Origin of the sequence: Roseofilum sp. SBFL, from assembly GCF_017746885.1 — a bacterium.
Taxonomy (GTDB): domain Bacteria; phylum Cyanobacteriota; class Cyanobacteriia; order Cyanobacteriales; family Desertifilaceae; genus Roseofilum.
On sequence record NZ_JAGHZH010000162.1, the window covers coordinates 1 to 57,671 of the forward strand.

A 57,671-nucleotide genomic window follows, 5' to 3' on the forward strand; every position below is an offset into this window, starting at 1 on the left:
GGGGCGGCGCTGGTCGGGGTGGCTCGGGGTGGGGTGTTGCTGGTTGGGGTGGATGGGGGGGGGCAGGCGGGGGTTGGGGAGGCTGGGGTGGGGGAGGCTCCGGTTGGGGAGGCTCTGGTTGGGGAGGTTCCGGTTGGGGAGGCTCTGGGGCATCGACCATGATAATTTCGATGGGGTCTTCAGCTAGTGCCGGGAAGGGTTCCCAAAACCAACGTATCCCCAACAGTGCCAAGCAATGGATAACGGATGAGGTGACCAAACTATAAAGCAGAAAGCTTTTAAGAAATTTGCCTTCTTTTTCTCGTTGTTCGATACAAAATGCTGATAAGCTCATGTTCTCAAATCCCTATGCTATGTTTTTAGAGCGCGATCGCTCCTGAAACCTCAAACTTGTCTGCTTTACTCGCTACTGACTTTAAGGAACCTTAATAAAATTTACTTTCCAGAATCTTACCGTAAAACGGCTCAAAAAATTGAGTTCGATCTCAATAAACCAAATTCTTAAGACTCTCTTTATTAAGCGATTACACTTTTGAATAAGGAGGAGCAAAGCGAGTCAGCTTAAAGTGCAAATAATCAACAAGGCAAGAGTATCTTAATCACCGCCCCTAAACCTGAATCTTTCATCCGTTTGAGGCAAAAAATAATCCGTTTGTGAATATCTTGAAAAAGAGAGCATTTACTGATATTGTATATCAGCATTGTGGGACTTAACCCTTAGAACCTCTTGACAACTATTCGTTGATATGACCGAATTTTCCAAGCATCATCCAACAACTCTAGTATTACTCGGGAGCTTGTATATCTTGAGAGATATTGCTCTCACCTTTATTGACAAGGCTTTACCTGCCTTTGTTAACCAACAGGGAAGGTCTCTCGAAGCGATTGGATTGCTACAAGCATTGCCAGGGCAATCTCCGCAGGTTTGCTCGTGAATCAGTGGAGACTGCGGCGATCTCTATTATGGTTCTGTGGCTTGTGGCTGTTCAAGATCACAACTTATCTTTATCCCAGCCTTATGAACAGTAAAATAACCCCTTCTTTATGGTGTAAGTATCAGCTCTCAACTGACCAATGGCATGGATATGATAGCATTGTTCACATTTATGATGGATCGGCATAGATCAACAGTACTCGAAACAAATTTTACCCTACAAACTTTTCTTGTCTACTTTGGTGGTTGGGCAGTCACAGCATAGGGTTACAAGAGTGCTTTTGTCTTGGTAATCTCCCTCGGTTTCGCTAGCATTGACTCTATTTTCGTATAGGTACAATTCAATGTCGCCAGCATTGAATCAACTTAAATAATTAGGTTTAATTATGACAGAATCATCTCCTACTCTTTTACCATTATTAGTACCCTACAGAATTAAGTTCATCATTTCTTGCGGGCTTTCAATTTTAGCCCGAGGTTTACAGCTAGTTCCTTTTATTCTGATTTATTTAGGCATTACCGCTTTTTTAAATCCTCCCGTCCAACCCGAGAATATTTGGCCATTGGTTGGTATTGCTGGTATTGCTATTCTTCTGCGTTGGGGACTGCTCGCAGTATCGGGAGGAATTGCTCATAAAATTGCATATAATATTCTCTACGATATCCGCGTAAAACTCGCCGAAAAATTAGGTTATTTACCCTTAAGTTATCTCAATCGTAAATCAACTGGAATGCTTCAAAAAATTGTTAATGAAGATGTAGAATATCTCGAACAGATGTTAGCTCATGGTATTCCCGAAGGAATTGGGTTAATAACAACTTTTTCTTTCACAGTGCTGGCTCTTTTTATTATTGATTGGCGTATGGCTCTAGCAGCTTTAGGAGGAATTCCCGTAAGTATTGGCTCTCAGTACTTACTCTTTAAAGACTTAAAGCCTATCCTTAAAGAGTATTATGAAACCCAAGATTGTATGAATGCAACAATCATCGAATATGTGCGTGGAATGCCTGCTATTAAAGCTTTTGCACAAACTATTAAGTCTTTCGATCGTTACGAAAAATCCGTGCGTAACTATCAAGAATTTGAAGAAGATTGGTCTAAGCGCGCGCTTCTGCCTTGGACATTATTCAGCGTTAGCGTATCGCTCAATTTGATTATTATTCTTCCTGTGGGTTTACATCTCTTTCAAAAAGAAAGTTTATCCTTAGAAACATTTATTCTGTTTTTGTTACTCGGGGTTGGTGTTAGTACTCCGTTAATGCGCTTACTCGAATCGGTAGAGGTCTACACACAAACCCAAAAAGGATTGGAGAGAATTTTTACTATTTTAAACGAACCAGAATTACCAGAAAGTGAAAATTTAGATTTGCCACAAGATTTAAAATTTGAATTTCGTAATGTTTCTTTTGCCTATGAAGAAAAAGAAGTTCTACAAAACATAAACTTACACATTCCCCCCGGTCGAGTTACAGCTTTAGTCGGGGCTTCTGGCTCTGGAAAAACAACAATTGCGAGATTATTAGGTCGCTTTTGGGAAGTATCAGAAGGGGGAATTTACTTGGGAGATGTGAACATTAACCGTTTAAGATATAATGATCTTCTCTCGCAAATGACATTTGTTTTCCAAGAGGTTTCTCTATTTAACGATACTATTTACAATAATATTACTATGGGAAAACCAAACGCCAGTCGTGAAGAGGTTTTTTTAGCATCAAAAGCAGCTCAATGTCACAGTTTTATTGCCGCTCTGCCTCAAGGTTACAATACTATAATTGGTGAGCAAGGTGCTAAATTAAGTGGCGGACAAAAGCAGCGCATCTCTATTGCTAGAGCAATTTTAAAAGATGCGCCTATTGTCATTCTCGATGAAGCAACAGCTTTTCTAGATCCAGAAAGTGAAGCACAAGTGCAAGCAGCAATTAGCCAACTGATTGCGGATAAAACGTTATTAGTCATTGCCCATCGCCTGTTTACGATTGTCGATGCTGACCAAATTATCGTGATGGATAGAGGTAAAACTTGCGGTTGTGGGTCTCATTCCGAACTCTTAGAAACTTGCGAAATTTATCGCCATCTCTGGGAGGCTCATTTACAGGCGAAAGGATGGACTTTACAAGAAAGGCAAGCATCCATTTTAAAGGCTGTCTCTCCGTAAATATTGAAGCGTTGATTTGGGAGAAATTAGAAAATGTTGAATAATTTATTTAAGATAGCAGGAAGCTATCGATTTCAACTGATTCGCGGAACTTTTCTACATATTATTTCCTCAGTTTTAGCAGCAACCCCCTACGGTTTTCTCTATCTAATTTTGAGAGAGTTATTATCAGAATCTATTGATTCACAGAAACTGACAATCTTGACGATCGCGATCGCTCTGTGCCTGCTCTTGCAAGGAATCTTTCTCTATAGTGCGAATTATCTCACTTATTTAACCAGCCATCGCGCCATTGCCGACTTGCGCTTGCAACTGGGCGATCGCATTCGCCAACTTCCCATGGGATTTTTCAATGAAAGGCAAATTGGCGATCTCAATGGCTTGGTGAGCGACGATATGCGGAAGATCGAACCCATTCCTTCTTGGGTTTATCCGAAAGTTGTCACGGCGATTGCTTTCCCAGCCACCATCGCCGCTTTCCTCGCTTTCATTGACTGGCGTTTAACCCTAGCAATGCTGGCAGGAGTGCCGATCTCAGTTATCATCTATGTCAGCTATCAACGCTCCATGCGGGCGATCGCCAAAGAGCAAAAAGCAGCAATTATTGAAGCCAATTCCCGCACAATTGAATACATTCAAGGATTGGCGACTATTAAAGCCTGCAATCAAACGGGAACTCGCTTTGCCAAATTACAAAATGCCTTGCAAGAATACAAACAAGTGAACTTAAAAATGGTTTCTGCTTTAACACTGCCCATTGTCGCATTTGCTGGCATGTTAGAATTGGGTTTTGCAGCCGTTTGGGCTGTGGGAACTTATTTATTGTTGCAGGGAGAGATCGCGATCGCAGTTTTTCTCCTCTTTCTCGTCCTCGGATTGCAGTTTTACACCCCCATCTTTGGGCTGATGGAGTTTGCCGCCATGACTCGCATAATGGATGCTGCTCTGGATCGTGTTGCGGAAGTGTTAAATTTATCACCTTTACCCGAACCCCAACAGTCGCCAAAGTTAGAGCGTTTCGATATCGAGTTTAAAAATGTCTCTTTTAGCTATGAGGGAACGCCAATCTTACAAAATATGAGCTTTACCGTTCCCGAACACAGCATGACTGCTCTTATTGGTGCTTCTGGTTCTGGCAAAACAACCATTACCAACTTAATTGCTCGATTCTGGGATGTGGATGGGGGGGAAATTTGCATCGGCGGTCATAATATTAAGAACCTTCACATTGATGAATTGCTCTCGCACATCAGTATTGTTTTTCAGGATGTCTATCTGTTTAACGACACCATCGCCAGTAACATCCGCTTAGGCAAACCGGAAGCAACCATGGCAGAAGTGATCGCAGCAGCAAAATCCGCCTGCTGTCACGACTTTATTCAACAATTACCCGACGGTTACCACACCCAGATTGGAGAAGGTGGAACCACCCTATCCGGAGGAGAAAAACAGCGCATCGCGATCGCCAGAGCCATTCTAAAAGATGCCCCCATTGTCTTGCTCGATGAAGCAACCGCCTCTATCGATCCAGAGAATGAGCTGCTCGTACAAAAAGCAATCAATGCCCTCACTACCTCAAAAACCCTGATTGTCATAGCCCACCATCTTTCTAGCGTCGCTGCTGCTGAACAAATTCTCGTCCTCGATCGCGGTCAAATTGTCGAACAAGGAGATCGGAAAAAACTCCTTGCCCTCAATGGAGTCTATAAGCGTTTCTGGGATGTCCAACAGCAGGCTAAGGGATGGAAATTAACCGCAACTCAGTCTTGAGAAACTTCATTCTCTTGTTCCTTCGGACGGATTCACAAAAAATTGATAATATTTCTCTAATACTAATTCTCCGATCGGCGTGAATCCGGATTATGTGTTAAAAAATAAATAGTTTTTTAACATAGTTATTGACATTAATTTGCATTTTATGCCGTAAAATATGGCAATGGTTTTTACTGTAGTCTCAAGCACCTAAGTTCAGTTACAATGTCTATTGAAAATTTTTTCCTAGCGGGTGGTATCGTCGCTTGGCCCCTGCTCGGATTTTCGATTATTTCCGTCGCCCTGATTGTCGAACGCTTGTATTTTTGGTTAAAAATCAATCGCCGCCAGCGTCGAGTCATTCGCGATATCCTCAGAACATACCAAAGCGAACCCCAAACCGCGATCGCGCGACTGCGGCAAAACTCTGAACTTCCCCTTTGTCGAATTTTTCTCGAAGCCTTAGAACTAGACCGACCGACTCCAGACGAATTTCGGCTGGCTCTCGAAAGTGCCTCTCAAGCAGAGTTACCAAACCTGAAGCGGTTTAATACCGTCTTCGAGACCATCATTAGTGTCTCTCCCTTGTTAGGCTTATTAGGAACGATTTTGGGCTTAATTACAGCCTTTAGCTCCCTGCAAATTGGGGATGTTGGAGGATCGCGCACCTCAGCCGTTACAGGAGGCATAAGCGAGGCTTTAATTTCAACAGTGATGGGATTAGTTGTCGCAATTTTCACGTTACTTTTTGCCAATACATTTCGCGGTCTCTATTTGCGCCAACTGGCATTAATTCAAGAGTATGGCGGTCAGTTGGAATTGCTGTATCGTCGCCATTACGAGCAAGATAAACCAGGAGAAGAAGCGTATGCAACTGCCCAATGAGCCAGAAGAGCGTTTGGAGATTAATATCGTGCCGATGATCGATGTAATCTTCTCCATTTTGGCGTTTTTCATTATTTCAACGCTATTTTTGACCCGTTCGGAAGGATTGGATGTTTCCTTACCGAAAGCCTCTACCGCTCAGGCTCAGAAGAGTCCTGAAATTACGGTAACTATTGACAAAGAGGGTGCCCTTGCAATTAATCGCCAATCTATTGAACTGCAAGGGTTGCAGAATGCGATCCGACAGAAAATCGAGCTGGAAACCGAACCCCTAGTCATTGTCAACGCCGATCGCAGCGTCGATCATGGTCGAGTGGTGGAAGTCATGGATTTGTTGCGTCAACTTGAAGGAGTGAAACTCGCGATCGCTGCTGAAAGACAATAGTATGGTTGTCTGATAACTTCTGATTTCCTTACACCACGCAGGATGTTCGCGAGTTCGATCTATTCATCTACATCGACTGACTCGGGATAATAACCGGTCAGTTCACGGTTTTTTTCGTGAATTTCGCTTTTTCTTTGCAAAATTTAAGTAGGGTTTACTGAAAAAGTTGAAAATGATGCGCTCGCCAATTTTTCTGGGAAGTTCCCGCCAAAATGCAAAATTTGGGCACTGCTAAATACCATAACTTTGCACTTATCAAATCAAAAAAGCGCTAAAATTTCTATCTGTCTGTTAGTCTATTATTGGGCTTCAACAATATCTTGGAGCTTTTTGGAAAGGGTTTGAAGTAGATGCGATCGCTCCGTATTGATGAAGAAATGATCTCCCGGAAACATTTGTAAAGAAAACTCGCAACTTCCGTGTTGAGACCAAGCTTCAAGCTGAGTTCGACTAGCTTCCGAATCTTGCTCCCCTCCAAAGACTGCTACAGGAATATCTAAAGGAGCTTTAGGCGTATATCGATAGGTTTCATCAACTTTTAAATCCGCCCGCAAGATGGGTACGAGCAACTCCATCATTTCCGGATTTTGCATAATTTCTTGAGGAGTTCCATTCAGACGCTTGATTTGTTCAATGAAGTCTTCTTTCGGGAGAGCGTGCATTGGGGAAGGATCGAGAAGATGAGGCGCTTGGCGACCGGAAACCAACAAGCAATCTGGTAAACGATAATGGTGTTCGCGACAATAACAAGCCAATTCAAAACTGACTAAAGCACCAAAACTATGTCCGAACACCACATAAGGTTTGTCCAAGTAAGAACGCAATCCTGCTCCTAACGACTCGATTAAAGAGGACATTTCCTCAAACAGAGGTTCTCTCATGCGAGAACTTCGTCCTGGAAGTTCGACCGGACAAACTTCAATGGTTTCTGGAAGTTCTTGATGCCAATCGCGAAAAATCGCCGCACTTCCTCCAGCATAAGGAAAGCAAAAGAGCCGCAGTTGGGCATTTGGGTTAGGCGTAAAATATTTGATCCAAGTATTATGAGAAAATGAAGAGATCATCAAAAATTTATCTAGAGAAAGAAGTTAAACAGTGACAAAAAAATTTTGAGCTTTGGGTTGTAAGGCTACCATTTGCAAGCTTCTGTGGGGTAGAACCTCAAAAGCTCCGACTTGTTCGGTTTTCACTGGACTATCGTCAATGAGTGCCATTTGCCAACGACATAACAGCGTGGCAATCACCAGTTTAATCTGAGCCTCAGCTAAAGCAAACCCACTGCAAAGAGCGTGACCACCACCAAACGGAAAATATTCATATTTGGAATATTTTCGTTCGAGAAATCGCTCCGGTTTGAATTGTTTGGGTTTTGGATATAAATCTTCTCGCATATGAGTTAAGTAAATGCAGGGAATTAACTGCGTTCCTGGCTCAAATTTATAGCCCATAATTTCCATCGGCAACTTCAGAATCCGTCCGTTTGGATTGACCACAACCGGGCACATTCGTCGCACCTCTTTACAAACAGCATTTAGATAGGGCGAACGGAAAATTTCGACCGGATCTGGATCGCTTCCCAAGGCATTAATTTCAGCTTGAATTTGCCGATAAACTTCAGGTTCGCGATGAATCCAATATAATGTCCAAGTCATGGCAGAAGAGGTCGTCTCATAACCATTAAAGAGGGCGATGATAGAGAACATCAGTAATTCTTCATCGGTCAATGCTTTGCCATTGTCGTCGCGATAAGCCATAAAACGACTTAACGCATCAACCCCAGAGAAATCGCCTCGAATTCTGCGTTCATTAATCTCTTCTAAAATGATTTGATGGGTTCGATCTCTAGCTTGTCGTAACTTGGCCCAAGGACTGTATTTTCCCCAATCTTTCTGTAAAAAGCCAAAAAGGACAGAGCTGAGGTAAAAGGGCGATTTAAACGATTCCATTAAGGGAATTAAACTTGCCTTCAGTCGTTCGTAACGTTCTCCTTCAGTTAGCCCGAACAAAACTCGCGACATAAACTCAACTGTAATAGTTTTCATGGAGGACTGAACGTAAAAGTGTTGTCCCGGTTGCCAGCGAGCAATAACGTCATCGGTAACATCACAAATGAGTTGTCCGTAACGTTGCATACAGTTTCCCATGGAAGCACTTTTTAACAAGCCTCCCGTGAAAACCGTCCTTAATAATTGGCGACTGCGTTTCAGATTCGCTGCACTGGTGTCCTTAAAAGCAATATCTCCAAGCAAAAATTCAAAGAAGTTCCGGACTTCAATATTGGGTTTTTCTTCGTAAAAGCGAACGTTATCGGCAGTGAAAATAGCTTCAATTGCCTGGGGATGGCTGAAGAAAACGGTTGGATCGTTTCGACCGCCAATCCGAAAACAATCGCCGTACTGACTGGCGCGCTTGTCGAGATACCCATAGGCATCACTGCCCATTTGCATCAGTTCAAATAATTTTGGGGTACTCGGACCTTTAGGTAGTTTCATAGTGGGTCTGATTCCAAATAGTAGGGTTGAAGAATTGCTGTAATTTTAGTTGTAAATTACCAGATAGGTTCCAGAAATTCTTTATTTTTTAAGTTTTTGCTTTAAGCCCAAGGCTGCTCTAGCATTAATTCCTAAAACTAGAGAGATGGAGCTACTTATTATTCCGACTGAGACTAGAGATTGTAGTAATTTTGAATTCACGATCTTTCTTCTCGGGTAAAGTTTATCGTTGCCATAGATAAGCTCATGAAAATTCGGATAAGCGATCGCCAATTTTTTGAGACAAAACTTTAACATGAGGAGAGCGCACGATCGAGAAATGATTTCCCGGTATTTCCTGCACTTCTAATTCTCCGAAAATGTATTGACTCCAACCAAAATCAACGAAATCTGGCATCCTTTCCGGTTGCTCTTGCGCTTTAAATAGCGTTACATTACCGGCATATTGTTGCAACTGGTAAATGAGCATGGCGTTAGTATTGGTTTTACTCAAATTTGCAATAACTTTTTGCTGTTCGAGAGAAATATCTTGGAGATTGAGATCGGCATTGGGGTGCGCTTGACTGAGTAACTCGAGTTGCCGATCGCGATCGTCTGCCATAATATCAATTAAACCGAGAAATCCAACTTCAATGTTGTTTTCTTGCAGTTGTCGTGCCATCTCAAACGCGACAATTCCTCCCATAGACCATCCGCATAAGTAATAGGAACCTTCTGGTTGAATGGTTTGTATGGCTTTGATATAAGTCTCTGCCATTTCGGCAATGGTTGAAAGTGGAGATAATTCGCCATTAAACCCTCGAGATTGTAACGCATATAAGGGACGTTCCGGATTAAAATATCGAGCCATATCGATAAAAGAACTTCCGCTTCCCGTTGAAGAATGAATACAAAATAGGGGATTCTTAGAACCGCTTGGCTTAATCGGGATAAGAGGACTGAAATTAACCTCTTCATTATCTGACGATGACTGTTCTAAGAAAGCAGCGAGTTCGGCAATGGTGGGAGATTGAAAAATATATTGCGGTTTCAGTTCGAGATGGCATTCATTCCCGCGAGCGACTACTTGAATATTGAGTAAAGAGTCGCCGCCAATTTCAAAAAAGTTATCGTGAATTCCAATAGTTTCAACTTGCAGAATTTCCGACCAAATGTGCGCGAGTAATTTCTCGGTTTCAGTTTCTGGTTCCACATATTCTCGAGCAGAACGATCGCTTTCTATCTCAGATTTTGGTAATTGTTTGCGATCCAACTTTCCATTACTCGTGAGCGGAATAGCATCCAAGCAAGTGTAGGACGAAGGCACCATATAAGCTGGGAGCTTTTGACTCAAATAATCTCGCAAGTCATGAGGATTAAAAGAGGTTACTGCTGCCGAATTGCGAGCGAGAAAAACATCAAAACCAATGCGATCGCGAATTGAATTAGCCGGATTAAAGAAAAGACTTTCGCTAAATCCTTCTTGCGATAATAAGGTTTGCCATTGTGCTTTAGATAAAACGGGATGTTGCGATCGCAATTCCAAATCCTCGAAGCGTTCAAACCCTTGTTGCAATCCCATATTCAGGTCAAACCAAGGATGAAATTGCGTCTTTTCAACAGCCAAAAGCAAGCCATTAGGAGCAAGGAGCGATCGCGTCCAATTTAATGTTTCTTTCAGGTTGCGGGTATTGTGGAGAACCGTTGCCGCAATAACGAAGTCGAACTCGTGCAAGTTATACCCTTGTTGTTGCGGCGATTTTTCAATATCGAGAATATCGTAACGGACAAAAGGATAGTCTCCAAATCTTTCTCTTCCTTTTTGTAAAAAGAACTGAGAAATATCGGTAAAATGATAAGTTACGCGATCGCCAGGAAGTAAGGGTAACAAATGTGCGGCAGTCGTGCCATATCCCGCTCCAATTTCCAGGATGCGAATCGGTCGATCGCGATCGAATGATTTCACAAAAGATTCGACAACTCTTGCCGCGATCGCATTACAATCGGCGAAGATTTCCTCATAAACATTTCGAGTGGTATCGGAAGTATATAATTCGGCTGAATGAATATTTTCAACCAGAATATCGGCTAAGACTGCATCCGGTTCTCTGGGTAGGAGATCGAGCCAAGTATCGGAAGTTTCCGGTTCGTTCGGAATTGGCGAATAGCGCGATTTGGCTGCTTGTAATAAGGGAGCAATATTGGTAAAGCGATCGCCTTCTTGTTGCAATAATCCAGCTTGTGCTAATTTCTGTAGAGCGCGCGCCAGCCATTTCCGATAGCGAGGAATAATTCCAGATTGAGATAGAATCTCTTCAACCCTGTAAGTTTCTCCCTGAGATTGATAAATACCGAGTCTATCGAAAGCCAAACAAACCGAAAGCAGATAGCGCTGATTCTGTTCTTCCCAGAGCCTGGTAAAAGTCGCGCTATCGAGTTTCCACTCTCGTTTTTGCGAGCTTTTCTTCGCCTCTTTTACTACAGTTTGCCAGACTTCTATCTCTACCTCCGTCGGGCTGGAAGTTTCTTCTCTTTGAGGAACGATATAACTGGCGAGATGCTTATTTTCTTGGGAGTCGCCCACCGCTACAATTACCGCTTCTTTAACCCCAGGATGCTGAAGCAATGCCGCCTCAATTTCGCCTAACTCAATCCGAAAGCCATTAACTTTTACCTGAAAATCTTCTCGTCCGAGAAACTCAATATTACCATCGGGTAAATAGCGTCCCAAATCTCCCGTTTTATACAGTCGTTCTCCCGTTTTTGGATGTTGGATAAAGCTGCTTGCGGTTTTATCCTCATTGCGCCAATATTCCCGCGCTAAACCGATACCGCCGATGTATAATTGTCCCGGTATCCAAACCGGACGAGGCTCGAGAAGTTCATCGAGAACGTAAAAGCGTTGATTGGCTAAAGGGCGACCGTAAGGAATGCTTTTCCAAGCTGGATCGACAGTTTCGATCGCATAAAAAATCGACCAGATCGAGGCTTCGGTTGCGCCTCCCAAACTAATAACTTGCCCTCCTGTTGCCATTTGAATGCGACGGGGTAAAGTGAGGGGAATCCAATCGCCACTTAAAAGAATCGATCGCAAGGATGAGAGATTGAAATCGGTACGGGATGCTGTATAGTCGAGAAGCATCTGCATTAGGGCGGGTACTGAGTTCCAGAGGGTGATGCGGTGTTTGTGGATGAGTTCCGCCCAATTTGAAGGATCTTTACTGGCACCAGGGGCGATCGCCACAATGGTTCCTCCCGCAGCCAATGTTCCGAAAATGTCGTAGACTGAAAGATCGAAACTAAGAGAAGAAACTGCCAGCACTCGATCTTCCGCCGTTACCTCAAAGCGTTGATTGATATCGAGAATTGTATTGACTGCTCCGCGATGCTCGATCGCCACTCCCTTCGGTTTGCCCGTCGAACCTGAGGTATAGATGATATAAGCGAGGTCTGTTTCTGTTTGTTGAGGCTCTAACATGGGGCAAGATGGCTTTGGAACGATCGCATCTACCCAAAAGCGCTCCGGATTTTCCGGCCAATCGAGACAATCTTCAAACTTCGACTGAGTCAGTATTCCACAAATCCCTGCCTCAGCCATAATATGCGATCGCCGCTCTTCCGGTAATTCCGGATCGATGGGAACGTAAGCCGCCCCTGCGGTGAGAATGGCTAAAGTTGCGACAACTTGTTCCCATCCCCTTTCCATCACCACTGCAAGCAGTTCGTTGGGTTTTGCCCCCCTCTCGTGTAGTTGACGGGCGAGAGTGAGGACCAAATCGCGCAATTCGCCATAAGTTAACATGCGATCGCCCGCAATTACCGCCGTTTGCTCTGGTTGTGCCATTGCCTGCTGGAAAAACAGGGTATGCAGCAGCTCATCATTTCCCGGCAACTCAGTGTCGGTATTATTAAATGCTGCCAGATATTCCCGTTGCTCCGAAGGCAGCAGCGATTGCTCCGCCCCTATCCAGACTTCCTCTTCATCAGCCAAACGTTGCAGAAAATTGCCGTAAGCAGCAAACATGTCATCGAGCAACCCTGGGGGAAATAATCCCTCTACCGAATCCCAACAAATAACTAAACTGCCGGCATCCTCGGAAATTTGACTGTCCAGGTAAACTTGGGGAGTTTGGCTGATCATATAAATGAATTTGCCCAAACCTTGGAGTAAATCCGTTCTTTCTCGATCCTCTTGCCCCAACCCGAGCATACTGGTAAATACAATAGGCATCAGTGCCGCCGATCTGCGTTGGGAGCGCCGGGCTAATTCCCTCAAAACCTGCACCCCGCTATAGGTTTGGCGATCGAGATCCTGCCAGAGTTGCTTTTGCAAGCGCTGCGATCGCGTTATAAATGCCTCCTCTCCCGTACAATTAGCCTCGAGGAGAGTAATCGAAGTAAAATCGCCGACAAGCTGCCCGATTTCCCGATGTAAGGGCGGACGGTTCACCAAAGTCAGATTGAGGGTAAAGTGCGGGTTTTTGCTCCAGGTTGCCACCACCTCAGCAAAAGCCGCCAACAATACCCCTGATGGAGTTAATTGCGCTTGACTGGCTCGGCGCTTGAGTCGTTGCCAATCTTCAGAAGGCAGTTGTCGGCGACGGCGGGTAAATTGAGGATTAACTAAGGCAGCCGGATTACTTTGGAGGGGAATTTCCGGCGGAGGAGGAAGGGTTTCCAGGCGAGTTTGCCAGTAATCGCGATCGCGCTGATAGCGGTTGCTCTTTCTCGCTTCTTGTTCGGCTAAAACACAATCGCGAAACGAGAGGGTTAGAGGAGGTAAAGTGAGAGTAGGTTGCCGGAGAAAATAGGCTAATTCTGCCATCAAAATTTGCACGCTCCAAGCATCTCCGAGAATCAGATCGAAACTGAAGCAAAAGCGCACCGTTTGAGAATCGAGACGCGCGGCTTGCAACTCGAAAAGCGGCCAGCGATCGCTCTGAAACACTTGATGGGAGAGGTCTGTGCGAATTTCTTCTAGTCTGGCACTTTGAGTGGCTGCGGTTTCTCCTTGCAAATCGACGACGAGAATTCGATAAGGAGGAGTATGCTCTAAAATGCGCTGTTGTCCGTTTTCTGCAATGATCGCCCGCAACATATCATGGCGATCGATCAGGCACTGCCATGCCCATTCTAGCTCTTCTACCGCAATCCCTTGGGTTTCGATTTCCCAGTAGATATGAGCCGAAATGCCCCCTAATTCTAGTCCCTCTTGACGACCCAACCAATAGGCTTGCTGAATGTCGGTTAGGGGAAACGGTTGATGGCGCGACTCGGGTTGGGGAACAAGCGTTTCGAGCGCCATTTGCTGGCGCAAAAAGTCGAGAATTTCACTCTTGCGTTCCTTCAGTCGCGCTTGTAACGAAGGAGTGAGCTTCTCTTTCGGCGCATTGCACCGCAAGATATCGCCCTCAATATAGAGGTTAATATCTTGCTGTTTGAGATCGTCGAGGAGGGTTTGAACAGATTGCATGGCAGTTATCGGTATCGGTTATTGGTAGGGATATGGCCGGCAACATCCCGAGATGAAATCGGGGTTATAATTCGATTTCGACGCGATCGGCTCCCAAAGCTCCGGTTTGCTTCTGGAGGCGCTCGATGGCTGCAGCTAGCTCGGCGATAGTTGGGGTTTCAAACAAGCTACTCCCCGGCAAATCCACATTAAAAGCTGTGCGAATTTTTGCCATCACTTGCACGGCAATTAAGGAATCTCCCCCGAGTTCAAAGAAGTTATCGCGAACGCCAATAGGAGTCATTCGCAACATCTCTTGCCAGATGTCTGCGAGAATTTCTTCGCGAGGATTGCTCGGGTTTTGATAGGAATTGCTCAATTGAGGACGGGGATAGGAAGAAGTTACCAGGGTTTCTTTGCCGTCTGCAGGTTGAGCCAAAACCTGTAATTGTTGCTGTCCGCGAGCGGTAAAATCAATCGTTGATACCAAGATTTGCGGTAGAGAACACCCCAAGACGCGATCGAAGACTTCTATGCCTTCCGAAGGCAATAACCAGTGCTTTAACTCGGAAATTTCTGCCTTTTTCATGGGGGAAACGGCGGGCTTTTGTGGAGAAGAAGCGGCTGGCATTACCCATTCGCTTAGAGATTCGCACCCTTGCCAAGAGACGACAACTTTCCCGATCTGGCGGGCGTTGGCGACAAAGTCGAACGCTTCTTTCACGTTCGTGCTCGAAAATACTCGATACTCGAGTGGAGCAAATGTGCCTTCCTCAACCCGTGCCATCACATCCTGCCACAATTGTCCGAAATGGGGATGGGCGCGATCGAGATTGATGGCAAAGAAGGAGAGATTTTTGGCAAAGGGACGCAAACCGATCGCCGCATTGTTGAGAATATCGCGCTGACCTAATTCCAGGAAGCGTCCGTATGGGGCTAAAACTCCCAAACTTTCCGTGAGAAATTCACCTCCCAAGGAGTTGAGAACTACATCGACTCCACGGCCGTTGGTAGAATTCATTACCTCTTCAGCAAAATTGAGCGATCGCGAATCCATCACCCATTGAATCCCTTGGGATTTCAAGAATTCCCGCTTGTGCGGACTTCCCGCCGTCGCCCAAATTTCTGCTCCTACTCCTCGGGCGATTTGGACGGCCGCTTGTCCGACTCCTCCGGCTGCGGAATGGATGAGGACTTTATCTCCTGCTTTAAGTTGTCCCAGTTCGATCAGGGCATAATAGGCGGTTATAAAAGCGACGGGGAGAGTTGCGGCTTCTTCCCAACTCAGGCGATCGGGTTTGGGAGCGACAAAGTCAGCGGGGACGGTGGTGAAGCGGTTATAACAAGATGCGCCAAAACCCATCACCGCATCTCCAACTTTCCATGCGGTGACCCCTTCTCCGACTGCGGCAATGGTTCCCGCGCATTCGAGACCGAAGCGCAAGGATTCATCTCCCAGCCCCGGAATTAATCCCAGGGCTAACAAGACTTCTTTAAAGTTCACCCCCGTTGCTTTGACTTCAATTTCCACTTCTCCCGGTTGGGGAGTGAGGCGAGAGGCGGGAATAAAGCCCAGGGTGCTTAAATTTCCCGGAACGGCGATCGCCAGTTCGGCATTTTCAACGGTGGGGGTAGCCGGTTTTTGCGATCGCTTCAGGGTATAATCTTCAATCTCTGCCAGAACATTACCCTCTGCATCCATCACCGCAATGTCAAAGTGCAGGATATCTTCAGTAGATGGATTATCTCGGGCTTCGCCAATATAGCTGTATAGGCGAGCTGGGAATTTGCCATACAAAGAGAGGCGCTTGTAGAAGAAGGGTAGATAAGCTCCCTCCCGCTGGCGAACCAGAGCACCCGTTGCATTATCCAAAAGGGCGGGATGCAAGCCGTAAAACTCCAAGTCGCCGACGAATTCTTCAGGGAGTTCTAAAGCTGCTAAACCGCTCTGATTTCCCCAGAAAACTTCTTGCCAATTCTGCCACCGCGCTCCATAAGTTGCCATTCCGCTATGATTGGAGACATCGATATCCGCTCCAGAAAATTGCCGATCGCCACATTGCGATCGCAGAGCGGCCAAATCTCGAGTTGGGGCTGCTTTGCGATCGAGAATTTCCACTTCACCCCGAGCGCATTCTTGTCCCGTTCCTAAATCTCGCACCGTAAATTCCCAACTTCCATTCTGAGGAGAAAGGACGGTTTCAGCGGTAACAGTTTGTCCTTTTGGTGCAACTAAAGGCGTGAGGAAATAGAGATTGCGGAACTCGAGAACTGAAGAGTTCAAACAATGCTCGCAAGCCGCTCGCACCAGTTCCAAATACCCCGTTCCCGGTAGCGTTGCCCGATTGCCGATGCGGTGTTCGTCCAATACCCAATCTTTGTCAGAATTTAAATTCGATTCAAAAATGTGGCGTTCCCCTTCAAGTCGGTAGCGATGGAGCAGGGGATGAGACGGCGACGCTTCGGGGGCGCTATCATCTGAAGGACGGGTGAGATATTTCGTCCCTTCGACTCCCATACCGCTTCCTTGCCAGCCTTCCCAGTCGATCGAAAGGGCAAAAGTACCATCCTTCGCCATTTTGTAGTGAGCGAAAACATCGAGGAAGTTATTCGCTCCACAATAGGCAACCTGTCCGAAGAGGGGGTGAAAGGCGGTTCCCGAAGAGCAAAAGATGAAGAAATCTAAGGGAATATCCGACAACACATCCTCGAGCAGAAGAGTACCTTTGACTTTGGGGGCAAGAACTCGCATCTGACGATCGCGATCGCCCCGTTCGATGGCTTCATCCTCCAGAACTCCCGCACAGTGAACAACTCCGTTAATCGTGCCGAACTGCTCGATGGCAAGGTTGCGAACCCGTTGCAAGGAGTCGCGATCGCAGACATCGGCATCGGCAATGCAAACGGTTCCACCCAATGCCTCAATCTCTTCGATCTGTTGAATTTGCTTGCCAAGGCGATCGTCATTGCGCCATCGTTGCCATCCTTCCCGAGGCGGTAAGCCCGTGCGTCCGCTGAGAATCAGTGTTGCTTTAGTTTCTCTAGCCAGATGGGTGGCTAAAGTCAAGCCAATGGCTCCAAGTCCGCCTACCAACCAGTACACGCCTTCTTCTTTCAAGCGAGGGATGGTATTGCGCTTGGGTAAAGGCAAAGGTTCCACCTCTTGCACCCACCGATTGCGATTGCGGTAAGCCACAATCGTATCGCCGTTAGGGTTTTGCAATTCAGCGGCGAGGCGATCGTAGAGTTGTTCGCTCTGCCAGTTGTCCTCAGTAGGAAGGGTAATATCGATGCTGCGACAGCGCAGGTCTGGAAATTCGAGGGGAATGGTTCGGATCGGACCGAGAACCGTTGCTTTCACGGGAGACAGGGATTCTTCTCCTGTTGTTGGTTGCATCTCGCTCGATAAGACTGTCACGAGCATTGCTTGAGTTCGCGCTTGTTTGCCGAGGGCACGGGCGAGGTGCAAGACGCTGTAAAATCCCCGGTCTAAAAGAGCATCCGTATCGCTTGCTTTGGGGGGGGTAATGCTCCAGCAATGGGCGATCGCATCGGGGTGCAGGCGGCGATCGCGCAGTTCGGACAATAAGGTTTCATAATGCTCCTGCTGGCAGGGGTCAAGGGTATAAGTATTATCTTCGATTTGACCGAATTCTTTCCCAACTTTAGCAAGAATGGCGCGATCGCCGTTTTCTGTCAATTTTTGCGCCAGTTTTGCCCCCACGCCGCATTCATCCGCAAACAGCAACCAGCATCGCGTTTGGGTTGCTGTTTCCACCGGCGGTTGCGAACGCTTCCAAACGGGGGTATAGAACCAATGAGTCGGATCGGGATTTTTGGTCGAGCTCGGGGCGGATTTTACGCTGGTTTCTGCAACCTTGGCAGTAGGTTCTTGCGCTTCAATCCAATAGCGTTGGCGTTCAAAGGGATAAGTGGGTAGAGCGATGCGTTGCGGAAGTTCCTCGCCGTAGAAGTTCGACCAATCGACGGCTACACCTCGCAACCATAACTGACCGAGGGTATCGAGTAAAACAGCGCGATCGGATTGGGCGTTTTTCGGATGGCGGGTGGAAGCGAAAATTCCATGATTTCCCTCTCGGGGAAGGTGGCGTTTGGCTAGTTGCGTCAGCACGATGCCGGGACCGACTTCGAGTAAAATTTGTCCGGGGCGCTCTAATAACATCTCGATTCCCGTGGAGAAGCGCACGGTGGAGCGCAGATGATTCGCCCAATATTGAGGGTCGGTTGCATCCTCCGCTGCCAGCCAAGTTCCGGTTACATTAGAAAGTAAAGGAATTTGCGGTGCCGAGAGCGTAACGGTTTTAACTGCTTCGATAAATGGCGCGAGCATCGGCTCCATCATGGGAGAGTGGAAAGCGTGGGAGGTGTGGAGACGACGCACTTTAATCTCTTTGGCTTGTAATGTTTGCTCCAAAAGAGCGATGGCTGTTTTCGTCCCGGAAATGGCACAGGCATCGGGAGCATTATGGACGGCAAGGACGAGATCGGAATTTAAGAAGGGTTGCAATTCGGCAGGAGAGAGAGGCACTGCCAGCATGGCTCCTTCTGGCATCTCTTGCATTAATTGCCCGCGCATGGCAACCAATCTCAAAGCATCTTCCAGGGTAAAGACTTCTGCCAAGGTTGCCGCCACCCATTCACCGATACTGTGACCGATAAGGGCATTGGGTCGAATGCCCCAAGATAACCACAATTGCGCTAGCGAATATTCGATCGCAAACAGAGCCGGTTGAGCCATCGCCGTTTGTTGCAGTCGCTCTGCTGCGGTTTCTCGGGATTCTGTCTCCGGATAAAGGAGCGATCGCAAATCCAACCCGAGGTGAGGTTGGAGCAATTCGCAACAGCGGTCGAGATGGGTTTGAAAAACGGGTTCGCTCTCGTAAAGTTCTTTGGCCATATCGGGATATTGCGACCCCTGACCGGAGAACATAAAGGCCACAGAACAGTCTTTCCCTTGGCGAACCCCGGTTCTCACCGGCGCTGCATTGGGAGCCGCTAAGGCTTGTAGGGCTTCGTCTCGCGTTTGCAGAGCGATCGCCCGGCAATAGTTAAACTCGGCGCGACCGACTTGTAGGGAATAAGCAACATCAGCCAGCTCTGTCTCGGGATGACGTTCTAAATAGTTGCCGAGATTAGTGGTTGCAGCATCCAAAGCAGAAGCAGTTTTGGCCGAAAGCAACAGCAGGTGATGGGTGCGAGCCGATTTAACCGATTCTCGCTCTGGTGCTTGTTCCAGAACTAAGTGAGCATTCGTGCCACCAAACCCAAAAGAACTCACTCCTGCCCGGCGCGGCGTACCATTGCTCTGCCATTGCAGCAGGCGATCGTTGACATAAAAGGGGCTGCTGGCGAAGTCAATTTCTGGGTTGGGAGTTTCAAAATTCAAGCTTGGCGGTAACATCTTGCGGTCTATCGCCAGCACGGTTTTCAGTAACCCTGCAATTCCCGCTGCCGTATTTAAGTGACCGATATTGGTTTTCACTGACCCAATAGCGCAAAATTGTTTTTTCGCTGTACTGCCGCGAAAAGCTTTAGTTAAAGCGGCAATTTCGATGGGGTCTCCTAGAGGCGTTCCCGTTCCGTGAGCTTCGATATAGCTAATGGTTTCGGGATTGACCTCCGCGACTTCAAGGGCCTCTGCGATCGCCTTTGCTTGACCCTCGATACTGGGGGCAGTATAACCGACTTTTGCCGCCCCATCATTATCAATGGCCGAGCCGCGAATCACCGCATAGATGCGATCGCCATCGTTGAGGGCTTCTTCGAGTCGTTTGAGAACGACTAAACCAGCTCCATTGCCGCCAACAGTGCCTCCCGCTTTGGCATCAAAGGCGCGACAATAACCATCAGAGGATAATGCACCCCCTTCTTGATAGAGATAGCCCCGTTCTTGGGGAAGGGTAATCGAAACTCCACCAGCTAGGGCTAAATCGCATTGATAATCTAAAAGATTCTGGCAGGCTAAATGAACGGCGACTAATGAGGTCGAACACGCCGTTTGTACGGTCAGGCTCGGACCGGTTAAATTCAGTTTATAGGAGATTTTTGTGGCTAAATAATCCTTATCATTAGCAACACACATCTCAAAATAATTTTCTGTATCTAAAGGCTTGCGATCGGCTAAATTAAACAGTAGATAAGTATTGAGATCTGCTCCGGCAAAAACCCCGATCGATCCATCAAAGCGATCGGGAACGACATTAGCACTTTCCAGGGCTTCGACAGCACATTCGAGGATAACGCGGTGCTGGGGGTCGGTGATTTCTGCTTCTCTGGGGGTGAAGTTGAAAAAGGACGCATCAAACCATTCGACATCATCGAGCATGTAGCTGGCCCGAACATAATCCCCATTATTCAGCAAATCGGGTTCGACGCGACCGGTCAGTTCGTCCCGAGAAAATTCCGTTCTTCCCGTTATGCCATCTTGCAAATTCTGCCAAAATTCCTCCAGGTTTTTTGCTTGCGGAAAGCGTCCGGATAAACCGACGATGGCAATTGAGTTGAGATTATCTTCCATGATTGATAAGAACCTAAATACGAGAAGTTAAATGGGATTGCTAAAAGTGAATCGATGGTTTTTCTCAGCGCGAGCGATTTTTTTGCCGTCGTTTTAAGGCGGCTTGCTTGCGTCGATCGCCGCGATCGCGCACGGTTTGCATCAAGGTTTCGCTGCCTTTGGTTTCCCCGAGATGGCGGGCGAGTGATTCGATAGTGGGATATTCAAACAGGGTTAAAACTGAGATATCCTGTTTCAAAGTTTCGGCGAGTTGAGCGCGAACTTGTACAGCCGCGATCGAATTGCCTCCCAAGTCGAAAAAGTTTTGCTGGATATCAAAGGGAGGTTCTAGATTCAAAACCCCTTGCCAAATTTTGGCGATCGCCTCTTCGAGTTCGTTACTCGGCGGCACAATAGAGCGAGTTTCTGAGGAGGTAATGTCCTCGAGATTAATCAGCTTTTGTCGATTGATTTTGCCGTTAGCCGTGAGCGGCCAGCGATCGAGGGGAATATACTGAGTGGGGATGGCATAATCTGGCAGCCGTTCTTGTAAAAACGCTTGTAGTGCTTGGCGTTTGAACTGTTTTTCCCCATCTCCTCGGGCGAGAATGACGTGTTGTCCCAAAATATCTAAGGGCGATCCAGCTTTCGGGAAAAATGCACAGTCTTCAAATCCTTGCTTGGAAAGGCGATCGCACCACTCTTGGGGCGATAGGGTGGGTAGATTAGCGCTTAAGCGTTCGTCTTTGTAGTCCCTAAACCCTTCGGTTAAACCAATCGTCGTCATGTGCGAGGGACGAAAGTCCGTCAGTTCGACTAACAGTAACGATCCGCCGGCTGCGAGCAGCGATCGCGTGTAGGGTAAAGTGACGTTTAAATCTCGCGCTACGTGGATAACATTGACGGCAAGGATGAGATCGAAACTCCCCAATTCATAGCCCTGTTCCTGCGGATCTCGATTAACGTCAAAGAGACGATATTCGACAAAGGGATAATTTTTGAATTTTTGCCGTCCTTGATTGAGGAAAAATTGGGAAATATCCGTGTAAGTGTAACGGGTATTTTTTATTGGTAACTCCGGTAATAGAGAGCAAGTAGTTGCGCCGACTCCCGCACCAATTTCCAAGATGCGCAGAGGTTTATCTTGCGGCCAAGTGCGAACCAATTGCGCCACTGCCGCTTTCACCAAATTGTTAGAATAGCGCGCCGAAGGCGAACGTTCATAAGCACTTTCAGCCGTCTCTTGACTCCCTTGGATAAAAAGCAGATCGACGGGATTTTTCTCCCCTCGCAAAATGGGAATGTGATGTTCTCCATTGCGTTGCAGATAAGAAAGGAGATCCTGAGAGATAGGATCGGTTAGTCCAGCGGCATTTTGCCAGAGTTGTTGCAGATTATCCGTATTTAAGGGTTTGGGACTGATCCAGCGATCGCCGTCTTCGCAAATTAAATCCCCTTGGTTGGTCAAGATGCTCAACCATTGACGGATAGTTTTGTCATAATCCGGTAGAAGCCCGCATTGCTCGATGAGTTCGCTGCTCGAATAGCTCTCTCCAGCTTGGGTATACACTCCTAAATCCTTGAAGGTTTGCCTCATATAAGCAATGCTTAATGCTTCCAATCGTTCTCCGGTCTCTGCCAGCAGATCGAGATCGAATTCGGGTAAAATGCGATGGGTTTCGCGATCGCCAGCCGCGAGCAGCGATCGCCATGCTGTCTCGATCTCCGACTCATCCCGATCTTCAATAGCGAACAAGCTTCCTTCTGGAGAAGATTGACAAATCAAATAAGCGGCAAGCTGATGCTTGACATTCTCTTTCACCATCACCAAAGCATCCCGAACTCCCGGATGCTGGCGCAATGCCACCTCAATTTCTCCCAATTCGAGGCGATATCCTTGCAGTTTTACGAGATTGTCTTCCCGTCCGAGAAACTCGATATTGCCATCTCGAAGGTAGCGCCCTAAATCTCCCGTTTGGTACAAGCGCTCGCCAGTAGCAGGATGAATGATAAAACTCGCCTCGGTTTTCTCGCGATCTTCCCAATATCCTTGTGCCAAACCGATACCGCCAATATACAATTGTCCGGCAACCCAAACCGGAACGGGTTCGAGAGTTTTGTCTAGTACATAAAATTGCTGATTTGTCAAAGGTTTACCGTAAGGAATGCTCTGCCATTGTGGATCGACTGTCTTGATGGGGTAGAAAATCGACCAGATGGAAGCTTCCGTTGCTCCACCCAAACTGACAACTTGCAGATCGGGCATGAGGGAATGGAGGCGATCGGGCAAACTCAAGGGAATCCAGTCACCGCTTAACAATGCCAAGCGCAAGGAGGTGAGGGCGGAATCGTTGTCTTGGCTCACATATTCCGCCAGCATTTCCATCAGTGCCGGGACGGTATTCCAAAGGGTTACCCTTTCTCGCTGAATTAACTCTAACCAATGAGCGGGATTTTTCCCATGTAAAGGATTGGGAATAACAAGCGTTCCTCCCGCAGCCAACACGCCGAAAATATCGTAAACGGATAAGTCGAAAGTGAGGGCGGAGAGGGCGAAAACGCGATCGCCAGAAGTGACTTGGAAGCGCTGGTTAATATCGATAATGGTATTAACCGCACCGCGATGGTCGATGGCTACGCCTTTCGGTTCTCCCGTAGATCCAGAAGTATAGATGACATAGGCTAAATCTTCTTGTTCTTGCAGCGCGTCGTCAGGATCGAGCAGATCGTCAGCTAACTCTGCCTTATCGACCAAAAGCCATTGCACCCCAGTAAACCCAGCAAGATGTTCTTGCAAATGAGATTGAGTCAAGGCAACTGTCACATTAGCACTGGTCAATATTTTTTGTTGGCGGCGTTCCGGCCAAGTCGGAGCAATGGGGACGTAGGCTCCTCCCGCAGCCAGAATAGCCAAGACGGCAACCATTTGTTCCCATCCTTTTTCCATAACCACGGCAACCATTTGATGGGGACGGACTCCCAGTTGGCGCAAATCTCGACTTAATTGACAAGCGCGACGAGAAACTTCTTCATAGGTGAGAACTCGATCGCTGGTAACAAGGGCAGGATGTTGGGGTTGTTGGCGAGCGCGAGTGCTAAAGAACTGATGTAGTAGCCCTTCGGGGGCAATCGCCTCCGTAGCATTAATGGCTGTCCGTTGCGCCAATTGAGCTACGGGGATGAGGTGTAATTGTTGTTGCTCCCAAGTCTCTTCTTTATCAGCCAAGCGATCGAGGAGATGCTGATAGGTCTCGAACATATCTTCGATCGTGCCTGGAGGAAAAAGTCCTTCAACATAATCCCAGTTGAAATCTAAGGAACCATCCGCCCGGACGTAATACTGATAATCGAGCCAAACTTGCGGGGTTTGAGAAATACTGTAAACGGTTTCGGTTTGCTCTTCCAGGAAGGCGATCGCGGTGGGATTAGTTTCGCTTTGTTGCGGCCCGTGGGTAAAAATAATAGGCATTGCTGACAAGCTGGCTTCTCTTTGTTGCGCTTCCACCCATTCTCGCAAAACGCGAACGCCACTCACCGCCCCATGTTCTAAATCTTGCCACAATTGCTCCTGCAAGCGTCGGGCGCGGACAGCAAAAGGCTGATTGGGAGAACAATTCACTTCAAGGAGAATAAAGGAGGCACATTCCCCAATAATTTCATTAATTTGTGGGTGAAAAGGTAGGCGGTTAAACGAAGGGACGTTAAGGGTAAAGTGAGGAGATTTACTCCAGCGTGCCAGGACTTCCGCGTAGGTAGCCAGGAGTAAGCCTGTTGGGGTTAAATTCCGACGGGCGGCTTTCTGTTTTAAAGTTTGCCATTTTTGAGAATCGATAACTGCTCTCAGGCGTTTAAAGCGCGGCTGAGAGATATTGCCGGGATTTTGAGCGAGAGGTAATTCGGGAGCGGGAGGAAGATGGCTGATGCGATCGCGCCAATAGGTTAAATCTTTTTCGTAGCGAGGGGTTTCTTCGAGGGTTCGAGTCCCCAATACATAATCTCGGAAAGATAATTCTAAAGCTGGAAGTTGACTATCGCTCTCATTGTAAAAATGCGAGAGGTCTTGGAATAGTTTTAAGGTACTCCAAAAGTCGGTACACCAGCCATCCAAACTTAAATGCAGGCGAAAATCACGATCGCTCAATTGCGTGGCAATTACCTCGAATTGCGGCCAGCGATCGAGGGGCAAAACTTGATGGGAGAGGCGATCTCTCACGGCTTGAATATGGGAGGAAATAGCCGTTTCATTCGCATTTCGCAGGTCAGTCAGGGCAATTTCATAAGGGGGAGGTGATTCTAAAACTTGTTGGCGACCATCGCTTAAAACCACTGCCCGCAGCATATCGTGGCGATCGATTAACTGTTGCCAAGCGTGTTGAAAGCGAGGGAAATCAAAGTCTTTGGCTTCCAATTCCAAATAGTTGTGCATGGAAACATTACCCAACTCAAAAGCCCCACTTCTTCCCAACCAATAGGCTTGCTGCATTTCTGTTAGCGGAAACGGCTCGTAGCGTCCGGCGCGATCGGGAACGATTTGCGGCACGGAAACGTTTTTTTCTTGTTTCGATTTCAAGGATTGTTTAACTTTTCCTTGTAACAGTTTTTCGAGTAATTCTCGTTTAGCAGTTGATAAATTTTCTTTACTTTTCATTATCCTGGGTTAGGGGTGGGCTATTTTCCTCTGGGGAGGAGTTAGGGGTTGGTGTCTATTGACTGCTCAACAAATGGGCTGCGTCCTCATCGGATAATTCCTCAAGTTGAGCCAGTAAACTCTCTTCGATCGCCTCAGCTAATTCGGCGACTGTAGCTGCATTGAGCAGTTGCCGCAAGCTTAAATCGGCAGCGGGTAAGGCTTCTCGAATTCGCGTCAGGATTTGGGTCGCTTGCAGGGAATTACCTCCGAGTTCAAAGAAGTTTTCGCCGATGCCAATGCGATCGATCTCTAAAACTTCTTGCCAAATTTGAGCGAGGAGTTCTTCTTGGTCATTGCGCGGTGCAATATATGTGGTTTGAGCCGGTTTAAATTGAGGAGAAGGAAGAGCTTTTCGATTAATTTTGCCGTTCGCCGTTAGAGGGAATTCATCTAAGAAAACAAAGGCAGAAGGCACCATATAATCGGGCAGGCGGGTAGTTAATAAAGTCCGCAATTCTTCCTCAAAAGAGAGGGATTTTTCTGTTGTTTCTTCTGGGTTAGATGCTTGGGGTTGCAACCATTGCTGCTTTTGTTCGGGGGCGATCGCGCCGCCCAAGAATCCCTGGAGCAGGATATTATTACTTTCGAGTTGGAAACAGTCCTCGATCACTTCGGCATCCATGGGGTCGCCAATAGCACAGAGTCCAATGTTGTAGCGCTGACATTCTTCGCTCAATAATTGACCTATATATCCCGCTTCAAGCAAGCAAAAGTCTCGGGCAAATTCGCCGTAAAGTGGCGAGATCGCGTCAAGAGAGCCAATGGAAAAGAGGGCAAAAGCAGCGCGATCGAAAATATCTTTGTTGGAGTAACTGTATAAATCTCGCTCCAAACGGGCTGTTTTGGAGATTAAAATCAGGCGATGCTTGACCGGATGGTAGTAGTAGGTTCCCCCTTCTAAACCGTCAATGCGTCCTGGCTTGACATAAATATAAGTCTGCACGGGATACAGATGGCCGGCTGAAGGATAGCGATATTTCGGCAGAGGAGATTCTGCTAACTGCAAGGAACGCAGGCAATTTAACAGGTTGGCTAAGTCAGTTAAAGGGAAGGGGGCTTGCAAATATTGACGGTAGCTTTGACGCTGGAGATAGATATCGCGCCGCAGGGGTTCGGAGGTGGGTAATTCCGTCTCTACATTCCCCTCTAGGGACCGAATTCCTCGTTGTTCCAGGCGAAACTCTAACCGCGCCACCGGATCGAGAACCAGACCGCTTTCAGAGGTTTCTGTAGGAGTTTCTGGAACGTCAGTATCGCTCACGACATAAGCTACCAATTGTTCTTTGCTACGACGATCTCCCGCAGAGGTGACAATTGCTTTACGGACGCGAGGATGTTCGGCGATCGCACTTTCGACCTCTCCTGCTTCGATCCGATAGCCGCGAATTTTCAGTTGGAAGTCTTCTCGACCCAAAAATTCGATATTGCCATCGGGAAGATAGCGTCCTAAATCTCCGGTGAGATAGAGACGTTCTCCCGTTTCAGGATGAATGATAAAGCTGGCGGCGGTTTTCTCTGAGTCCTTCCAGTATCTCTCGGCTAAACCAACGCCACCGATGTAGAGTTGTCCCGTCACCCAGATCGGACAGGGTTCCAGATTTGGGTTGAGGACGTAGAAGTGTTGGTTGAGCAGGGGAAGACCGTAGGGAATACTGTTCCATGCCGGATCGATCTCGTCAATGGGATAATAAATCGACCAGATAGACGCTTCGGTTGCACCTCCCAAACTCATTACCGTCGCTTCTGGAGCAATGGCTTTAATCTGTGGAGGTAAGGTGAGGGGCAGCCAATCTCCGCTCAAGAGTACTGATCGCAGAGAATTTGCTTTTAAGTCGGGGCGAGATTCCATGTAATCGACAAATAGCTGCATGAGGGCGGGCACCGAGTTCCACAGAGTTATGCCATTACTCTCTACCAACTCCGCCCAATGAGCTGGATCTTTAGCGACTTCCGCTTCGGGTATTACCAGAGTTGCTCCGGCTGCTAGAGTGCCGAAGATATCGTAGACCGAGAGGTCGAAACTCAGAGAAGAGAGGGCGAGGACGCGATCGCTCGCATCCACTTGGAAGCGCTGATTGATATCGACAACAGTATTTAATGCACCCCGATGGGCGATGGCAACTCCTTTCGGCTTGCCTGTCGAACCGGAGGTATAAATAACATACGCCAAGTTTTCAGCAGTTTGTCGGCTTTCTAGAGGAATGTCGGGTTGCTCGGATAGGTCGTCGCTCTCGGGGAAAATAACGGTGATATGGGCGGGAAGAGTAATCCGATCGCGTAATTTCGATTGGGCGATCGCAATGTTGACATCCCCATTTTCCAATAAGTACGCCATGCGTTCGGAAGGCATTTCCGAATCGATGGGCAAATAGGCAGCACCGGATGCCAGAATTCCGAGAACTGCAGCGACTTGTTCCCAGCCTTTTTCCATGACTACGGCTACCAGTTCGTCTGGCTTTGCCCCTAACTCTCGCAGCCGATAGCCCAGTTGACAGGCAATGCGAGAGAGTTCTTGGTAGGTAAAGGTGCGATGCAGAGTGGAAATGGCGATCGCATCGGGATTTTTCTGTGCTTGTTGGAAAAACCCATCGTGCAATAGTCCGGCGGGAAGGGGTGCTTCCGTCTGGTTGCTTTCTTGTTGGATCTCCAGTTTGGGAATATGCAACTGTCGTCCTTGTGCTTCCCAGATACTCTCAACCGTTGCCAAATTTTCCAAGAAGGTTTCGTAGGCGGCAAACATGGCATCGAGAACGCCCTCGGGGAACGCTTCATCGGCACAGTCCCACGTCAGAACTAAGGTTCCTCCATCCTCGTATACCTGATGGTCGAGAATCACTTGCGGCGTTTGACTGATACTGTAAGTTAAGTCGCCAAATTGCGAGATTGCCGTGGCTTTGGCTTCGATTCCCTCTTGGATGAGATTGCTGGTAAAAACGATGGGCATGAAGACGGGAGAACCATCTCCTTGTAATTGGCTCAGTTCCCGCAATAAAGTTACGCCACTGACCGAACTGCGATCGAGGTCTTGCCAAAGTTGCTTTTGCAACCGTTGGGCGCGAGTGACAAAGGATTCTTTCTCGCGACAGTCAATCGCTAAGAGGGTGAGGGAGGTAAAGTCGCCGACAATGCGATCGATTTCTTCGTGGAGGGGGAGACGGTTGAAGAGGGTGAGGTTGAGGGTAAATTGGGGTTTGCTGCTCCAAGCGGCCAGAACTTCGGCAAATGCAGCCGCTAACAAACCGGAAGGGGTGAGATTGAAGCGGCTGGCTCTGTGTTTTAAGGGCTGCCACTGTTCGGGGGAGAGGCAATGGCTGCGACGGTAGAAGCGCACTTCATCTAAAGTAGCCAGAGGTTTAGCCAGAGGTAGATCGGGGGCGGGGGGAAGTTCGGGGAGGCGCTGCTGCCAATAGTTCCAATCTCGCTGATAGACTTCTGTTTCTTTTAAGGCTTCTAAGGCATAAACATAATCGCGGAAGGAAACCGAGAGTGCTGGCAGTTCGCGATCGGGGTCTTGATAGAGGTCGTAGAGTTCTCGGAATAAGATCTCGCCACTGCCTAAGTCGGCAATCAGGGCATCAAAACTCAGGTGCAGTCGAGAGCGCCCTTCGTCCATCTGAGTCGCGCAGATTTCAAAGAGGGGCGCGCGATCGCTTTCAATGACTTGATGGGAAAGGCGATCGCGAACTTCTGCTAGGGTTTGCTCGACTTCTGCTGTAGGTTTGCCGCGCAAGTCGAGCACTTTGACTTCATAGGGGGGAATTTCTGGCAGAATCTGCTGTTGTCCGTCGGGACGCACGATCGCCCTTAACATTTCGTGGCGATGGATTAAACGCTGCCAGGCGCGATTATAACGGACCAGATCGAGGTCGGTTGCGTCGATTTCTCCGTAGAAGTGAGTGGAAACATTACCCAAGGCAAATCCATTCTGACGACCGATCCAGTAAGCCTGTTGAACTTCGGTGAGGGGAAAGGGTTCGTTGCGCTGTTCGAGGTCGGAGACGATTTCTGATAATGTCAGGGCGATTGTGATTTCTGCAGAACCGGCTTCGATGACTTCTGCCAAGCGAAGGATGGTGGGAGAATCAAAGAGTTCGCTTAAGAGAATTTCGGTATTAAATGTATCGCTTAATTTGGCAACCAGGCGAGTTGCTAACAAAGAATGACCCCCCAAAGCAAAGAAGTCATCGCGAATGCCAATAGGGGAAATCCCGAGATAATTCTCCCAAATTTCGACAATTTGTTCCTCGATTGCGTTGCGGGCTGCCACATAGGGCATTTCTAGAGGAGGTCGGGGATGCTTGGCCTGAGTCGATTTGGTCTCGGTTGCGCTAATCTCTGCATTGACAGCACTCCCCCCTTGGGGGGGGACATAGGGGAGGGTACCTCCATTTTCTGTAGGTGCGGGAGGAAATAAGTCTTCGGCAGAAACCAGTACTTGCGAGAAGGAACCGCTGAGAATGCGCGCAAAAATATCGACTCCGCGATCGGGTGCTAGTCCTTTACCAAAGCTTGGATCTAGAGTCGAAGGTTGCGCGGTTTCTCTAACTCGAACTGTAGAGCTATTCGATGGGGGAGGGGATTCTTCCTCTTCCGAAACGCGCAGAACGATTTTCCCCATATGTTTGGCTTCGGACATATAGGTGAAAGCATCGGCTGCCGATTCTATCGGAAAGCTGCGATAGGGTAGAGGGGAGAAATTTCCTGCGCGAAAATGACCGAGAATTTCTTGCCATAATTTTCTAAAGTTTTCCCGTGCCGGTTCGACATTAATTGAGAAGAAGGCCAGGCTTTTTTCAAAAGGTAATAAGCCGAGTTGGGTATTGTTGAGAATATCTCGGCGACCCAGTTCCAGAAATCGACCATAGGAAGCCAAGATTTCTAGATTTTTGAGAATCGCTTCTCCTCCTAAAGAATTGAGGACGACATCGACTCCGCGACCTTGGGTATGATATTTAACCTCTTCGGCAAAGTCTAAAGAACGAGAATCCATCACGCATTCAATGCCCAGCGATCGCAGATAATTGCGCTTTTCTTCATTCCCCGCTGTAGCTAATATTTCTGCACCCAACCAACGGGCAACGTCCACGGCTGCTAATCCAACTCCTCCAGTAGCAGAATGAATGAGAACGGTCTCTCCTGCTTGCAATCTTCCTTGGACGACTAAGGAATAATAAGCGGTCATAAAGGCAACCGGAAGAGTGGCTGCTTCTTCTGCTGTTAATTCTGGGGGTCTGAGGGTGACTAAATCTTGAGAAAGGGTAACAAATTTTTGCAGACAGGGTTGACCGAAAGCAATGACGCGATCGCCTACATTAAGATTTGCAACTTCCGAACCAACTCCCACGACCGTTCCCGCACATTCTAAACCGAACTTTGGCAGCACTCCATCGGGAGTGGGCATTAATCCCAGGGCAATCAAAACTTCTTTGAAGTTAAGACCGGTGGCAGTGACGGCAATCTCAACTTCTTGAGATTCAGGGGGTTTGCGTGCCTCTTCTCGTAAAGTTAAGCTATCGAGCAAGCCGGTTTTGCCAATAGCAACGGAGAAATTGTCCTCGAGATTTTTACCCTCAAAATTGGTAATGTCTTCCGCTGTACTGGTTGTCGCTTTTAAGGAGCTAGTCTGCATAAAACTTCCTCAAGATGTATTCTTCGATTGCGATTAGAACTCGACCGCTTTCGTCAAAAATTGTAATGTCAAACTTAAAGCTATCGGCAGTGCGATCGCGTAACTGAGCATAGCTATAGATCTTACGAGACAAACGTCCCCCATAAATTAACTGTTTGTAAGAGAAAGGCAAGTAGAACGAATCGTCTTTTAACTGTCCGAGTAAGAAATGAACGGCAATATCCAGCAAGGCAGGATGAAGACGATAAGAATCTAAATCCGAGGCAAAGCGTTCGGACAATTCTAGAGTAGCTAGTCCTGCCGACTCCGTCCATTCAAACTCGACTAAATTTTTCCATCTGTCTCCAAATCTTATCAAGCCTTTGAGCGGATCGTAATTTGTTCCAGAAATCTTAACAGTCTCGCCGTTTAAATGTTCTCTTAAACTTTGCAGATCCAACAGCTCGGTCGGCATTTTAGCCTCAAATAGATTTCCGATTGCTCCTTCTATCGGCATTCCTCCCGTTGCGAGAATTTGAAACTTATATCCTTGAGAATTAGGCTGGAGAATGGTTTGCACTTCGCGTTTTTGTCCGTCTTCTATCGCCAAGGGCGTGGGAAAGTAAACATTGTTTAAAGCAATAGTGCGCTCGCCACCGAGTGCATTCAATCCAGCCGTTAAAGCCATTTCTAAATAGCCTGTACCGGGAATAATGCCTCGACCTTGCAAGCGATGTTCGTCGAGAAGCCAATGCTTTTCGGGAGTAAGCAGGGAGCGATAAACAATCTGTCGGTCATCGCGACTATAGTTCTCGAATAATGGATGATTAGGCGTTAAGGGTAAGGATGAAACCGCTGGTTTTTCCGATACATTGCCATTCTGTTGAGAGGCTCGCGCTGCCATCCCCACGTCTTGCCAAGCATCCCAATTAATAGCTACGGTGAACGTTCCGTCGGCGGCAGTTTTATAACGAGCAAACGCATCGAGAAAAGCATTCGCCGCCGTATAATCCACTTGTCCGAATCCACCTTTAATTGAAACTAAAGAAGAACACAACACAAAGAAATCGAGAGGCACATCCTTGACAATCTCATCGAGCACGAGAGTTCCCCCAACTTTCGGAGCGAGAACCTCCCGAGCGGTTTCTCGAGTTTTGCGCTGAATGACTCCGCCTCCAGGAACTCCGGCTGCATGGATGATTCCGTGCAGAGCGCCACATCGATCGCGAAATTCGCCAATTGCTTTTTCCATTGCCGAGCGATCGCATACATCAGCTCCAGCAACGGTCACTTGCGCTCCGAGGCTCTCCAATTCGCGGACGGCACGAATTTTCTCGCCAATGGTTTCTTCTCCCTGCCAGGCATCCCACTCCTCTCTTGGAGGTAGGGCAGAACGTCCGACGAGCAAGAGTTTGGCTTTTGCTGTTGTTGCCAAATAGCGAGCCAAAGACAAACCAATACCGCCCAAACCTCCGGTAATTAAGTAAGCTCCTCCTTCTTTAATTCGCGGTGATTTCGCGGTGGGTTCCAGAGTCACGGGAGTAAAAGTCTGCACCCAGCGCTGGTTTTGGCGATAGGCACAGATAGAGTCAGAAGCAGTCAGTTCTGCCCATAATTGCTCGGCGGCGCGATCGCTATTCTGCAACGCAGCCAGGTCGAAATCGAGACTGCGACAGATAAACTTCGGATATTCCAGAGGAATAACCTTGACTGCCCCCAGTACAGTAGCGCGCTCGGGATACACCATCTCCTCAGCAGTAACCGATTGCATATTATTGGTAACGGCAGTAATCTGCAAAGGTTGGCTCCATTTGTATTTCCCTAACCCTCGTGCAATTTCCAGCAAACTGAAAAAGCCCAAATCTCGAGCGCGATCGACATCCCTCAATCCCTTTTGAGGATAGCCTTCCGGGTCAATCGTCCACAGATGAACCAAGCTGGTGGGAAGCAGATTGCGATCGCACAAATCGGCAAATAAGGCGGTATAATCTTCGCTAGAATTGGGATCGATCGCATAACCGTTGTCACCGTTTTGAGTAAAGACTTCGCCAATTTCTACCACAATCGCCGTCTTACCTTGAGTGCGCAACTGTTGCACCAAGCTTTCTCCCAAACCGCAGCGATCGGTAAACACTAACACTCGCGCTAATTTTTCGTCATTTTCCCCTACCTTGTCTAAAGGTGCGAGAGTCCATTTTGGCGCATACAAGCGTTCTGACTCTGAGAATTCCTGTGCAGATGGCTGCGGCGTTACCGTAGGTTGCAATGTCGTTTCGGGAGCATCCACCCAATAGCGCTGGCGCTGGAAAGGATAGGTGGGTAGAGGCAAGCGATCGCGTTTTTCATCCCCATAAAATCCCGACCAGTCTACCTCAACTCCAGCCAACCACAGGCGACTGAGAGTGCTTAACAGGCATTTTTCCGCAGAGATTGGGTCTTTCGGATGGGGGAGAGAAGGAATGGCAATTCGTCCGTTTCCTTGTTGCTTGATTAGGGTACTGGCGGTTTTTCCTGGCCCGACTTCGAGGAACACAGAGGTTTCATCTCGCAATAGTTCTGCTACCCCTTCGCTAAAGCGTACGGTTTGCCGCAAATGGTGCGCCCAATATTGAGGATCTGTGGCTTGCTCGGAGGTTAATTGCTTTCCTGTGACGTTGGAAATGACGGGAATTTCAGGAGGATGGAGGGAAACCCCTTTTAAATAATCGAGGAGCGGTGCGATTGCCTCTTCCATCAACGGCGAGTGAAAGGCGTGGGAAGTGTGCAAAGGACGACAGGAAATTCCAGCTTCCTGTAAGCGTTTTTGCAGAGCTTCGATAGCGGCGCTACACCCAGAAATAACGCTGAGTTGGGGGGCGTTGCAAACGGCTAGAGTCAAATCGTCGTTCAAATAGCTTTGAACCTCTTGCGCGCCTAATTCTACGGAAAGCATGGTTCCTTGCGGACACGCTTGCATCAGGCGACCGCGAAGGGCGATAGTGGCTAAAGCGTCTTCAAGAGAAAAGACTCCTGCCAAACAAGCTGCCACATATTCGCCAATACTATGACCCAATAAAGACTGGGGACGCACTCCCCAAGCCATCCACAAGCGAGCCAGAGCATATTCAATGACAAAGAGAGCCGGTTGCGCGATGGCTGTTTGTTTGAGAGTATTTTTCGCTTCTGCTCCCGGTGCTTCCGTCGGATAGAGAAGTTGGCGCAGATCTGTATCGAGATGGTTTTGCAGAATGTCGAAACAGCGATCGCACTCTTGACGGAATAAAGGTTCGCTTTCGTACACCTCCCGAGCCATATTAATATATTGAGAACCCTGTCCCGGAAAAAGAAAGACCACGGGGGGATTATCGAATGCCGGAGTTGCCGACATGGCACCGTTTGCTAAAGTAGCGATCGCTTCTGCGGTATTCTCGGCAATGACAGCACGGCGGTGAGAAAATTCCCGCCGTCCTACTTGTAAGGTATAAGCAATATCGGCTAGATTGCCATCGGAATGGGTTTGTAAGAACTCGGCTAAATTCTCTGTTGCTTTTTCTAGTGCTGTGGCACTTTTGGCTGAAAGGAGAAGCAACTGCCAAGGTCTCGAAGTACTCGATGGAGTTAAGGTGGGAGCTTCTTCTAAAATGATGTGAGCATTGGTGCCGCCAATGCCGAAAGAACTCACCCCAGCACGACGGGGACTGCCATTGCGCGTCCATTCTTGCAACGTATCATTGACGTAAAAAGGACTATTGGCAAAATCAATACGGGGATTCGGTTGGGTAAAATTGATGCTGGGAGGAATCAATTGGCGATCGAGAGCGAGGATTGTTTTAATCAGTCCGGCAATTCCTGCTGCTGCATCGAGATGTCCTAAATTGGTTTTCACCGAACCGATGGCGCAATAATTGGTTTTCTCCGTATGTCGGCGAAACGCCCGCGTCGCGGCTGCGATCTCGATTGGATCTCCTAAAGGCGTTCCCGTACCGTGAGCCTCTAGATAAGAAATACTCTCAGAGGTGACCTCTGCAGCCATCTGAGCGGTGCGAATGGTACGAATTTGACCCTCTTCACTGGGGGCAGTATAACCAATTTTTCCAGCTCCATCATTGTTAATAGCTGAACCTTTAATTGTGGCGTAAATATAATCTCGATCTGCGATCGCATCTTCGAGGCGTTTGAGGACGACAGTACCAATCCCATTTCCGCCTAAAGTACCGTTTGCTCGAGCATCGAAGGCGCGACAATGACCATCGGGAGATATAATTTCATCGGGAGATAATGTCAGTTCGTTTTGTGGAACTTTAACAGCAACACCTGCTGCTAGAGACATATAACATTCTCCCGACAGCAAGCTCTGACAAGCCAGGTGAACCGCAACTAAAGAACTCGAACACGCCGTTCCCACACTCACGCTCGGCCCTTTCAAATCGAGTTTATAAGAAACGCGAGTCGGAACGTAATCTTTATCCACCCCAATTAAACGTTGCAAACCGCCAATGGAGTTGAGTAATTCTGGATTAGGTAGTAAGTTATAGTAGAGATAATAGCCCATGCCGACCCCAGCATAGACACCAATCGGTCGTTTTTCTCGAGATGAATCATACCCGGCATCTTCCAAGGCTTCCCAGGCACATTCTAAAAAAAGTCGATGTTGCGGGTCCATGACTTCCGCTTCCCTCGGAGAAAAGCCGAAAAAAGAGGCATCAAAATATTCAACATTCTCTAAAATTGATCCAGCTTTCACCGTTTTTTTGCTAGCTTTGTTTTCAGTGAAGATAGAAATTAGTTCTTCACCATAAATCAAATTCTGCCAAAATTTGTCAATGGTTTCAGAACCGGCAAAACGTCCGGATAGACCGATAATTGCTATTTCTAAACCAGTGTATTCGGAAGTCATGGGCATATCTCGGCAAGGAATCAAAAAAGAAAATTAGTAGGAGAGTAAAGATTGCTTATATCGTTGCTTTAATCGCTGTCGTCCTCGTTTTAAGGCTAAGTCTGTTTCAATATCATTTTCTTGGGTAGAAGCTGTATTTTGTCCAGATAAATGCTGGGCAAGTTGTCGAATTGTGGAATAATTAAATAGATCGACAAGTGTGACATTTTGTGATATAATTGGCAATTGTTTTAGCATGATTCCATAGATTCGAGTAAGCAATAGAGAGTTGCCTCCCAAATCGAAAAAGTTGCGAGTGACTCCGACTCGTTCTACTTCAAGAACTTCTTGCCAAATGGTAGCGATGGTTTGTTCGAGGGAATCTCGCGGGGCAATATCGGGTTCACGATTTTCAGGGTTGACATAATCGGGAATTGGTAAGGCACGGCGATTGACTTTTCCATTGGCAGATAAGGGAAATGTTTCCAGGAAAACAAATGCCGAGGGAATCATATAATCCGGGAGACGATCGCTGAGAAAATGCCGCAGATCTGCCGCTGGAATTTCTTCGCCCTCGCTAATGAGATAAGCCACCAAACGCTTGTTGCGCCCGTCCTCTCCTAAAACTTCTGCGATCGCATGTTTGATTTGCGAATGTCCGGTTAAAGCGGCTTCAATTTCTCCTAATTCAATACGATAGCCTCCGACTTTAACCTGAAAGTCATTTCGTCCGAGGAATTCAATATTACCATCGGGAAGATAGCGTCCCAGATCGCCGGTTTTATAGAGCCTCTCTTTGGTTTTTGGATGGATGAAGAAGTGTTTATCCGTTTTCTCGCGATCGCGCCAATATTCTCGCGCCAAACCAATGCCGCCAATATACAACTGTCCGGTAACCCAGACGGGACGGGGTTCTAGAGCTTCGTCTAGTACGTAAAAATGCTGATTGGTGAGGGGAATGCCATAAGGAATACTTTTCCAAGTCGGCTTGACACGATCGATGGGATAGTAAATTGACCAGATCGAGGCTTCTGTGGCTCCTCCCAAGCTCACCATTTGGATATTCTTGTTCTCTGCTTTAACTTGCTCGGGTAAAGAGAGAGGAATCCAATCACCACTGAGGAGAACCAATCGCAGATCTGCTAAATTATGGGTATAGTCCACCATCATCTGCATCAAGGCTGGAACGGAATTCCAAAGGGTAACTCCGTACTGTTGCAATAGTTCCACCCAATGTCGAGGATCGCGATCGCGCTTGGCTTCTGGAATCACGATCGCGCCCCCAGCAGCCAAGACTCCGAAGATATCGTAAACCGAAAGATCGAAACTCAGAGAAGAGAGAGCCAAAACGCGATCGCTGGTGCTAATCTCAAAGCGTCGATTAATTTCCTCAATCGTATTCACCGCTCCGCGATGGTCAATGGCAACCCCTTTAGGCATTCCCGTGGAACCGGAGGTATAAATGAGATATGCCAAATCCTCAGGAGTTTGTTGCGGGGTTAGCGGGGTAGAACTTTCTGTGGTAAAGTCGTCGCGATCGACGCACAGACTGACAATTTCCGACGGCCAAACCAGACTCTCGTACAGCCATGATTGCGTGAGAACGAGACTCACCTCACTATTGGCCAAAAGAATATTGCGACGCTCTTCCGGCCAGGCTGGATCGATGGGAACATAAGCCGCTCCGGCTGCTAAAATTGCCAAAACGGCAACGATTTGCTCCCAGCCTTTTTCCATAACCACCGCAACAAAGCCACCGCGACTGGCTCCGAGTTTCTGCAAGCGATGGGCGATTTGGTTGGAGAGGGAGAATAACTGTTGATAGGTGAGGGTTTGCTGGGGAGCAATCAGTGCGAGTTCGTCGGCTTGTTTTTCCACTCGTGTGGTAAATAATTCGTGTAACAGAGCCTCGGAAATGGGCGCATCGGTACGATTAATGGCATCATAAAGCTCAAGTTGGGCGGGGGGGAGCAATGTAGGCATTTCCTGCCAAGCAGTTGCCGAGGTTGCGAGGGTTTCGAGCAAGCGACAATAAGCGGCAAACATCTCGGCAATTAAACCTTCGGGGAATAGTTCCTCTACTACATCCCAGTTAAACGTCAGCGCTCCCTTTTCTTCCCAGACTTGTACATCCATCCAGGTTTGCGATGCTTGACTGATGGCATAAACTAAGTCACCAAAATGGGTAAAGCTGGAGGTTTCCTGACCTAATGCCGCCATCCCAAGAGTACTGGTAAAGACGATGGGAAAGGCATTGGGAGCCGTTCCATTGACGCGGGCTAGTTCGCGGGCGACCCGCACGCCGCTAAAATAGCGATGTTCCAGATCTTGGGATAATTGCTGCTGAATGGCGATCGCTTGTTGGCGGAAGGAAGTCTTGCCAGAAGCATCGACGGCTAACAGGGTTGCCGAGGTAAAGTCCCCAATTAAATCGTTAATTTGGGAATGAAAGGGCAAACGATTGAACAGGGCTAAATTAACGGTAAAACGAGGGTTCTTACTCCAAGTTCTCAACACTTCACTAAATGCCGCCAGTAAAGCCACCGAAGGAGTCACGCTCGCTCGGCCAGCATTTTGTTTTAATTGTTGCCACTTTTCTTGACTCAAGTCCCCGTCGTAACGACGAGTTCGCGGACGATCGATAGTGTTGGGATTCTTGGCTATGGGGAGTTCTGGGGCTGGAGGCAGAGTTTCTAGGCGCTCGATCCAATACTGTCGCGATTGCTGATATACAGGTGTTTTTTCTAACTTTTGTTCGGCAAGCACGCAATCTCTAAAGGTGATCTCTAAAGGGGGAAGCTGGAGATCGGGTTGGTTATAGCATTGATGCCATTCTTCAAAGAGGCGAAAGAGACTCCAAGCATCAAAGATTTGTAGGTCGTAGCTGATGTGGAGACAAACCCGTTCTTCAGGCAGTTGGGTAGCGCGAAATTCAAATAACGGCCAGCGATCGCCGCTTAAGACTTGGTGAGATAGCTCTGCGCGGATCGTAGCAATGGCGCGATCGATGTCGGTGGGGGAAGAGCTGCGCAAATCTAAAACAGCCATTTCATAAGCCGGAACTTGTTGGAGAACTTGTTGCCGACCATCAGGCAGAACAATTGCCCGTAACATATCGTGGCGATTGATTAAATATTGTAGGGCGCGGTTCAAGCGATCGATATCCAAGCCTCGACCCTCGATCTCGTAGTAGCCGTGGTTGGCAACATTCCCCAGTTCCATTACTCCCAGACGACCCACCCAATAGGCATGCTGTAGATCGGTGAGGGGAAAAGGCTGATAGCGATTTTCCGGGTCTTGAATCAAGGGCGGAAGATCGGTTAATGTTACTGCTGTTTCTCCTTCCTCAAATAGTGCCAAAAGCTCTGCTTTTCGCTCTTGCAAGCTTTGACGTAGTTCGATGGTGAGAGCGCCAGCAGGAGCATCAACCACCAGAGAGTTTCCAGCTACGGCGAGTTTAATCTCTTGGGCGCTAAGTTTTTGGAGGAGAAGTTGTAAATCCATCGGTTTAATTGCGTCAGAATGCAAGGGAGAAGCAGAACACTTAAATTTGCCCTAGAGATGGACAATTTCTCGAGGTCGGTCGGTTGAGATTGAGATGGTCGAAGTGTTTTTTAATTCCTTGACCAGAAGGCGATCGCAGAGATAGGAAGCGAGGCGCTCGCTATTGTTCTCGCCAAAGAATTGTTCCAAGGGAACGCAGATGCGAAAGTCTTCCTCTAAGCGTCGCTTAAGTTCGATCGCCACGAGGGAATCGACTAAACCGCCAAAGGGTAAATCGACTGTCAGTTCTTCGGGAGAACATTGCAGATAAACCGCCAGCCAACCTAAAAGATAGGTAGAGATCCAGGCAGGGCGTTCTGTAGGTGGAGTGGCTAATATTTCTCGGAATGAGGGCAGTGTTGGCGAGAGTTGTTCTTCCTGTGGCGCAAAACTGGCAATGTTCTCTTCGGCTTCAGAAAGATTGAGAGGTGGAGTGGGAGGCGTTCCCAACATCGTTTCTCCCCAACGGACGATGACAGCAGCAGAGGTAGCAGCAGCACCGTTGGCATAAATTAAAACGAGGTCGCCCGGGTTGAGTTTCCCAACGCGAGCGGCACGCTCTAAATTGGCCAGGGGAAAAACAGGTCCAATATTGCTATAACGAGGGTAGAGGTTGAGAGCGCGATCGCGATCAATTCCTAAAGCTCGAATACAAACATCGGCATACCAAGCCGTCGGGGTATTGAAAGCGAAAAAGTCGATGTCAGTTAAGCTGACTCCAGCCATTTCGGCAGCTTTTTGACAGCAGGAGCGCGCTGCATCGACAGCGGTTTCAGCCAGGGCAATGGCATTATCTCCCGTTCGCGCCAGAATGTGAGTTTTGCCTTTGCTATTGCCAGCCAGTTCGTAACGATAGGCATTGCAAGTTTCGGTTGCGGGGGCGATCGCCACGCTCAATATCCCTTCCTCTTCTTGAACCGGACTGACTATTAAAGCCCCAGCTCCATCTCCTAAAGACCAAGAGAAAGAATCACTGTTGTCCGTCGCATTTGAGCCAAAATGAGAAACGACGATGAGAATATGTTCGTATCGTCCCGACGCGATAAAGGTGCGAGCGGTTTCTAAGGCAACGAGAGCACTCGAACAGGTGGATTCAATATTCCATGCTGGACAGTGCAGCCCGACATCTCGCCCTAAATAAGCGGCATGACCGGGACCGGGGGAGTCGGGAAATAGGGCAGTGATTAAGGCTAAATCGACCGCTTCTGGAGTTAGTCCGGCAAGGGCGATCGCTTCTTTGGCTGCCTGACATTCTAAAGCCAGTCCCGACTCTTCCGGTTGCAGAATGCGTCGTTCTCTTGCTCCTCGGAAGGGATCGGTGAGGTAAGGGGCGACTGCCTGTGACCAAATATCAACATCTTCCCTGGTTAGAGTGGTAACACTTCTCTGCCGCTTTCTCGCTTTTGGGAGCAAGTGAGGACATCTTTCGCGCCAATAATCATTGGTGCGAATGGTGTCGGGAAAGGCTAGAGTTAAGGACCGAATGGCGATAGAAGCGTTCATGGTAGGGTTTGACTCCATTAACAAACGGACATCATAAAGTCAGTTGTGCTTGCCGATCGCCCAAGCGGCAGCATAGCGGGAGGTATGGCTGATACTTAAGAGCCATTCCCCAAAACCGATATCAGCGGCGGCAATTTGACCGCGATAACTGAAGGCAACAGCAGGCGCGCCGCAGGGCAATCTGCGAATCTCCACATCTTGGTGCGAGAGTTCGGGCATATAACTGAGGATGCTCTGTTTTGCTGCTAGACGACCTCCTAGATACTGCAACCGTCGTTCTCCTCTCTCGAAAGAGTTGCGTTCGGCGAGAGTTAAGTATCGCTCTTCGTCGATTGCTGGCAAACTATCGACTTCGACTAGAGTCAAAGTGCGATCGCTCGTCGGGTTGTAAAATTTCCAGGATTTATCTGTCATTGTTTTTGCTCTTCTTGCCCGATATTTTTACGGGATTTCCAATGTCCAGTTACTCGATGACAAGATTGGCAAGCATCGTGTTCATTTTGTTCACTGACTCGATATATTCATTGCCAGGAACGGACTCGGCGATAATTCCGGCTCCGGCATTGAGATGAATGGTGTCTCCGTATTGGAAAACTGACCGAATGGCAAGAGCGAAGTCGGCTGTTCCGTTACTGCTGACCCAGCCAAGGGTACCGGCGTAGAGGCTTCGGGGTTCGTCTTCGAGGCGATCGATCCAGTACAATGCTTGCTGCTTGTCAATCCCGGAAACTGTAATCCCCGGAAAGAGAACTTTCAGTGCATCCCAGAGGGTGCGATTGGGTTGCAGGAGACCGCCCACGCGAGAGGAAAGGTGCTGAACGCAACGATATTTCTTAATTTCCATGAAATTGAATACGCCAACGCTGTTGGGCAAGCAAACCGAGGCCATTTCTTGCTGTGCAAGCCAAGCAGAAAGGGCGTGTTCTTTTACTTCTTTAGCATCAGCAAATAACTCGGCATAAAGGCGCAAATCTTTCTCAGGGGTTTCTCCTCGAGGTCGCGTTCCAGCGAGAGGGTTGGTGACAACCCAACGTCCATCTGCTGCTTTCATGAGAATCTCGGGACTGAAACCCACTCCTTTGACTTTTCCGAGATCGAAGGCGTAAGAACGGTAAGCATTATTGGCTTGGTTGGCGATCGAATACGTTCCAAGAACGTTTAATTGTCCCGAATACTTAGCAGTGCGGGAAATAATGGCTTTTTGCAAGCGATTGGCTTTGATGGCTGCAACCAGTTCTGCGACCCGATGTTCGTAATCTTGGCGATCGCTAAAGTCAATTGATATAGAAGTTGCTGTATAAGTCGGGAGTTGTACCTCATTGGTTAATAGTGTATTAATTTCATCAATCCCCTTGATACTCCGATAACAAATTCCCTCTGGAATAAAGATTAATTCGCTATCGGGGATGATGAGGTAGAGCAGTTCATTCTCGCTTTGTTTGGAGTACGAAGAGTAAAAACTCGCCATATCGAAGGAAACGTAACCATACGCTGTCCAATTTTCTAAGGGCAGAGTATTCAGCATCTCTTCTACTTGTTTGAAGGGATCGCGAATAGGTTGAGAATTGACTTCATTCCCTGACATTTCAATGCGATCGCGGCTGACAGCAATTTTTCTATATTCGCCAATTGCAATTCGGACTTCGTCTTCTCCTTCATAAAGCAGGTATGAATTGATCATTCCTGCTTTTTTTAGATTGCTGAGAACGGTGAGAGGTTCAATGTTATAGTTTGGGAAGAACTGTTCTCTATATTTTACTTTTGTGCTATCTTTCACTTGGTTGTTCATCTTTTTTCTTGTGATTGAGGAAATCTATGCTGACTAAAACTTATCCATTAAATAGATATAAAATGATAAATAAAACCTTTGATATCTTACCTCTATAGTTGTTTACATTAAGATCAAACTCTCCATCATGCCTATAATTACCGCATCAGGTTGAGTAGGATGACTTCGATCCCTTGAAAGGTTTTTATTGTTAATTACATTCTGAAAAGAATATTATCAGTATACTCCATAAAAAAAAAGATCATATCCGGTTTTTTTTTTGCTTCAAACGTATTTTTTCTCGATTTTTCTTTGGGGCCTATTTATAAAGAAAAGTCAGAGTGTATACCCAGTCTACTTTGTAGAATGATATGCGAGTCAATGGCTAACGATTGTTGGCCAATATTTGAGTTATAGCTATGTCTTATAGTCTGGCAAATTCACAAGGCATAGCTTTTGGAAAGATGGAAGCAAGTCTCTATATCACGGGAGCAACAGAACTCTCCTGTAAAGTAAAACGTCACAATTGTTTTACATCAGATGCTATAGGTTCTTATAACTTGATTTTTTCATCTATTGGTCTTATTTGACGAAAACCTAAACCTCATAAGCGGTTTAATCTTTACACTGATTTACAAGTTATATTTCTTACAGTTCTTTCCTTATTTTATGAGGTTCAGTCAGAAAAATTCCCCTAAATCCTCCTTTTTAAAGAAGGTTAGGGGAATAAAACTTAAGGAAGAATAAGGCAGTTTAAAATCGCTATAGCAACTTTTTCCGTTGTATTTTGCTTAAAATCTCAACCGAAAACTCTATTTCACTCTGCAATCACATAACGATAGACCAATCTCAATCCAATCGACCATACTTTTTTTGTGTACACAACTGAAGAAAGAATTTAAGTCTACGGCTTTAATTTTGTCTCAAAAATGAGAGTCATCGAGCGAATAAAAGGCAACCAAGTTAGCAAACGCATCATTCCCCACCGTTCGGGATGTAATTGAAAAAGTGATTGCACTTCAATAATCTCGACTCCCATACGCGCGACTTCGTCTATATCTTTGACAAACCACTGTAGGGGAGCACCTAAGGCTTCGAGTTTCTTGGCAGACTTGCGATAAGATGTTCCGACAATATCAAAGATAAAAGTTGCTCCCGGAAAGCGTTGCTGCATTCGTGAGATCAGTTGAGCAACTGATTCCGCATCGAAGTACATCAATAAACCTTCAGCAACAATAACAATCTCCTCGGGAGATCTCGAAGGCAGTTGCTCCATCCAGTTAAAGTCTAAGGCGGAAGCTCCAATAAATTTATAGTTTTCGGTTTCACGATCGAGTTGGCTGCGAATGTCATTCACTTCCGGTAAATCAAGATTAATCCAGTGCAAATTTTCTTGTTGCAGGCGGTAGTATCGACTGGATAAACCCGCTCCTAACTCGATAACCAGGGGGTTTTTAATATGGGCAATGTTACGTTGTACTGCACAATCAAAGTGCTCTGCGCGAATAGCCCAACCGGCTTGGGTATACGTGCCATAAAAAGAGTCGAGTTCCACATTCCAACCCAGATGATCGCTCCACTCTCGGGCGTGGCGATCGCGAAAAAGACCGTTAGAATTTCGATCTTCGTCAGCTCTGGCGCGAGTCGTAAGAACCATTGTGCGCGGTACACCTGCGAGTTGTAATTGAGATTGGGACATGATGACTGAAGATTTAATGAGATTGAGAATTTTTTTGGTAAGTTTTGGGGGTCGTGCCAAAATAATCTTTGAATGCTGTACTAAACCGACTGAGGCTGGCATAGCCAACCGCTTGAGCGACTTCCGAGACATTCATTTGTTGTTCGAGGAGGAGTTTGCGGGCCCATTCCATACGTTGATTGCGAAGGTAGCCGAATACTGTCGTTCCGAAGACTTCGCGAAAGCCAATTTTGAGCTTGTAATCGTTGATTCCTGCTTTTCTGGCGAGTTCCAATAAGGAAGGGGGGGATTCTATATTGTCTATGAGAATTTCCTTGGCATGATGAATACAATCGAGGTCTCGGGGTTGTAAAGGGGAATTTTTGGGCCGTAATTTTGTACTTTCATCGATTTGAGCCAGCTTGAGGGCGACGAGTTCGAGAGCCTTGCTCTCAATATAGATTTGCCCGGTCAGACCCTCATAAGGACAGTGCAAAAGTTGATGGAGAGCGATCTGCATAGTGGGGGAGGTTGGACTGGTATGAAAAAAAGTTTCGGCTGATGGCTCAATTGCTTGTAGCAAGGGCTGGGGTATATCAGATTTCCCCTCCAGAAAGGCTCTGAAAAACTCTGGAGCAAGCAAAATCGTTACGGCTAAATAGGGGCGATCGGCATAGTAGGTCATCTGAGCGCCATCTCCTCCACAAGCAGTCAAGCAATTGTGTCCTTCCTGCAAGATAAAAGAAGAGGTCGGCCAGCCGACAACACCAGTTACTTCGCCAGAAATCAGAAAGTAAAATTTTAAGGGATCGGTATGAAGGTGCTGACCTTGCAGCACCAAATTCTGCTTCATTTGCTGATTTTCAATCGAGATTTGCAAGCCCGAATCCAAATAAGCGAACCGAACTGAACCTCTACCGATCTTCTTCAACCATTCTAGTCGTGCTTCTGTTCTCTCCGCATCATAGGAATACAGATTGGACAAATTCATCTGCTCTAGCAGTTCGGGAAAGCTTTGTTGCATCCCATGCCGTGGAAAGATCAACTTTATAGTCATCGACTCTCACTTTCAATTCCTACTTATTAAAAATGATTAGCAATTATTCTAGCTCAGAAGGAAGTTAAAAAAACGAAAATTTTCCTTAAGGAAAATTTTCATAGCTTTCAGAGCGCTCGATCGCCTTCCAATACTCGATTTCCTATGGCTCAGAGAAAGATAATCCCTTTAGAGCTAAAAAAAATCCGTTTGGAGTTAGTTCTGTTCTTTGTCCTCTGATAGAATGTGCCTGCCTTGGGCTGACAAAGCCACTGTTCTCATTTATTGAGAAAAATTTGGAATTGTGAAAACGCAAATATGGAACAGAACTCCTCTCTTGACACTCAAAACACCTTAAAGAGCATTTTGAGAAACTTGGGTATTTCCGAAGAGTTGTTATATGACGATGCTTTACTCTATCGCGATCTGCAACTCGACTCGACTGAGATCGTGGAAATCGCTCTAGCCCTCAAACGGCAACTTGGAGTTGCCCTTAAATTAGAAACCCGTCAGGACAAAACTTTGGCTGAAATAAGTCAAGAGATTGCAGATGCGCGCTCCAGTTTGGCATAAGCTTTCGGGAGCCAACCAGCAAAGCAATAGACAATACGGGTCGATCGCGGCGATCGGTATCGATTTGGTGGAAATTTCCCGAGTCGAGAACTTTCTTCGCCGTTACGATCGCGACACTCTCACTTTAATCTTTGCCTCCAAAGAACTCGATGCCAGCCAACTTGACCCCACCCCCGCCAAATACCTGGCCCTTTGTTTTGCCAGTAAAGAAGCACTCGGCAAAGCACTCGGAACGGGATTAGCTGAAATTCACTGGTTTGAAATTTCTTCCCGACTCAACTCATTGGGACGTTTATCAGCGAATTTATCGGGTTCTGCCCGCCAAAAAGCTGACGAACTGGGATGGCAGCATTGGGAAATGAGTTGGTTATCTTGGCAAAACCATCTCCTCGTTTGCGCGATCGCCTATCAATCTACAACCAGCAACGATTCATGAACGATTTTCTCGACCCCTTACCCAGTAACTTCAACGCTGCTGCCTATTTCTTGGATAGAAATTTGATTCGAGAGAAGGGAGATAACATTGCGTTTTATACCAAGGATGGAACCTACACTTATAGCCAAACTCGCAAGCGCGTCCAACAAGCGGCTAATTTACTCGCCGAACTGGGAGTAGAACGGGAAAACCGCATTGCTATTTTACTGCCCAATACACCAGAATTTGCCTTTGCCTTTTGGGGCGCGATTTGGCTGGGGGCGATTCCCGTTCCCATCGTTCCCAGTTGTAGCGTTGAAGATGTACATTACATTCTCCACAACTCGCGGGCCAAAATTTTACTAAGCAATCGCGAGGGATTTGCTAGAATCGGACCGATTGACTCTCCTTTTCTCCGTCATTCTCTCTCCATTGATAGCTCTACAGAAACCGACTCCCCAAACTCTCACTCTTTCCTCTCCCTCATAGAAGAACAGAATAATCTGCCTCTCCCCGCAGACACCCACGGAGACGAACCCGCCTTTTGGCTCTATACCTCTGGCAGTACAGGCAAACCGAAAGGGGTCATTCACCGTCAGCAAAGTATGGTAATCTGCGATCGCGCCTACGGTCAGGGAGTATTGGGACTGGTCGAAACGGATATTACTTACTCCATTGCTCCCCTTGCTTTCGCTTACGGATTGGGTAACTCCCTTTATATGCCTATGGCTGTTGGTGCTGCTGCCGTTTTATCAGCAGCCGGCAATGCGTTCGATATTGTCGCCGACATCGATCGCTACCAACCTACTATTTTCTTTGGCATCCCCAGTATTTATGCCAATCTTTTAGCCGTGCGAGAGCTTACTCCTCTCAATGTTTCCAGTTTGCGCCTGTGCGTTTCGGCTGCCGAACAGTTGCCTCCAATTGTTTGGCAGCAATGGCGAGAGGTCTTCGGTCTGGAAATTTGTGAAGGGATCGGCACAACAGAATTTTTGCACATCTTTTTATCCAATCGACCGGAAACCTGCAAGCCCGGAACTTCTGGCCGTCCCATTCCCGGTTACGAAGTACGCGTTGTAGACGAGAGCGGACAGCCCCAACCTGCCAATACCATAGGTGACTTAGCGGTGAAAGGAGAAAGCTTGATGCTCGGTTATTGGAATCGCCTGTCCGAAACCCGGGCAGCTCTGTACGGCGATACCATGCTAACGGGGGATAAATATATCTGCGACGAGGAAGGCTACTTTAAGTTTATGGGACGAAAAGGAGACCTGTTTAAAGCTAACGGTCAATGGATTTCTCCCTTAGAGATTGAGGAAGTTTTATTGCATCATCCCGACATTCTCGAAGTTGCGATCGTACCCGAGTCGAAGAGCGGCGAACAATTGACCAGAATTGTTGCCTATATCGGACTCAAACTGGAACGTCGAGCTTCTCCGGCTTTGGAGAAAAATATCTACCAGTTTACTAAACAAAATTTACCTCACTTTAAAGTCCCTCAATCCTTATGTTTTGTTGAGTGCCTACCGCGCACCTCTACGGGTAAAATTCATCGTAAATCGCTGCAAGGAATGGCGAATTCTCAAATTCTACAATCTTAATTAGCGATCGAGTATTTCACCAATTTTATCCCTTTCAAGTCAAAACAATCTGCGACCGATTGACCGATCGCCTTTTTTTGCTGGTCAGAGTCCATTTCATCCCTATATTGACCCTCTCAAACTTAAACTCAGAATGAAACATTTCTCTCTTTTGCACAGTTTTTTGCTAGCTCCAGCGATCGTCCTCGTTTCCACCCCTGGTGCTTTCGCTCAAATCGCTGAAATTACCAACGTTCGTATTGAATCTACCCCCGAAGGATTGCAAATTCTCTTAGAAGGCAACGAAACCGAAACCGTCGAACTCTTTCAAACCGTAGAAGAGAATCGCCTTATCATCGAGATTAACAACGCTCGTCTCATCGGGGGCGAGTTCGAGCAAGAAAACCCTATCGAAGGAGTGAATTTACTGCAAGTAACTACCCGGGACGACAATAGCATTGAGGCAGTGATAACGGGGGAAATCTTAGCTCCAGAAGTTTCCGAAGTCATTCAAGAAAATGGACGATTAAACATTAATCTACTCGTCTTTCGCGACGAAGGTTTAATTATTACTGTCACCGCCGAAAAAGTAGAAGAAACCATTCAAAATGTTCCCATCAGTATCACCGCCTTTTCTGAAGAAAATATTGAAGATGCCAATATTGATTCTTTAGAAAGTATTGCTGACAATACCCCTAATTTTTCTGTATTTGGAGGAGGGTCGCAAACAGGACTTTTTAACACTTATTCCATCCGAGGTCTGTCCAATAGTAACTTTCTCAGTCGCGATACAGTTGGGTTCTTTGTCGATGATGTTCCCTACGATTATGGAGCATTTTTAGACCTCGATCTCGTCGATCTCGAACGGATTGAAGTGTTGCGCGGACCGCAAAATACCCTCTATGGCAGAAATGCTCAAGCTGGGGTGGTTAATATTATTACTAAAAGACCGAGTAACGATATCGAAGGAAAATTCTTTGCCCATTACGGGACTTATGACCAACGCCGTATGGCCCTTTCAGTTAGTGCTCCTCTCGCAGAAGATCGGCTCTTTTTGCGTTTGTCGGGACAACTCAACAGGGAAGATGGCTATATAACCAATACTGCATTAAATCGAGATCGAGAAGTTGGAGATCTTTCGGGGGGGAATATTCGAGGAACATTGGTTTGGACTCCCAACGATGATTGGGAAATTTCTTTGGGAGGATTTTATCAAAGTGATACCAATGAAACGCCCCTGGTCCAGTTATTGAGTTCAGATAATTCATTTCGCATTTCACAAGATTTTCAAAGTTTCAGCGAAACCCAAACGAATAGCCAAAACCTAAAAATCTCGTATGAAAATTCTAATTTTATTGGGACTTCAATTACGACTCGTCGTTATTCCAAACAAAGGGCAGAATTCGATTCCGACCTTTCAGCTATCGATTTATCGGTTGCCGTTGCCGGAACTAATTCAACGGTATTCAGTCAAGAGTTACGCTTTCAATCGGCTCCTTCTGACAATCCTTTACAATGGTTAATTGGAGGATACTTTGAAAATCGTCTCTTTAATGTCACTGAGGACGGACAGCGCCTGAGCAGTGCGGCGGCAGAAGCATTTGGCTTGCCAGGACCAGGCTTTGATAACAGCACTGCTGAATTGGAGCAAACGACCTACGCTGCTTTTGGTCAACTCAGCTATCAGCCAATCGATCCCCTCACCTTAACCTTGGGCTTACGCTATGACTCCTCGACGGTAAAAATGGATCAGCGGCGCAATTTTGCAGTTGCAGGTTCTCCAATAGTAAATCCTGTGGGGGAAGGCTTTGATGGGGCTGAAACCAACAGTGATGCACTCTTGCCTCGTTTGGCGATCAGATACGAAGTCACTCCGGATGCAACTATTTATGGGAGTATAACCCGGGGTTACAAGCCAGCCGGATTAAATTATCGTGCAAGCAGCGATGATACTTTAGTCATTGGTGAGGAACTTTCTTGGAATTATGAACTGGGAGTGAAAACCGCTTGGTTAGACGATCGCCTGATTGCCAATTTAGCCGTCTTTCACAATGTCATTGATGACTTTCAAGTTGGACTGGGCGATCCCACAGGAATTGTCCGTAATATTGCTAATGCACAAGTGAGTATTACGGGAGTAGAATTTGAGTTGAAGGCTAGACCTGTCAGTGGGTTCGATATTACAGCCGGATTTGGTTATACCAATGCTAGATACGATCGCTTTTTCAATCCCTTCACCGAACAAAGTCTCAATGGTAACAAACTCTCCTTTGCCCCAGAATTCACCTTTAATTTGGCAGCACAGTACCGATCCCCTGGGGGATTCTTTTCGCGGGTTGAGTTGAATACTTTGGGAAATTACTTCACTGAAGAAACGAATACTATCTCTCAACGAACCGTGACGACAGTAGACGCAACGTTAGGTTATGAATTCGACAATGCTGGGATTTACTTGGTTGCAGACAATATTTTCGATACTCGCTTCCTCACTTCAGGATTTATTTTTGGAGAGAGAGGGGGGGTTGTAACTTATAACAAGCCTTTTACAGCTCGTGTTCTGTTTAAAGCATCGTTTTAACAGGACTTAAGCAAATATCCAGAAGTGTTGAATCTTGATATAAAACTTTACATTCAACTACAGAAAAGCCCCTAGTGAACTAAATCAGGGTTTCTGGAATCAGATCGTAGCTCCACTAAATCATAGAGCAGCGCCGACTAAGTTCGACTTGCAAATAACGGAATTTATCCAACAGGGTTTGGCGATAGAACTGATGAACTTCCTTATCTTATCCTCTTTTTTTCGGCATTAAGCTAACATTCAACACTTCTGACAGTAATTGACTAAAATTTCTAGACAATTACTAATCGCTCCTAAATGGGCAATTTCATAGCCATGGGTATTCTGAGTTGGGAAGCCCAAACAGGCTCCACGGCCGATATGACCGAGTTTCATCGCCATGGATGCATCGCTGCCAAAACCACTTAAAACAGCTCGTTGGATGGGAATTTGTGCAGCTTCAGCCGCTTTTTGTAACTGGTGATTTAAATCTTCATCGTAGAGACCATAGCTATCTTGAGAGAGCAAAACCGGAGCTACGCCATCAGTGATGGGATATTCTGGAGCTAAAGGACAAATTTCTAGGGCAATTAAGGCCTCTAACTGATGACGTTGGCTGAAAAATAAGGCTCCGATCGCGCCTACTTCTTCCTTGGCTGAAGCAACTAAATAGACATCTATGGGAGGTTCTTTAACGCGCTCGGCTAGACCCAAGAGAATGGCCACCGAAGCCTTATTATCTAAGGTATAACTGGCAATATAATCGTTTAATCGGATGGCTCGCTTACGGTGTTTTCCGACAACTACACGAGTCCCTGGACGCACCCCAGCCTCCCGTAACGCCTCCTTACTGAGTTTGGTTTCTATCGAAACTTTTTCCCACTCTACTGGTTTAGTTTCCTGCTGTACCTTTTGGGGGGACTCATGGGAAACATGGCGAGAACCAAAACTGAGGATACCCGAAATGGTCTGGCGATCGCCTAAAATATCCACAACCCCCTCCCCATATACCCAAGGAAACGAGCCTCCAAGTCGAGCCACCTCTAAGCGTCCTTCCGGTTTAATTCGCTTGACGATCGCACCAATTTCATCTTTATGGGCCGTAATGGCGATCGCTCGGCTCGAATCTTTACCTGGAATTTTGGCAATCACATTATCTGCCAAATCCACTTCTGGTTTCACTCCCAGACACTCAAATTCGTCTAAGAGAAACGCATTCATCTCCCCTTCTACTCCACTTGGAGAATGGAGCATTACCAGATCTTCAATCCGTTTAAACCAGCCATCCCAGTCCATTGATCCGAGTCCCATAGTATTTGCATTGCATCAAATCATCCCATTCTCCGTGTCTCCCTATCTTCCTCCTCTCTCCTGTTCTTTCATAAACCCACTATAGGCTTCCATACTATGCTCGCTCAGATCTAAGCCCTCTAGTTCTTCCATTGGACTCACTCGTATCCCCACCGTAAAACTCAAGGTTAACCATAACAGTAAACTAAAGGCAATCATGGCAAATCCAACAGCTAACACCCCCAACAATTGATTCAGAAACTGAGAATAACCGCCCCCAAAAAACAATCCCGCCAACGGCCCCCCAGTTTCACTATACCAAGGATAAACCTCGGGTCCTATACTAAACAATCCCAGGGCCAACGTTCCCCAAATCCCACAGACTAAATGGACAGAAACCGCTCCTACCGGGTCATCAATGTGCCATTGTTCCAAATACATTACAGAAAACACAACGATGGTTCCAGAAATGACTCCAATGGCGATCGCACTCACTATATTGATATAAGCACAAGAAGCCGTAACTGCCACTAAGCCCGCCAAGATGCCATTAATAATCATCGTCAGATCGGGCTTGCCAAAATAGTGCCAAGAAACCAGGGTTGCCATCACTCCACTGGCAGCGGCTGACATATTTGTAGTTAGAAGAATATGGGTAATGGCTTCCGGATCGGCCGTTAATGTCGAACCGGGATTAAACCCAAACCATCCCAACCACAAAATCAGACAACCGAGGGTAGAAATTGCCAAATTATGGCCGGGAATAGCAGCAATTTGCCCATCTGGATATTTATCCATCCGCGGGCCTAATAAAACTGCCCCCATAAAAGCCCCCCATCCTCCCACAGAATGCACAACAGTCGATCCAGCAAAATCCCAAAAACCCAGTTGGGAGAGCCATCCATCACCCCAGATCCAATGGCCAATGATGCTGTAAGCCAATCCCACTAAGCCCAAACTAAAGAGAACAAAAGCAGCAAATTTAATCCGTTCAGCCACAGCTCCAGACACAATGGTAGCGGCAGTACCCGCAAAGGCTAGTTGAAAGAAAAATTTAGCCTTTAGAGGAATAGCAGCCCAATCTAACGAACGATAGATCCCTTGATAGGCTTCTGCCACGGCTGGACTATTGTCCGGCCCACTTAAGAAAAACCCGTGCAGTCCAATAAAGGAATTGCCATCACCAAACATTAAGGCAAAGCCAGTGGCCCAAAAAGCAAGAGAGGATAAGGCGAATACAATCAGATTTTTTGCTAAAATATTGACAGCGCTTTTATGGCGGCAAAAGCCAGTTTCTAGCATGGCAAAGCCAGCATTCATAAAAAACACCAGCACTCCAGTAAAGATTACCCATAGGGTATTGAGCGCAATTTGGATTTGATCGGGGATGCCATCATTGACCGTGCTTGGGGTCTGGGCTTGGGCGATCGCCTGCCCTGCCCAGGGAATTAAAGCTATCATGACTCCCAAACTGGCCCAAAACCAGAGTGAGTATCCCTTAATGCTTATTTGGGTTTGATTTGCCTTTTTTAAGACCTTGAGTTTTAATCTTGAATCGTGTTGTTTCATTTCTTAAATATACGGATTTTGGGTAAACATTTTAAGTGCCATTGACAACCGTACAAAAGGAGTTATCTTCTCGTATTAGAGAACTCCTCTGGCAAAAGTTTATCAAACTTAATGATACAAACGTAGATTGTGCCTGAAAGATCGGATTCTTAAATGAATTAAATGATACAGAAATTTTCTTTTGTTTTCTGCTATACCAAGCTTAAGAAAATCCTTAAGGGCAATTAATCAAAAATTAAATTATAAATTTAGCCTATAGTTTTGATTTGCTCCATCCTACTCTAAATCCAGTTATCTAATCCTTCCATGACTAATCCAAGAGCGACCATTCTTCTGTGTCAACCCTGCAACTTCCAACGCTGGGTATGGCAAAGAGTGTTAAGAAGCCAAAACTTGGCAGTCATCCTAACTGCTGATGCAACCCACCTATTGGAAAGGCTAGAAGAGACCCGATCTAGTGGTAACCGAAAACCGGCGATCGTTCTCATCGATCGACAAACTCCGGATTTGCAGCTAGAGGAATTCTGTCTCTTGTGCCAAGAGAACTACGCAGAAATACCTGTAATTCTTTTAGAAAGCACAGACTCTGAAGTGAGCCATTACCAACGTCAAGCAGCGATCGCCTATGGCGCGATCGATATTCTACCGCCCTTTGAAGCCGATACTCTAGCCCTCAAAGTGATTGCTGGCATTAAAAAAGTATTATCCGCTCTAGGAGGATTAATGATTCATAACGATCCTCTGGTTTCCTGTTTGCTAGCCCTAAAACAAGATATGGAAAACGCCCAATCCTTATCTACTCCATCCGTAGCAGGTTCCTTCAATAATCATGATGTCTTTGAGTATCCGGCTGACTCTTTTTCAGTATCGGAAATCAATAGAGAGGCTCCTGTCCCTCTACCACCTGTAACCTCTGTAGGTCTCCCAGGAGAAAACACCTCAAAAAAAGCCCGTCACAAACGAGTCTATCGAGGTAGAGTCTATTAGGGGATTTAGGAGTGTCTACTCGATTGTTTTATCTAAAATAGTGCATTGAAAAAGATGGGGGATAGGGAGAGGAAATGACCCATACACTTTCCTTTTTTATAGTGCTTTAGTACTCTGAACATTCGAGCGCTTTATATTCAAAAAAATGCCTAAATTTTTCACCTTTACCGAACAGTCGATTAAAAATTGAATCTGGCTTCATATATAGAACTTTGCGCTAGGGAATAGGCAATCGCTTAGGCTCTAACGGGACTTAAAGGTGACTGGGAGTGTGTGGGCAAGCCTTGGCTCTCATTCCTGATGCTCGACGAGCCAATTCCTTTCATTTCACTGATAGAGAGCGTCTGTCTCAGCTTCTAGCTCTTTTAGCCCTGGCATTTGTTTGGGCGATGAAGTCCGGGATCTGGCGACAGGGTCAAACGCCGATTTGTATCATTGAAGCTCATAGCCGCCATGCCCGTAGTTTGTTTCGCTATGGTTTTGACCTCCTGCACCACTTTTTCATTGACCTGCTCTCTTTTTCTGACTCTCTCTTCCAACCCATACAACTTTATGTCCTGTACTTAGGTCACCAATACCCATCAGTCATTACTCAATTTCAATAGACGTGGGCGAATTACTTGATGCTGGAGTCGATTTAGATTGACGGATGCTAGAGTAGAGGCGATCGCGCCATTCAAAAAAGGGTTGATAGGATGGATTGTCGGCTAATCCTGGGATGCCTTTACCTTGTAGCGATTCAGGGATATTCAGGTAATTGCCTTCAGGGAACTTAATTAAAATACTGAGTCCAGCCACTGCTAAATCAGCCAGGGTGGGGCGATCGCACACCAAATAAGGATGATCCACTAAAATTAGACTCAGTGCTTCTAAATCCTGTTTTAAGCTATCCTGTGCCGCCTGAATTTCTTCTGGACTTGCGCCAACTCCATAGCCTAAAACCTGAAATAATTCCTTCGGAACCGCTCCTACCAAGGTTTTGACAAAATCAGGAATAGGATTAGGTAAAACGGCGGTGCGGAAACTTTGGTCTTGACTCAATCCACCATATAGAGCCTTACGACTTTTGACTCCAATAGACTCATCTGCCCATTCTTCCATTATTAAGCATAAACCGCGCTGCCGGGGTTCGGTGGGAATAATCGGCTTTTCTGGGTATTGGCGATCCAGATATTGGGCGATCGCTGTAGAATCAGAAATCACCGTACTTCCGTCTTTGAGTACCGGTACCTGCCGTTGTCCAGAAATCTTCAACACCTCCAGTTGTCCCACCCCTGGAGTGACTTCAATGGTACGGTACTCCAATTCCTTGTAATCAAGAATCAGTCTAACTTTCTCAGAAAATTGGGAAAATTCAAATTGGTATAGCTCTAACATGATTCTAACAAACGCAAGTCTTAAAGCTTACCCTATCACGATCGGCCTTCAGAAAAAGTCATTTAAAATGGAAATGCAATAGATCGATTGCTAGCAGGACGTGTAGTTCGGCTACCAGGAACCTAACAGGAGTATCAAACCGTGTGCGATCGCCGGACGGACGGTTCCATTCCGCGAATTGAATACCATAGAACAGGGTTATACTACATTAGAATTCCTATATGTGCCAAGCATTTAAGGATTTGATATGTTGATGTTGATGCATAATGGTCTTAAAGATCTACTTTTACTTGGAGATTATGCTCCAGGAAGGAACATTGGGTTTGTTTCGCTCGAAACACCTTTACCCCAAGGATTAAAGAAGTTTACCCAATCGATGAATTATCAGGTGGGACTCCAATTGCGCCGGGAGTATCGCCATATTGCCATGGGGACTCGCGCTCTACAATTTCCGAAAGAGGTGGATACGATCTTTGTTTTTGAACTCTATAATCAACATCTCTCGATTCTTCTTCCCTTACTCGCACTGCAAGCTCTACAGGGGAAAGAGGTGTTGATCAGTTTGCATGGGAATCAGCAGTTTGCGATGTCGAGTCGGATCAAAAACCTAGGGTTGATGTATCTGAGGACTTATCTCAACCTGTTCAAAAACTTGAAGGTGGTTACGCTAGAACTTGATGATAGTGTGATTCCAGAAGCGTATCGATTACCTCCAGATTCGATGCTTGTGATTCCCCATCCGATTATGAGTGAGGTGGAACCGAAACTGAAGCCAGGGGAAAGGATACCCGCAGATCGGCGGATTAAAATTGGGGTGGTGGGGATGATTCGCCCGGATAAACCGATCGCCAAACTGGTTCAACAGCTTACCCTCTATACGGCGACTCATCCTAATTGCGAACTGGTTATTGGTACTCCCTTAAGCACTAAACCCAAGGAGCTAGAGAATATAAACGCGACTCTACGAGATACGACGAAGGAAGAAGACTATTTAAAGGTCTTACAGGAAATCGACATCCTGGTGATTCATTATGACCGCGATCGCTATTATTATCGTACCAGTGGCGTAATCAGCGATGCTGCCTCCTGCGGATGCTATATTATTGCCTCCCATTATCCCGTAATTGAGCATCAGGTCAAGTGGCCAACTCCCATCGGTGAAACCTTTGAGAATTTTGAGCAAATCCCTGAACTGATCGATCGGGCAATTCTCCATCTGTGTGAGCATGGACAAGATAATCATTGGCAATGGCGAAAACAACGCAACGCTGAGGCGATCGCCAAAATCCTCTTTCCGGAAACTCCCTCACCTTCCCCATGATAAAGATCTCCAATTGATACCGTGAACACAGATGAGTCAAGGGGATCGGGGATTCGAGGAAGAACCCCGGTTTCTGACTATTGGTTTAATACGAACAATATTAGTTTCAATTTCAACATGAATCCTCAACCCCGCAAACGCTTTGCCCAACATTGGCTCAACAGTGAAGCCATTCTACATAAAATTATTCAAGCATCAGATTTAGAATCCACAGATAGAGTATTAGAAATTGGCCCAGGAACCGGTATTTTAACTCGTCAATTGATTGCCCATGCACAAGCTGTTATTTCTGTGGAGATTGACCGGGATCTGTGTAAAAAGCTGATCAAAAAATTAGGCGACTCTCAAAACTTTATTCTTTTACAAGGGGATATCCTTTCCTTAGATTTAGAAGCTCTCCTTTCCTCCTATCCCTTGTTTCAAAATCCTAATAAAGTGGTAGCTAATATTCCCTACAATATTACCGGCCCAATTTTAGAAAAACTCTTGGGAAAAATTTCTTCTCCAGTTCCCAAAAACTATGAGAGTATTGTCCTATTGGTACAAAAAGAAGTAGCCGATCGCCTAGTGGCAAAACCGAGTACCAAAGCCTTTGGTGCCTTATCAGTTCGCGTCCAATATTTAGCCCATTGTGGACTCATTTGTCCTGTACCGCCAAAAGCCTTTTATCCCCCTCCTAAAGTCGAATCTGCCGTGATTCGATTAACTCCCAGAACTCTGGAAAAACTGGCTCTCAACCCCCGTCATTTAGAACAAATTGTAACTCTTG

Annotated in this window: 27 protein-coding genes and 2 pseudogenes (1 of these 29 running past the window's edge); 12 read left to right on the forward strand and 17 right to left on the reverse strand. The window is 46.7% G+C overall.

The genetic code is table 11. The annotated features are described in order from the left end of the window. A pseudogene (locus J7545_RS17245) lies at positions 1–334 on the reverse strand (energy transducer TonB); the annotation flags it as partial. Between the two features lie 986 nt (positions 335–1,320). Between J7545_RS17245 and J7545_RS17250 the strand changes: the two are divergent. From J7545_RS17250 to J7545_RS17265, 4 genes are all read left to right on the forward strand, one after another. Beyond that, complete coding sequence (locus tag J7545_RS17250; RefSeq protein WP_318698756.1) at positions 1,321–3,090, forward strand: ABC transporter ATP-binding protein; 1,770 nt, start codon at positions 1,321–1,323, stop codon at positions 3,088–3,090. 33 nt (positions 3,091–3,123) lie between these two features. Continuing rightward, a complete protein-coding gene (locus tag J7545_RS17255; protein ID WP_318719917.1) occupies positions 3,124–4,860 on the forward strand; it encodes an ABC transporter ATP-binding protein in 1,737 nt (578 codons plus the stop codon). A gap of 207 nt (positions 4,861–5,067) precedes the next feature. Then, a complete protein-coding gene (locus tag J7545_RS17260; RefSeq protein ID WP_318698758.1) occupies positions 5,068–5,727 on the forward strand; it encodes a MotA/TolQ/ExbB proton channel family protein in 660 nt (219 codons plus the stop codon). After that, positions 5,711–6,112 (forward strand): biopolymer transporter ExbD, encoded by a 402-nt coding sequence (locus tag J7545_RS17265; protein ID WP_318698759.1) that lies wholly within the window; start codon positions 5,711–5,713, stop codon positions 6,110–6,112. Before J7545_RS17260 ends, J7545_RS17265 begins: the two co-directional genes overlap by 17 nt. Before the next feature lie 299 nt (positions 6,113–6,411). Here the strand turns inward: J7545_RS17265 and J7545_RS17270 are convergent, their stop codons facing one another. From J7545_RS17270 to J7545_RS17330, 13 genes are all read right to left on the reverse strand, one after another. Then, entirely contained in the window at positions 6,412–7,176 is a 765-nt protein-coding gene (locus J7545_RS17270; RefSeq protein ID WP_318698760.1) for a thioesterase II family protein, read from the reverse strand. A 24-nt stretch (positions 7,177–7,200) separates the two neighbouring features. Then, the gene (locus tag J7545_RS17275) at positions 7,201–8,604 is read right to left on the reverse strand and encodes a cytochrome P450 (RefSeq protein WP_318698761.1); all 1,404 of its coding nucleotides are present in this window, start codon (positions 8,602–8,604) and stop codon (positions 7,201–7,203) included. Between the two features lie 244 nt (positions 8,605–8,848). Next, positions 8,849–14,056 (reverse strand): non-ribosomal peptide synthetase, encoded by a 5,208-nt coding sequence (locus tag J7545_RS17280; RefSeq protein ID WP_318719919.1) that lies wholly within the window; start codon positions 14,054–14,056, stop codon positions 8,849–8,851. Positions 14,057–14,120: 64 nt separating this feature from the next. Beyond that, positions 14,121–20,573: an SDR family NAD(P)-dependent oxidoreductase gene (locus J7545_RS17285; protein WP_318719920.1), complete on the reverse strand. Its 6,453-nt coding sequence runs from the start codon at positions 20,571–20,573 to the stop codon at positions 14,121–14,123. Positions 20,574–20,637: 64 nt separating this feature from the next. Continuing rightward, positions 20,638–25,200 carry a non-ribosomal peptide synthetase gene (locus J7545_RS17290; RefSeq protein WP_318698764.1) on the reverse strand — a complete coding sequence of 1,521 codons (4,563 nt, stop codon included), beginning with the start codon at positions 25,198–25,200 and terminating at the stop codon, positions 20,638–20,640. 55 nt (positions 25,201–25,255) lie between these two features. Further along, positions 25,256–30,871 carry a non-ribosomal peptide synthetase gene (locus J7545_RS17295; protein ID WP_318698765.1) on the reverse strand — a complete coding sequence of 1,872 codons (5,616 nt, stop codon included), beginning with the start codon at positions 30,869–30,871 and terminating at the stop codon, positions 25,256–25,258. Continuing rightward, the gene (locus tag J7545_RS17300; RefSeq protein ID WP_318698766.1) at positions 30,861–35,726 is read right to left on the reverse strand and encodes a type I polyketide synthase; all 4,866 of its coding nucleotides are present in this window, start codon (positions 35,724–35,726) and stop codon (positions 30,861–30,863) included. The genes J7545_RS17295 and J7545_RS17300 overlap by 11 nt, the downstream gene beginning before the upstream one ends. 33 nt (positions 35,727–35,759) lie before the next feature. Further along, the gene (locus J7545_RS17305) at positions 35,760–39,209 is read right to left on the reverse strand and encodes an amino acid adenylation domain-containing protein (RefSeq protein WP_318698767.1); all 3,450 of its coding nucleotides are present in this window, start codon (positions 39,207–39,209) and stop codon (positions 35,760–35,762) included. Between the two features lie 51 nt (positions 39,210–39,260). Beyond that, positions 39,261–40,751: a 3-oxoacyl-[acyl-carrier-protein] synthase III C-terminal domain-containing protein gene (locus J7545_RS17310; protein WP_318698768.1), complete on the reverse strand. Its 1,491-nt coding sequence runs from the start codon at positions 40,749–40,751 to the stop codon at positions 39,261–39,263. Positions 40,752–40,790: 39 nt separating this feature from the next. Continuing rightward, on the reverse strand, positions 40,791–41,165 hold the full coding sequence (locus J7545_RS17315; RefSeq protein ID WP_318698769.1) for a hypothetical protein: 375 nt from the start codon (positions 41,163–41,165) through the stop codon (positions 40,791–40,793). 49 nt (positions 41,166–41,214) lie between these two features. After that, positions 41,215–42,432, reverse strand: coding sequence for a chorismate-binding protein (locus J7545_RS17320; protein WP_318698770.1), 1,218 nt, complete (start codon positions 42,430–42,432; stop codon positions 41,215–41,217). 991 nt (positions 42,433–43,423) lie between these two features. Further along, entirely contained in the window at positions 43,424–44,218 is a 795-nt protein-coding gene (locus J7545_RS17325) for a class I SAM-dependent methyltransferase (RefSeq protein WP_318698771.1), read from the reverse strand. Positions 44,219–44,231: 13 nt separating this feature from the next. After that, positions 44,232–45,254 (reverse strand): AraC family transcriptional regulator, encoded by a 1,023-nt coding sequence (locus J7545_RS17330; protein WP_318719921.1) that lies wholly within the window; start codon positions 45,252–45,254, stop codon positions 44,232–44,234. 297 nt (positions 45,255–45,551) lie between these two features. Here J7545_RS17330 and J7545_RS17335 point away from each other — a divergent pair, with 297 nt between their 5' ends. The 4 genes from J7545_RS17335 (at position 45,552) to J7545_RS17350 (ending at position 50,379) form a co-directional block, all read left to right on the forward strand. Then, positions 45,552–45,806: a phosphopantetheine-binding protein gene (locus J7545_RS17335; protein ID WP_318698773.1), complete on the forward strand. Its 255-nt coding sequence runs from the start codon at positions 45,552–45,554 to the stop codon at positions 45,804–45,806. After that, positions 45,784–46,242: a holo-ACP synthase gene (locus J7545_RS17340; RefSeq protein ID WP_318698774.1), complete on the forward strand. Its 459-nt coding sequence runs from the start codon at positions 45,784–45,786 to the stop codon at positions 46,240–46,242. Before J7545_RS17335 ends, J7545_RS17340 begins: the two co-directional genes overlap by 23 nt. Then, a complete protein-coding gene (locus tag J7545_RS17345; protein WP_413038564.1) occupies positions 46,239–47,822 on the forward strand; it encodes a benzoate-CoA ligase family protein in 1,584 nt (527 codons plus the stop codon). Before J7545_RS17340 ends, J7545_RS17345 begins: the two co-directional genes overlap by 4 nt. A gap of 133 nt (positions 47,823–47,955) precedes the next feature. After that, a complete protein-coding gene (locus tag J7545_RS17350) occupies positions 47,956–50,379 on the forward strand; it encodes a TonB-dependent receptor domain-containing protein (protein ID WP_318719922.1) in 2,424 nt (807 codons plus the stop codon). Positions 50,380–50,619: 240 nt separating this feature from the next. Here J7545_RS17350 and J7545_RS17355 read toward each other — a convergent pair whose 3' ends face one another. Both J7545_RS17355 and J7545_RS17360 read right to left on the reverse strand, forming a co-directional pair. Further along, the gene (locus J7545_RS17355; RefSeq protein ID WP_318698777.1) at positions 50,620–51,669 is read right to left on the reverse strand and encodes a M42 family metallopeptidase; all 1,050 of its coding nucleotides are present in this window, start codon (positions 51,667–51,669) and stop codon (positions 50,620–50,622) included. Positions 51,670–51,711: 42 nt separating this feature from the next. After that, a complete protein-coding gene (locus J7545_RS17360) occupies positions 51,712–53,217 on the reverse strand; it encodes an ammonium transporter (protein ID WP_413038563.1) in 1,506 nt (501 codons plus the stop codon). Positions 53,218–53,523: 306 nt separating this feature from the next. Here J7545_RS17360 and J7545_RS17365 point away from each other — a divergent pair, with 306 nt between their 5' ends. Together J7545_RS17365 and J7545_RS17370 are read left to right on the forward strand one after the other, a co-directional pair. Further along, positions 53,524–54,204, forward strand: coding sequence for a response regulator (locus J7545_RS17365; protein WP_318698779.1), 681 nt, complete (start codon positions 53,524–53,526; stop codon positions 54,202–54,204). A gap of 317 nt (positions 54,205–54,521) precedes the next feature. Beyond that, positions 54,522–54,809: pseudogene (locus tag J7545_RS17370) on the forward strand (hypothetical protein); the annotation flags it as partial. Here J7545_RS17370 and J7545_RS17375 read toward each other — a convergent pair. Further along, on the reverse strand, positions 54,793–55,581 hold the full coding sequence (locus J7545_RS17375) for a glutathione S-transferase family protein (RefSeq protein WP_318719923.1): 789 nt from the start codon (positions 55,579–55,581) through the stop codon (positions 54,793–54,795). The pseudogene J7545_RS17370 and the gene J7545_RS17375 sit on opposite strands and share 17 nt — an antisense overlap. Positions 55,582–55,828: 247 nt before the next feature. Between J7545_RS17375 and J7545_RS17380 the strand changes: the two genes are divergently transcribed. Together J7545_RS17380 and rsmA are read left to right on the forward strand one after the other, a co-directional pair. Further along, the gene (locus J7545_RS17380; RefSeq protein ID WP_318698781.1) at positions 55,829–56,902 is read left to right on the forward strand and encodes a hypothetical protein; all 1,074 of its coding nucleotides are present in this window, start codon (positions 55,829–55,831) and stop codon (positions 56,900–56,902) included. A 117-nt stretch (positions 56,903–57,019) separates the two neighbouring features. Beyond that, positions 57,020–57,671, forward strand: partial view of a 16S rRNA (adenine(1518)-N(6)/adenine(1519)-N(6))-dimethyltransferase RsmA gene (gene rsmA / locus J7545_RS17385; protein WP_318698782.1) — the 5' portion only. The gene runs 173 nt beyond the window's last position; only the first 652 of its 825 coding nucleotides appear in the window; it begins with the start codon at positions 57,020–57,022; its stop codon lies off the right edge, out of view.

What these genes read in the sequence shown, in the direction of transcription:
- J7545_RS17325 (WP_318698771.1), bottom strand. Translation starts at nt 44,218, where the DNA reads ATGTCCCAATCTCAATTACAACTCGCAGGTGTACCGCGCACAATGGTT.
- J7545_RS17255 (WP_318719917.1), top strand. Translation starts at nt 3,124, where the DNA reads ATGTTGAATAATTTATTTAAGATAGCAGGAAGCTATCGATTTCAACTG.
- J7545_RS17300 (WP_318698766.1), bottom strand. Translation starts at nt 35,726, where the DNA reads ATGACTTCCGAATACACTGGTTTAGAAATAGCAATTATCGGTCTATCC.
- J7545_RS17375 (WP_318719923.1), bottom strand. Translation starts at nt 55,581, where the DNA reads ATGTTAGAGCTATACCAATTTGAATTTTCCCAATTTTCTGAGAAAGTT.
- J7545_RS17340 (WP_318698774.1), top strand. Translation starts at nt 45,784, where the DNA reads ATGCGCGCTCCAGTTTGGCATAAGCTTTCGGGAGCCAACCAGCAAAGC.
- J7545_RS17360 (WP_413038563.1), bottom strand. Translation starts at nt 53,217, where the DNA reads ATGAAACAACACGATTCAAGATTAAAACTCAAGGTCTTAAAAAAGGCA.
- J7545_RS17350 (WP_318719922.1), top strand. Translation starts at nt 47,956, where the DNA reads ATGAAACATTTCTCTCTTTTGCACAGTTTTTTGCTAGCTCCAGCGATC.
- J7545_RS17275 (WP_318698761.1), bottom strand. Translation starts at nt 8,604, where the DNA reads ATGAAACTACCTAAAGGTCCGAGTACCCCAAAATTATTTGAACTGATG.
- J7545_RS17315 (WP_318698769.1), bottom strand. Translation starts at nt 41,165, where the DNA reads ATGACAGATAAATCCTGGAAATTTTACAACCCGACGAGCGATCGCACT.
- J7545_RS17335 (WP_318698773.1), top strand. Translation starts at nt 45,552, where the DNA reads ATGGAACAGAACTCCTCTCTTGACACTCAAAACACCTTAAAGAGCATT.
- J7545_RS17290 (WP_318698764.1), bottom strand. Translation starts at nt 25,200, where the DNA reads ATGAAAAGTAAAGAAAATTTATCAACTGCTAAACGAGAATTACTCGAA.
- J7545_RS17270 (WP_318698760.1), bottom strand. Translation starts at nt 7,176, where the DNA reads ATGATCTCTTCATTTTCTCATAATACTTGGATCAAATATTTTACGCCT.
- J7545_RS17280 (WP_318719919.1), bottom strand. Translation starts at nt 14,056, where the DNA reads ATGCAATCTGTTCAAACCCTCCTCGACGATCTCAAACAGCAAGATATT.
- J7545_RS17380 (WP_318698781.1), top strand. Translation starts at nt 55,829, where the DNA reads ATGTTGATGTTGATGCATAATGGTCTTAAAGATCTACTTTTACTTGGA.
- J7545_RS17365 (WP_318698779.1), top strand. Translation starts at nt 53,524, where the DNA reads ATGACTAATCCAAGAGCGACCATTCTTCTGTGTCAACCCTGCAACTTC.
- J7545_RS17285 (WP_318719920.1), bottom strand. Translation starts at nt 20,573, where the DNA reads ATGGAAGATAATCTCAACTCAATTGCCATCGTCGGTTTATCCGGACGC.
- J7545_RS17345 (WP_413038564.1), top strand. Translation starts at nt 46,239, where the DNA reads ATGAACGATTTTCTCGACCCCTTACCCAGTAACTTCAACGCTGCTGCC.
- J7545_RS17265 (WP_318698759.1), top strand. Translation starts at nt 5,711, where the DNA reads ATGCAACTGCCCAATGAGCCAGAAGAGCGTTTGGAGATTAATATCGTG.
- J7545_RS17320 (WP_318698770.1), bottom strand. Translation starts at nt 42,432, where the DNA reads ATGATCAATTCATACCTGCTTTATGAAGGAGAAGACGAAGTCCGAATT.
- J7545_RS17330 (WP_318719921.1), bottom strand. Translation starts at nt 45,254, where the DNA reads ATGACTATAAAGTTGATCTTTCCACGGCATGGGATGCAACAAAGCTTT.
- J7545_RS17355 (WP_318698777.1), bottom strand. Translation starts at nt 51,669, where the DNA reads ATGGGACTCGGATCAATGGACTGGGATGGCTGGTTTAAACGGATTGAA.
- J7545_RS17250 (WP_318698756.1), top strand. Translation starts at nt 1,321, where the DNA reads ATGACAGAATCATCTCCTACTCTTTTACCATTATTAGTACCCTACAGA.
- J7545_RS17310 (WP_318698768.1), bottom strand. Translation starts at nt 40,751, where the DNA reads ATGAACGCTTCTATCGCCATTCGGTCCTTAACTCTAGCCTTTCCCGAC.
- J7545_RS17260 (WP_318698758.1), top strand. Translation starts at nt 5,068, where the DNA reads ATGTCTATTGAAAATTTTTTCCTAGCGGGTGGTATCGTCGCTTGGCCC.
- J7545_RS17295 (WP_318698765.1), bottom strand. Translation starts at nt 30,871, where the DNA reads ATGCAGACTAGCTCCTTAAAAGCGACAACCAGTACAGCGGAAGACATT.
- J7545_RS17305 (WP_318698767.1), bottom strand. Translation starts at nt 39,209, where the DNA reads ATGGATTTACAACTTCTCCTCCAAAAACTTAGCGCCCAAGAGATTAAA.